Here is a 45,587-nt window from a genome sequence, read left to right as displayed (position 1 = left end):
AAAAGCATCACTCAACTTATTGAACCGCCGTATACGAGATCCGTACGTACGGTGGTGTGAGAGGACGGAGGGGCGAACCCTCCTCCTACTCGATTGGTGTATCGAAACTTTATTGAAGTGAATCGAGGTAGTCTCCCTTTAGTTGCAGGAAGTGAAATTTGAAAACTGATTTAGAAAAGTAAAAAAAATGAACAAAAAGTAGAACGAACCACGTATATGAAAAAATAGATTTTCAGTATAGTTAATGAAAAGGCTTACAAAAGGTTGAGAAAGGTGGAGGTTATCATGTCATTTGTGTCATTGAAGCATGATGAAGTTTTTTCAGTAACGAACGAATATGGAGATATTACTCCGGAGTCAATGGGGTCTGGAGTGTATTTTAAGGATACACAATATTTGAATAGGTATGAGTTGAGGATGAATGGAGAGAAATCGATTTTCTTATCGAGAACAAATAAGGATGTGGAAAATCGATTTACGTTGAGTAATGGTGATATTCAAACAGCAGATGCCCACTATGAAAAGATGGATTTAGAAATCAATCGTTCCCAATTTATTTTTGAACAAACGTTTTACGATCGTATTGAGTTGAAAAATGGAAGTTTAAAACAAGTGACTTGTAATATGGAACTCTTATTGCAACCTGTATTTCATGACTTGTTTGAGGTAAGAGGTGCTAAAAGGGAGAAGAGAGGGGAGTGGGGTAGACAATCGCTAAGTTCAACCTCTTTTACTGTGAAATATGAAGGGCTTGATCATATTAAAAGAAATATGCATGTGGCGTTTTCCGAAGGAGGTACGGTTGACGGAACCAATATTTCCTATCCCGTTCATTTAGAGCCTGGGGCATGTAAAACGGTTGATGTAAAAATTACTGTCTATCAAGAGGAAGAAGTAGTCCAACCTTCTTCATACGACGTGAGTGTAAAAGAGGCGAAGGCTGAGCGTGATCAATGGTTAGAGACGAGTACGCGTATAAAAACGAATAATCCAGCCGTGAATACGACATTGGAGACGGCACTGTATGACATGCACATGTTAGCAACAGATGTTGGATACGGTCCATTTCCAGTGGCAGGGATCCCGTGGTTTTGCGTTCCATTTGGTCGAGATTCGATGATTGCAGCGATTCAAACATTAATTTTGAATCCAGAGCTTGCGAAGAGCACATTAAGAACACTAGCCAATGTTCAAGGAGAAAAAGAAGATGATTGGAATGATGAAGCTCCTGGAAAGATCTTACACGAAACAAGGCAAGGAGAGATGGCAAATTTAAAAGAGGTTCCTTTCTCTAGGTATTATGGAAGTATTGATGGTACACCTCTATTTTTAATTTTATTATCAGAAACATATCGTTGGACAGGTGATCGCTCATTATTGGAAGACCTTATGCCAGCTGCTGAACGGTGTTTAGACTACTTAGATCAATTTGCAGACCTTGATGGTGATGGATTTATTGAATTCCATAAAAAATCAGAGGATGGTTTAACGATTCAAAGCTGGAAGGACTCGAACCATTCGATGGTTCATAAAGATGGTTCACCATCCGACTCTCCGATGGCTGTATCTGAAGTACAAGGGTATGTATATGATGCAAAAATAAGGATGGCTGAAATTTATGGAATGTTAGGGCGTCAAGAAAAAGAAAATCAACTGAAAAATGAAGCGACGTCATTAAAAGAGAAGTTTAATTCGTCATTCTGGATGGAGAATGAAAAATATTTCGCTCTTTCTCTCGATAAAGAGAAATCGAAAGTTGAAACGATAACGTCTGATCCAGGTCATGCTTTATGGTCAGGGGTTATTGATAAAGAGAAAAGAGACGTTACCGCTGACCGACTTTTATCTGAAGACCTCTTTTCAGGATGGGGAATCCGTACGATGAGCAAGGACGAAAAGGTGTATAGTCCAATTGCTTATCATAATGGGACGGTGTGGCCACATGATAATTCATTGATTGCTCTTGGTCTTGCCAAATACGGGTTTAAAGCACATTTGAATAAACTTGTTCAAGCTTTATTCGACAGTTCCAAGCAATTTGAAGAGAACCGCCTTCCTGAATTGTTTTGTGGATATCCAGAAGAAGAGACAAATGGAAGCATTATTCCTTTTCCTGTTGCATGTTCTCCTCAAGCTTGGGCAGCTGGAACGCCATATGCGTGCATCCAAGCTTTGTTAGGAATACAAGTGAACAATGACCATTCATCTATTCAATTATCTCCGACTCTTCCGGAAGATATCGATTGGATTGAAATCGAAAATTTACAGATAGGTGATCGTGATGGCACCCTTGATTTCATTGTTCAAAAACAAGGAAATGGAGAGGTAGAAGTGGTGACAAAGAAGAACACAACCGGTTTAGACATCTCTGTAGAATGATGAAATGAGGGATTAATATGAAAACCGTTGCTAATACAAATACAGGTGTCAAGTCAAAAAGTCAATCTTATTATAACAAGTCGAAACGTTTTTGGAAGAAAGAGAGTGTAAAAGAAATCGGAGCCGCATATTTCTTGATGGCTCCATTCATACTCATTGCTGGTATCTTTATATTTTTCCCTATCCTTTATTCTCTCATTATTAGCTTTCAAGATTTTAGTTATTTAAATCCAGATGCAGCGGAATGGGTAGGGTTTAACAACTATGTTGCTTTATTGCAAGATTCAACATTCATCAATGCGATAAAAAATACGGTAATGCTCTTAGCTATAGTCGTTCCGATTCAAACAATGATCGCTCTTATTTTAGCAGCAGTCCTCAACTCGAAAATACGGGCACGAACCTTTTTTAGGACCGTATATTATTTACCTTATATTACTTCACCGATAGCTGTTGGTGCAGTGATGGTTTATATGTTTAATCGTGACGGGGTTATGACACAGTTTATGACGTTATTTGGAATGGATAATGTCGCTTGGTATGCAGATGGAAGGTATGCGTTTTATTTGATCGTATTTATTATCATCTGGACTCAAATTGGTTTTTACACGGTTCTTTACTTATCTGGTTTACAAAGCATTTCAGATGATATTTACGAGGCGGCTAAAATTGATGGGGCTAATAAAGTTCAAGTGTTTTTCAAAATTACTGCACCGTTATTAAAGCCAACAACCTTTCTAGTACTTTTTATGGGTGTAATAGCGACGCTGCAAATTTTTGAACAGCCTTATGTTGTATCAACTACAGGAGGGGCGTTACCAGGAAGCCCAAGTGAATCGACATTAACGATGGTCATGTACCTTTATACGCAAGCATTCACATATTTTGATATGGGGTATGCTTCGGCAGCAGCTTTTATCATCTTTATCATGATATTTACGTTGACCCTTGTTCAATATTGGTATTTTGAAAAAAGGGAGAGATCTTAAATGAAGCGACCGGTTTTTTATATGTTACTCATTCTTACATCACTTGTTATGCTACTACCTTTCGTGTGGACGCTCTATGCTTCTCTAGTAAAAAATGATATGCTCGTTAATCATTTCCCCACGAGCATTAGCGAATATGGTTTTGAGAACTTCATGTACATCATCACACAAAGCCATATCGCTACATGGTACAAAAACAGCCTGTTCGTGACAATCACGATTACGGTTGGCAATCTATTATTTAATTCAATGGCAGGATATTCATTAGCTAGAATTAAGTTTCCCGGGAGTAAGATTTTATTTTTTGTTACACTTGGTATAATGATGGTGCCTATTCAAATTTTATTAATCCCAATCTTTATCATGATGGCAACAGCTGGGTGGATCAACACGTACTTAGCTTTGATCATCCCATTTTTAGTCAATCCATTCGGGGTATTTTTAATGAGGCAATTTTTTGTTACGTTTCCTAAGGAGTTGGAGGAATCGGCCAAAGTTGATGGCCTTAATCGAATTAGTATTTTCTTTCGAATCGCCCTCCCTTTAGCGAAGCCTGCTTTAATTGCACAAGCGATTTTTATCTTTGTTTGGAATTGGAATAGCTTCCCCTTCCCAAGTATTCTAGCAACAGAACCTGAAATGTATACGTTACCAGTTGGAATCTATCAAATTACAAACACCGCATATACGAGTTCGATTACAGCTTCGATGGCAGGAGTTGTATTAATGACTATTCCAACGATCGTTTTCTTTATGATATTTCAAAAGTATTTTATAAGCAGTTCAATTGGTTCAGGAATTAAAGGGTAATGAAGATGAAGTCAACAGATAATTAGTGATGAGGGATGATGAATGAAAAAGAATGTAATCAATTGGAAGCTGAAAAATAAAATGCTATTTTCATTCATCATTGTTGCTCTCATTCCTGTGATTGTACTAGGGATCTATTCTTACAACGTGGCTTCAAATAGTATACAAGAGAAATCAAGCATTCATGGTGAAACAATCTCTAAAGATATAAATGAGCGTTTTCATTCTTTAATGCTGGAAGCAGCGATGGTTACGCGCCATGTTATTGGAGATTATGAGCTTGAGAGAATTTTAAGAAAAGACTATGAAATGTACGATTTTCCAATGTATGAAAAGACACAGGATATAAAGCAATACCAATATTACTTTAATCATTTAATGAATATATACACAAGTATTGATCACCTTCTTTTAAAGCCAATGAATCAACCTTTGACGATTGGCCACTCAAATAGGCAAAATACATTTTTTACAAATCAAAATCAAAATCACGAACAGAAATGGTATCAAGATACAATTGATGCAGATGGGTATTGGGTTTATACCGATTTACATTTAGAAGAAAGCATGGAATCAAGCCCTGAGGTTATATCGATATCACGTCTCATTAAGGATTCCGCAAATCAACAGCCTTTAGCAATCATGAAAATCATGCTTGAATCAAAAACGTTTCAAGATGTTTTGGACGAGAAAGAAGCAGAAAGCGACTTTACTTTTGTTGCTTTTGATGAAAAAGGACAAGCCATTGCTAAAAGCGATGGCTTCCCATTGGACGATGCACAGCGTGTGAAAGATACAAGTGAAGAGATTACGTATGATGACAGCACGTACCTTGTTATGAATCATCTATCAACGGATACAAGCTGGGAGGTTTATGCACTTGCTGACCAGTCTTTGCTTCTCAACGAACTGCAACCGATTAAAAGAGGATTAACCTATATTTTAATTTTAACTGTTGTTGTTGCAGCTGCGGTTGCTTACATTTTGAGCTCAGGATTAGTGAGGCCGATCCAACACTTAAAAGACAGCATGAATAAAGTGGCTTACGGCAAGTGGAAGCATTTAAAAGTTCATGAAGGACCTGATGAGATAGGGGAATTGGCTAAACATTATAACGAAATGCTCATGACGTTAGAAGACCATGTCAACCTTATTGTGGAAAAAGAGCGACAAAAAAAGGATTTGGAATTTAAAAGTTTAAAGTCACAAATCAACCCTCATTTTTTATACAACACATTAAATACGATCAAATGGTGTATTTATTTAGAAGATCGTGAGCTTGCTGATGAGATGATCAGCTCCTTAATCTACGTTTTTAAATTTATCTCGAAGCGTAAAGATGACATGATTCCGATTAAAGAAGAAAAAGAGTTTCTCCAACAGTACTTAAGAATTATGGAGATTCGTTATGATCATGAATTTGAAGTGAATTGGAATTTTGATGCAGGAATTGACGGATATGAAATTCCTGTTATGATTCTGCAACCACTTGTAGAAAATGCTATTGTACACGGACTAGAAAAAGAATCAGGTCCAAAGAAGATTTGGTTAAATGGACAATTAAACGAGAACGGTATCCATATCGTTGTTGAAGATAATGGAATTGGTCAACCGCTTAAAGATCAACATAACAAGGGGTTAAAATTTAGTTCCGTAGGTCTTAAAAATGTAAAGAATAGATTACAACTCATTTATCATCAAGACTTCGACTATCAAGTAGATAGTAAGAGAGACGTAGGGACGAGAGTAGAAATTTCTTTTCCAGCAATCGAGAAGGAAAACTGCTACGAAGGAGACCATGACCATGAAAGTATTATTAGTTGAAGATGAAATCATTACTCGAAGAGGCTTTAGGAAGGCGTTAGAAAGTCAGAGTGATATTCAAGTGATCGGAGAGTGTTCAAACGGTAAACAGGCGTTAGAGCAATTGAAAGAAAACCCTGATATTGATGTCATCTTTTTAGATTTAAATATGCCAGTTATGGATGGTATTGAATTTTTAGATCATGTAGAAGGGATGGGGTTTCAAGGGGAAATCATCGTTCTTAGTAGTTATGACGATTGGGAAAAGGTGAAAGAGTCGATGAAAAGGGGAGCTTGCGATTATTTTCATAAACCGACTCTTTCTCCACAGAAGATCGTAGACTTAGTGAGAAAAACGGCTGACAAACGACAGCAGCAGAATAAAGGTGATGGAGAAGAGTGGTTGAAAAAGATAATCTCCAACCCATCAGAGGACCATTTGCAAAATTCTTTTCATTGGTTAACAAAAAAAGAGCAACATTTTTTAACGGTATTGATTAAAATTCATGCCAAAGATTCAAATCTACCATCGATTCATCAAGTGAAACAAGAGATATCGTCTTCAAATAAAACGCTATCCGAATGTATCACATGGTTAAAAGATGAATTAATATTGGTGCAAAAAATAGAAAGTAAAAGCCAATTGGAAAATTACGAAACGGTTATCAATCTTTGTAATGACCTTTCGCATCAATTAAAAACATCATTTGGTTATACGGCGTCCTACGGCATTAGTTCGATTCAGTCTTCTTCACTAAAATTACGTAAATGTGTAGAGGAATCACAAAAAGCTTTAGAAAGATTATTTTTTTCAAATCAGGGTACCGTACATTTTTATAATAAACAGTTAGAAAATAAAGATAACGAGGCTACAAACTGGGTCAGTGAAGAGCATCTTTGGGATGCTTTTTTGACATTTGATGCAAAAAAAGTAGAGGAAAGTTTATCCACTCTATTTGAACAGATGGCGCAAGAAAAGGATAAAGAGACGATCGTTGCGCAAACGATAAATATCATCTTACAACTTCAACGTGAACTAGAAAAACGGAACATAACATGGGTATATTTATCGACGACAAAGATCATTCAAGCTGAACATATACAAGAAGTGAAATCATACGTCTATCATATTTTCTATCAAAGTATTGAAGAGATTAACAAGTTCCAAGATGAGAAGTATTCCCCTATCATTCGCCAAGTGTTGAAATATATTGAAGATCACTTTGCAGAAGATATTTCATTAAATGAGCTCGCTGTGTACGTGCAAGCTAACCCATCGTACCTTAGTCGTTCCTTTAAACAACAGTCAGGCTATAAAATTAGTGAATACATCACGAAAGTAAGAATCGAAAAAGCGAAGTCTTTATTGACCGATGAAAAATTGAAAACACAAGAAGTAGCGAGAAGAGTGGGCTATACAAATGAAAGGTATTTCTCACAAATTTTCAAAAAACTCACTTCACTAACTCCTTCTGAATTTAAAAAACAAAAGTAAATAAAACGAACGAAAAGTAAAAAATGAGACATGTTCTTTATTTGTAAAAGCGCTTACATTAGTGGTAGTAAAAGATTTACCACACATAGAAAGGGGTTTGGTGAAAATGAAGCGTAAACTGTCTTTATTCATGATTTTGTTACTAAGTTTGATGGTATTGGCCATGGGCTGTAGTGCAGATGAGACAAGTTCAGACGAGGGAAATGAATCAACTAACGGTGAAACTACTCAAGATGCTGAACCAGTCTCGATTCAACTGGCTATTGAAGCAACAGGAAGTATTCCAGAAGAGTTGCAAAAACAGATGGATCGTTTTAATGAGGTAAACGAGAATATAGAAGTTGAGGTTAGGACGTTTAGCGGTGGTGATTCTTATAATCAAGCGATTATGGGGCAAGTTGCTGGAGGAGTGGCGCCAGATGTGTTTTTAATTGATGGAGGACACCGCATCCAAATGTTTTCTGAATCCGATGCTATTTTATCATTGGATGATATCGTCGAGAGCGAAGGTGTGGACTTAGCGACATTTGAAGAGTCAATTTTAAATGCTTTTGTTGTAGAGGATGAGCTGTTTGCGATTCCCAAAGATTATAATACAACAGCACTTTTTTACCATAAGGATCTGTTAGAGGAAAAAGGGCTAACGGCACCAGAAACATGGGATGACCTTAAGGAAGTGGCATCAGAATTGACGACAGAAGATCAATACGGATTTGGTATAACTCCACAAATTAATTACTTCCTACCTTTCGTGGAATCAACTGGATTGGAACTCGTTGGGCCAGAGGGAATCATGAACGAAAATCTCAAGGCAGATGAACATGTACAATCGTTAGAGCTATTAGAAACGATGTTTATTGAAGATGAATCGGCTACATCCCCACAAATGGTCGGCGCTGGTTGGGATGGAGAAATGTTTGCAAACCAACAAGTAGCGATGGTTTACGGTGGTAGCTGGATTCCAGGTGTACTAAATGATAACCCGGATTTAGAAGTTGGTGTAACACCTTTACCAGTTTCAAATACTGAAGCCAGTATGCTTTATACAGCAGGATGGGCTATATCAAGTGAAAGTAAACATCCGGAGGCAGCACTGGAGCTTATTGAATTTTTAACTTCAGATGAAGAACTGGTAAAAGGACATGACGCTGGTCTTATCGGCTTACCTCCAACAACAACGGCGATGGAGAAATTGATTGATGAAAAAGATGACGATCCGTTTTTGACAGTGTACTCTGAGGTTGTTGAATATGGTACCCCGTTCGGATGGATTGACCCTCGTTTCGTGGATGATTATAACCAAAAACTAGAAGAACTACTGTATAAACCAGGTGAACGAACAATTACCGATATTTTAAGTGATCTTGAATAATAATACGTATAAAAGAAGGAGTTGTCATCAATGTTTCAAACAATCTCACCAAAAGACTGGGATTTAACTGAGCCTGATCATGCAGGTAAAGAAAAAGTAAAAGAAATGCTCGGAATATCCTATGATGAAATTCAAACCCGATCGAAAAATGCAGTCTATGAATTTTTGGACCGTCTATATAACAAAGAAGAAGGAGCTCTTCACCATTATTACCGCGCAGATAATAAGTTTATCTCAGAGATGGATAGCGGCAACTTCTTGATGGCGATTAACTATCTAGTTATGTATGACCGTTACCAGGATGATACGATGCTTGAGAAAGCTGCAAATTGTTTTAAGTGGGCTTATGAAAATTGGACAGAAACCCATCCGATGTTTACGTGGCAAGGTGGCGTAAAAGACGGATTTAAACAAAATGAATTGTATGTAAAATATACAGGCGATGCATTTTGGGCATGTCTTGCGTTATACAAGCGTACAAAGGATGAAGATTATTTATTCTATTTAAAGCAATTTCATAATTTTATGAAGCAGGCACGAAAAGCTGGCTTTAAATATAAGTATGACACCAACACGTATCAATGGTCTGACACAGGATTTTGTTGGAGAGGGTTTGGGTTTCCTGTCACGGCCTACTTAGAGTGGTATGAATTAACCAAGGATGAGATCTATTTAGAGCATGCAATTGCGTGGGGAGAGCATGGGTTGACGTTGCAAGCAGAAGATGGCGGATTCTACCTAATCGATGGTGAGTTTTGGAACTCTGACTTAGTAGCTCCAGAATTAAGAGGGCTTGTTTTCCTTTATGAAGTGACGAAACAAGAAAAGTTTTTAGTCGCTGCCAAAAAATTCGCCGATTGGCTCATCGAATATCAAAGAGAAGATGGGGCGTGGCCGATCGGGATTGACACAGACGGAGATGTTTGTGCTCCGAATGTTGGTCCTGGAGATATGCCGAACATCGGAATTAGCTTTATCCGCCTCCACCAAAATACAGGTGAACAAAAGTACTTAGATAGTGCGATAAAAACCGTCAAATACGGCTTAGAGATGCAAGCTATCGAAGGTGCGCGGTACCCATATTACTTAGAAGATCCACATGTAAAATGGGGATTCTGGTCTTGGGAACCTCTTAATGACTACTCGTTATCTGGAGACCAAAGTGTCCATCACATTCGAGGGATGCTGTTTCTAGCAGATTATATCGGAAGTTTAAAATAAAAGTTGTGAAGCACGGGGACGGACTGAGAGACCGAGCAAGGTCGCGACATATAGCGGGTGGGCTTCCTGGCGAGTAAGAGCTAGCCACTCACTCGTAGCGAGTCTTGGAGGATAGGAGGTAACTCCTATCTTTAAGCGTAGACAGTTAGGTGATGGGCCGTAAGCTATGGTTGAAGGGGTTGAGCCTCGAAATCCTAAACGCGAGTGCTGATACACTGGTCCGTGTAGAAAGCAATACTTTCTTTATCGTTAAAGGCTAGAAAAGGAGGGCTCCTCGGGTTGATAAAACGTTATATGAGGAGCTCTTATGTTAAGTGCTGAAGCTTCCTCCCTCAACAACCTCACAAATCAATAAACAAAGAACTTCTTTTCCCATTGCACTGGGGAATTGTAACCAATCGCACTGTGAATTCGTTTACGATGATAGAAAAGCCCCCTGCAAAACGGTCGCGTTCTTGCAAGGGGCACTAAAGCTTACATATTATTTGTTCAACCCATACGTATTTAAGACAGCGCGATATAGTATCTCGACGCCGTTTTTCAATGCATCTTGGTTAAAGGTCATTTGCGGATGGTGCAAACCAGGTTTTAAGTCACACCCTAATCCGAGCATGGTTGCTTTTAATGAAGGCTTTTCGATGGTATAGAAGTGGAAGTCGTCTCCGCCTGGTGTGACGAGTGGTTCATCCACATAAGACTCACCGAGCACATCTGCGATCGCTTCACCCATGATCGAGATAGCTTCTTCATTTGTTTTCGCGGCACCCATACCGTCCACATTGGTCACCGCCAAGTCAACGTCGTATAAATTTCGCACCGAGTCGAAAATCCCACCAACTTGTTTTTCTAATCCGTCCATCAATTCATTATTTTGAGCCCGCAAGTCGAGTGCAAAGGTTGCGCTTCCAGGGATGATGTTTTTGCTTTTGCCGCCTGCTTGGAAGTTGGTCATTTTTGCTGAATGGGGGACGCGTGGGTCCAAGTGAATTTGGTTGATCATGTTGACAATCTGCGCACCGATCTCGATTGCGTTATGATTCAGATGCGGTCTAGCGCCATGTGCGTCCTCTCCTTTAATGACGACGTCGTACATTTTCGTCGCGCCATGGACAATTACAGGTGTGGCACGTCCCATTTTCGTTTCTTGATCCGGTCTTAGATGAACGCCATATAAATAATCGACATCGTCGACGACGTTTTTTTCGACCATCTTGATGGCACCAGACCCTTTTTCCTCTGCTGGTTGGAAAATAAATTTGACTGCAATTTGATCCAGCAACTCTGGCTCTTGCTCCAATTTCCACAATACACCTAAGACCATCGACATGTGCGCATCGTGGCCGCACGAATGGTTGGCTTGAAATGTTCCGTTTACTTCTTGCCATAAAGCATCCATGTCTGCGCGAATTCCGACAACCGGGAGGTCCCCGTTAAAATTGCCCAATTCCCCAATCACACCTGTGCAATCGTCAAACGTGGTCACCTGACATCCGCTTTTTTCTAACAGGTCCTTAATATATTTGGTCGTCTCCGTTTCTTCCCAGCTAAGTTCTGCGTGCTTATGCAAATACTTAAATGTTTCTAAAACACGTTGTTCCATTACTGCTCACCATCCTTAATAAAATATTTATAAGTCGGTTGGATTTTGCCACTGTTTTCATTGCGGTTGATGACTTCAACGAGCATTGCGTTCATGAGTGACATCGTGATTGGTCCTTTGCTAAGTAATGTTTTGTTTTCACTGATCGCAAGTGAGATCGCGATGTCCGCGTGTTCTGTCACCGGAGATGCCCATGAATCAGTTATGGCGATGACTTTGATGCCTTTCTTTTTCGCTTCTTCTGCTAGTTGGATCGTATCAAGGGCATAGCGGAAAAAGGAAAACACGAGGATACATGAAGGCTTCGGCAGTAAATCGAGCACACCTGCATCTGATTCCGGTCGGTATAACTGTGCATTCCCTAATATGTAATTCAACGTAAAAGAAAACCAGTGTGCGAAGGTAAAAGACTGGTAGTATCCCGCAACAATCACTTTTTCACTATCACGAATCGCTTCAATCGCATCATCGACGGCTTGTTGATCAAGTTTTTCGATATTTTTTTGGATGTGGTTGATATCTGCTGACATGTTTTGCAGCCATTCGCTTGTGTGATCGGTATCTGACTTGGTTTGACTGCTTTGGCTCAGTTTTAGAAGGTGAAGGCGCACTTCAGTTTGTAAATCACTGTACCCTGCGTAACCAATTTCTTTGCAGAAGCGGATAATCATCGTCTCACTGACATTAATGATCGTACCGACTTCTTTAGCAGGGTGGATAGCAAAGACCATCGGATCAACGAGCAGTTGATTAGCGACTTTCTTCAGCCCTTTTGTCAGTTCCGGCAGTAATTCCTTTGTTTTCGTTACATAATGGGGATCCATTAAAATCACCCTTTTTAAAATTTTTGCAATATTTTGTATTGATTTAAAGTATAGACTTTAATATAATTCAGTGCAAGCAAAAACCTAGGAGGGGAAACAGTGAGTACAGCGAAAAAATCAGAGCAAGAACCGAAACAAGAAGAGAAGAAAAATTTTGTCTTGCCAGATGCTTATGTGATTTTATTTGGCATTTTGTTGCTGGCAGCAGCTTTAACGTATATCATTCCAGCGGGTAGTTTTGAACGTGAAGTGGCTGAAAATGATATTTCCGTAATTGTACCAGGCAGTTATGAACAAATTGAACAACAACCGGCTAACGTGCTGCAAATCTTTCAAGCGATTCAAGCGGGAATGGTCGGCGGTGCAGAATTAATCTTTCTCGTTTTGATTATTGGTGGTGCATTTGCAGTTATTGAAAAAACAGGCGCGATTGACAATTTGATTATGAAAACGATCAATAAAACGAGAAACAAAGAGTGGTTACTTATTATTGTTGTCGCTGCATTATTTTCTGTGTTTGGTGGCTTAGGGATCATTGCCAACGCGGTTATTGCATTTATTCCGATCGGTATTATTCTAGCAAGAGCGATGAAAATGGATGCGATTATCGGGGTCTCGATTATTTACCTTGGGGCATATTCAGGTTTTGCAATTGGTTTTCTCGATCCACTCACGACCGGTTTTGCGCAACAAATCGCGCAGTTGCCGTTATTTTCAGGGGTCGGTTATCGTGTTCTCATTTACGTGACAATTTTAGTCGCAACGATTTTATACATTTTGCGCTATGCCTACAAAGTAAAGAACGACCCGTCACGTAGTATTATGGGAGAGGATCGTTTTCCAAACTATCAAGAACGAAACATGGACCAAGTGTCCTCGAAATTAACGACGACACATAAACTTGTCCTCGGGTTATTGGTGCTTGGGATTAGTACATACGTGTATGGTGTCTTTCAGTTAGGTTGGGCGTTAAGTGAAATGTCCGCAATCTTTCTCATGATCGCTGTTGGTACAGCACTCATTGATCGAATGGGTGCGAATGCGATGGTATCCGAGTTCATAAACGGGGCCAAAGGTGTCGCTTACGGCGCTTTGATTATCGGAATGGCACGCTCGATTGTTGTTCTTTTAGAAGATGCACACGTATTAGATACGGTTGTTCAAGGCTTGGCCGTGCTGTTAGAACCGTTCAATAGTGTCGTCGCAGCGATCGTCATGTTAATCGGTAACGGCCTTTTCAACTTAATCGTGTCTTCTGGAAGTGGACAAGCAGCGATTGTGATGCCGATTATGACACCGCTCGCTGATTTAGCGGACATCCCACGTCAAGTTGCCGTTCAAGCGTATACAATGGGTGACGGTTTTACCAATATGCTGACACCACTTTCTGGTGTATTGATGGCCAACCTCGCGATTGCAGGTGTGCCTTGGACAAAATGGATTCGTTTTGCAATTCCGTTAGCGTTGATCTGGTTTGCGATCGGCATTGTCTACCTATCAATCGCTGTCATGATCGATTGGGGACCAATGTAAACTGAAGTAAAGGAGGCATTTGAATGAAGATCAATGAAATCAACTTGTATAAAGTGAAGATGCGCATGAAAAACCCATTTACAACAAGTTTCGGCACCGAACATGACCGCTTATTTCTATTAGTCGAGGTCATCGACGAAAAAGGGCAATCAGGCTGGGGAGAATGTGTCACATCAGAACGGCCGTTGTATATCGAAGAATTCACCGAATCAAGCTGGCTCATGCTGAAGAAGTTTTTAATACCTTCTTTGTTAAGAAAAGACATTGAGCACCCAGACGAGTTACAAGCGTTCTTTCGTCCGTATAAAAGGAATCATTTGGCAAAGTCAGCGCTGGAGGGGGCTGTATGGGATTTATACGCGAAACGACAAGGTGTTTCGTTGACGGAGGCACTTGGCGGTGTGAAGTCTGAAATTGACGTCGGCGTAAGCTTAGGGATTGAAGATGATATTGACCAGCTCCTTGCAAACATCCAAGGAAAAGTCGATGAAGGATATAAGCGGATTAAAGTGAAAATTAAACCGGGCAAAGATGTCAGAGTATTAGAACAAATAAGGGAAGAGTTCCCCGACATCCCACTCATGGCAGATGCAAACTCGGCTTATACGCTCGAGGACGTGGAAACACTAAAGGCGATGGATCCGTTCAACTTGATGATGATCGAACAACCACTAGCAGCAGGGGATCTGATTGATCATGCCAAGTTGCAAAAAGAGTTGAAAACACCGATCTGCTTGGATGAAAGCATTCATTCGTATGAAGATGTGCGAAAAGCAATCGAGCTCGACAGCGGACGGATCATCAATTTAAAGATTGGCCGAGTCGGTGGGCTAACGCAAGCGAAGAAAATCCATGATTTATGCGAACAAGCAAACGTGCCGATGTGGTGCGGGGGCATGTTAGAATCAGGCGTTGGACGCGCCCACAATATTGCGATCACATCATTAGCAAACTTCACCCTACCAGGTGACACCGCCGCATCGGCTCGATATTGGGATAAGGATATTATTGAACCGGAAGTCACCGTTAATCAAGGTGTTTTGACAATTCCCGATGCACCAGGCATCGGCTACGAAGTCAACCGAGATGAAGTGAAGAAACGGACAATCCAATTTGAAAACTTTCAATGAAGCACGGGAACCCCCCGTGCTCCTTTCGTTCATTAAAGAGGGACAGTCCCACTTCAGCACCGCGCTGTAATAAAGTGTGAAAGTGGGTCTGTCCCTCATCACCTATTTATATAAAAAGGAGTCTATCATTTAGACTCCTTGAGTACTTTGTCCGCTGTTAATCCGTTCTGCTGATTTGTAAGCATCAATCATTCCAAAAATCCAAGTAATAGGATAAGTAATAAAACCAATAATAATCAACATTAAAAGTGCGTTAATAAATTGAGCTAAAATAAATGCAATCCCTTTTCCGATTTCACCATTGTAAATTTGCCCCAACCCTGAAAAGAAAAACGACAGTACCGCAGCTAAACCTGCATTTTTCATAATAAATCCTCCTTCTTTCATATAAAATAAGTTTTAACTAACTGAGCCAGACCGAATTTTACACAGAGAAAAGTTCTGTAAATGAAGTCAGTTTTTTAGGAGGAATTAGCGGTTTGACTTGAACGGAAGTGATGAGCGTTTTTGAAATCATGACTGAAATAGGTAAAATGGCTGACATGTAAAGTTTATAACTTTGTGTAGAAGAATATGCCACCGGAATTTAACGAGGAAAAGTAGTTCAGCTGAAGGAAAAACAGATTGAGGTGAACGAAAAAATGGTTCAGCTGAAGGGAAAACAGATTGAGGTGAACGAAAAAACGGTTCAGCTGAAGGGAAAACGAATTGAGGTGAACGAAAAAACGGTTCAGCTGAAGGAAAAACGCCTCGACCTGAACGAAAACTCGGTTCACCTGAAGGAAAAACAGATTGAGGTGAACGGAAAACGGTTCAGCTGAAGGAAAAACAAATTGAGGTGAACGAAAAAACGGTTCAGCTGAAGGGAAAACGCCTCGACCTGAACGAAAACTCGGTTCACCTGACGGAAAAAACGCCCTATCTCATCGAAAAATCACTCCACATAAATGAATCTCACCACTTCATCCTGTGATAAACTACCTCCGCTTTACTAAATTGCTAGTTAAAGAGAATGTTCATCATTTATACTAATGTTGGGAGGGGTTGTGATGATGACAGTAGTATTATGGGTGCTTAATATTGTTCTAATTGTGGCACTTATCGGTGGTTTGTATGGTGCGTTTACGGCGCCGACAGATGGAGAAAGGAAAGAGGCGTGGAAAACCGTTGGTGTTTGTGCTGCGATTTTGGTTATTACCTTATTTTTCGTAACGACTGATGACGCGGAGGAAGAGGCTGCCAATGAGCAAAGTGAAGTTGTGAACAATGATACGGAAGTCACTACAGAGGATCGCGAAGATAGTGAGGAGACTGAGCGCTCAGTCGTCACCGAGAAAAATGGTGAGGTTTACGTTCCTGAGACGGAGGAGCAGAACAGTCATTTACGTTGATGAAGCTGTAAACGAAAATCATGCAGCGGACGACAAGCTTCACTTATCAACCTTCAAAGAGAACTTTAATGATGCGGCAAAAGATGAGGTCTTATCTGATGAGAATGATTTCATTGCTCATATCACAAGGGAAGCTGGGTCTGTGCAATATTGGAGTATCGGGAAATACAAACGCATCCCCAATAAATGAGCGGCTACAATCAAGAGAACTTTCCAATGCTTTGGCTAAATATGAGAAGTCTTAATTTTCGAACACGGTTATTTTATCCTCCAACGGCCAATACTGCTACTGCAGAAAAAAACAGTTTGGAGTTTGGTATGATGCATGATGAAGGAAATGTGTTCGAGGGATTGTTTTGGGGTACGCTTTTAAGTATTCCATTATGGCTCATGATTCTCGGTTTGGTGAAGGCTCTGTTGTAAATGAAAACTTTCCTCCGGTAAAGAGGGACAGTCCCACTTTCACGAACTAAAGTGGGACTGTCCCTTTACCGAACGACCGGACGATTTACAACTTGCTCTTCAATCAAAACGGCTAATTCCTCATCACTAATATCTTCAAACGTTCGAAATTCGTAGCTGCCTTCTTTATAAAACTCAATCACTTCCGGCAAGATTTCCGCTGTCGCAACGTTTCGATCCGTGTCATGAAACAACGGCACGACCACATCCCCAGAAGAAGACGCCTTAACCCGCTCGAGCAACGCCTCAGGCTCGTCATAAATGTCACTCGCATCGCCTGAGGACACATTCCAGTCGACATAGTCATAACCATGATCCACAATATCCTCGGTCAACTCCGGCATAAACTGCTCCCCACCATAATCAAACGAGCTATGATTCGCAGATCCTCCTGGAAAACGGAGAAGTTGCGGGGCCTCGAACCCGAGTACGTTTTCATATGCCACTTCAGCCAAGTGTAGGTCATCGTAAAAAGAGTCAAAACTTTCATAAATGGCGTAGTCGTGACTGTACGAATGCGTTAAAATCATGTTTCCTTCCTCAAACGTCCGGCGAGCGATTTCAGGGTGTTCTTCCATTCTTTGTCCAATCGTAAAGAAGGTTCCGTTCACATCGTAGTCATTTAATGTTTCTAATATATCAGGTGTTGTCGAAGATGGCCCGTCATCAAATGTTAGATAGACCGTTTTTGAGCCATCAGGTTCGGGGTCGTTCACTGGCTCGTTTTCATCTCGTTCATTTGAGTCATTATTAGTGGTATCGGGGTTATTTTCTCCCTCACTTGAACCGTCGTTTTTCTCTTCAGATTCTAGTGTTGCGATTTCCTCTTCTAACGAGTCGATTGTCGCTTCTAATTCTTCAATTTCAGCTGCTTTTTCTGCCAACTTTCGATTTAATTCATCATTTTCGTCGCTTAGCTTATCAAACTCAGAAAGTTTTTCCTTCATGGCTTCGATTTCTTCATCCGGTTTATGAGAAGCGTTGACCTCATCTTGCTCTTCAACGCCAGTCGCTCCAAACCAATAAAAAGAGCCAAGTAAAATAAATAACGTGATAAGTCCAAAACTCATTTTCATATAGTGATTGTTTTTAAACATGGCAAAACACCTTTCATCTATGCTTATTATATTAGACGTGTCGAAAGATAGAAAGGTTACATATATAAACAAATTCCGACAATTGATTTAGTGAACTAAAGGGTAGGTGCTACTTTGGTAGCACCTACCCTTTACCTTGGTAAAGTGAAATTTCAAATAGTACCATTTCCAAATTCGTTCATTGTTGTTCTATATACATGATATAATAATTTGTGACAGTATTCGATGAAATTTATCAGCACTTCCTTGATTTTAAAAGAAGCTTTAATAGATTTTATGATTTCGGAATTAGTTTCTGTTGCATTTAGATATAAAAAGTACTGGAGGTTGAATCTTTGAAAATACTTAAATACGTTGTTTTTTCTCTTATAAGCTTTTTAATGGTTGGTATTATACTTTCAGGTTGTTCAAATGATAGTGAAATAACAGCTGAGGAAATGCCTACGAAGGAAGACTCCGAACTGAAAATTGATAAACTAGATCGACTATCAGGTCCGTTGTATGGATATGAAGATAATGGAAGGGTTTTGGTTCCAGTTGATGTTTTGCAAGCTTTCTATGAAAAGGAAGTCATCTTTGAGAATGACAAAGAAGTAGTAGATTTTGTGAATGATGAAAAAAAGGTTCGTTTCACGATTGGAGATGATACAGCCGACATTGAAGGCGAGTCACAAGAGATAGCGACGGAGCCGCGTATGGTTCAAGGTAGTCCATACGTTCCGATAAAATATGTTGCACGTACATTTGAGCTTCCATATGACAAAAAGGATGCACCTGATATATTAAAGCTTAAAGCGCGCGACACAGAGGCAGATCCTCTAAGTTTGCATATCAAACCGATAAAGAGTGCTTATAAGTATGAGCCTGAAAAAATTTATGGTTTAATGTACCACGACATTGCCAAGGAAGCGGATATGTCGAATTCTTACACGCAAGTTACACCCGAACGTTTTGAAGATCAAATGAACGCTCTGATTGATGCAGGATATGAAACAGTGACTGATGCTGACATTGTCGAATATCGAGATAACCCAGATTTTAACCTTCCTAAAAAACCAATTCTCGTTACGTTTGATGATGGCTACCGTAGCAATTACGAGTACGCATTTCCAATTATGAAAGAATTAGGCTTACGTGGTTCTGTTTATCCCAACGTAGAACGAAATGATACAGAACAAGATTGGTTTTTGACATGGGAACAGATGGAGGAAATGCAACGATCTGGTGTGATTAATATACAAACCCATTCTTACGATCAACACCATCATATTGAAGGAAAAGATGGGGAGAAAGAAGCGGTATATATCACAAAAAAACCGGCCGAAGATAAAGACAAATATAGAGAAAGAATTCGTGCTGACTTAAAACTTGCTACAAATCGACTTGAGGAAGAGTTAGGTCACGAAGTACACTCCTTTGCTTTTCCTTTTGGCCGCTACAATGATACATTGATAGATGTTGCCAAAGACAAAGGGTATGATCTTTTTATAACAACTAATTACAATGTCAATACCATTGATGATTTAGATGACAAACTTTTTCATCGGATGAATGTTCCAAATGGGTATACAGGAGAGATTTTAATCGAAGAATTAAGTAAATTAGAGCCTAAAAATTAAAATTTTTTGTAACTGGCAAGCTAGCCTATTACATTAACTAACTAAAGGGTAGGTGCTACTTCGGTAGCACCTACCCTTTTCCGTACTAAAGCAATGTAAATAGAAAAAGTCTTACCTGATCGAAAAAACGATCTACCTGAAGGAAAAACAGTTCGACCTGATCGAAAAATTGGTTCCCCTGAAGGAAAAATTGACTCACCTGAACGAAAAAGTAGTTTACCTGAAGGAAAAAAGTCTCGACCTGCCCGGAAAATTGGTTCACCTGAAGGAAAAAAGTCTCGACCTGATCGAAAAATTGATTCACCTGAAGGAAAAAAGTCTTACCTGATCGAAAAATTGGTTCACCTGAAGGAAAAAAGTCTCGACCTGATCGAAAAATTGATTCACCTGAAGGAAAAAAGTCTCGACCTGATCGAAAAATTGGTTCACCTGAAGGGAAAAAGTCTCGACCTGATCGAAAAATTGGTTCACCTGAAGGGAAAAGTGGTTCACCTGAAGGAAAAATTGACTCACCTGATCGAAAAATCAGTTCACCTGAAGGGAAAATCGTCACATCCGATCGAAAAACAGCCTCACCTTCCCGCAAACTCACTCGACCTGCCCAAATCCTAATCCCATCCCACTTCACCTACACAAAAAAACTCCGCAAACGCGGAGTTTCATCATCATCATTATCATTTTTTTCTTGTTCTTAAAATAGACAGCGTCAACCAGACGAACAAAGCGAAGAAGGTGAAAAAGCCGATTTCTAGAACAGGGAGTTGCAGCCAGCCGGTGTCATCGGTGTCGCCGAGGGTGATGCCGATGATGAGTGCGCTGAGGACGATGCTGATCGCTAGCAGCAAAATACTCAGCGAGAGCTGGTTGCCGATGCGTGAGAATCGGCTGCTCATCTGTTCAGCTGCGGGTATATGAATGTCGTGTCGCATGCGGCCGCGCTCAATCAATGAGGTCACTTTTTTTATAGATTCTGGCAAGTCGCTCAAAATGTCTATGTACTCCATCGTGTATGCGCGTAAGCGTCGGCTCAGTTTCTTCGGGCTAAAATGTTCGCGCATGATCTCACCGCCGAGCGGTTCAACGACTTCCAGGATGCTAAGGTCTGGGTCGAGGTCGCTGACGACGGCTTCAACGGTGACGAGCGATTTGGCGACAAGCGTTAAGTCGTGCGGGACTTCGATGTTGTAACCGCCGATCAGCGCCAGCAGGTCGTTAATAATTTCACCGATCTGGATTTCATTAAGCGACACGCTTAAATATAAGTCAAGAAACTCATCGATATCTTTTTTTAAGTTGCCGCGCTTGATGTCGCTTGGTAGATCACCGATTTTTTCGATCGCTTTGACGATGTCGTCGTTATTTCGACGGAGAATCCCGACGACAAGGTAAGCGAGGTTTTCGCGTAACTCAACGGAAAGCCTGCCTACCATCCCGAAATCAAGGAAAGCGATGATATCATCATCCATCACATAAATGTTCCCAGGATGAGGGTCTGCATGATAAAAGCCGTCGATAAAAATTTGCCGGGTGATCGTGTCGACGATCGTTTCGGCAATGTGCTCGCGGCGTTTTTCGCTCAGATCAGGCGTGTTGATTTGATTGACGTTTCGACCTTTGATGAGCTCCATGGTCATGATTTTGCGCGTCGTGCACGTCCAGATGATCTCGGGGATGTAGACGTGCGGATTGTCCTCGGTTTGTTTGCGAACGCGGTCGGTGTTTTTGCTTTCGATCGTGTAATCCAGTTCGCGGCGGAGCATTTTCGTGAATTCGCCGACGAGTTTCGTGAGTCGGTAATGTTCGGCGCCGTCAATGTGGCGTTCAGCCAGTCGCGCGATCTCGTGTAAGATGTCCAGGTCGATGTCGATTTGCCGTTGGATACCCGGGCGCTGGATTTTGACAGCGACGTCGCGGCCGTCTTTCGTTTTGGCTTGGTATACTTGGCCGATCGATGCAGATGCGAGCGGTTCTTCTTGGAATTCTGCGAAGTAACTCGTGATGTCTTCGCCGATTTCTGATTTGAAAACGTACTGTGCTTCGTTGTATGTAAATGGTGAGACGTGGTCTTGGAGTTTTTCTAATTCGTTGATCAGCGCTTGCGGGAAAATGTCGTTGCGCGTGCTGGCGATTTGTCCGAGTTTGACAAAGGTCGGCCCGAGCTCTTCGAGAAGGTTGCGAACGCGTTCTTCGGTTGATGTGATGCGGTTTTCATCTTTGAGCCGCCATTTTTTGAGGCCAGGCACTTCGTTCATAAGGCCAATTTTTTGGACAAAATAGCCGAAGCCGTTTCTGACAAGGGCGTGGATGATTTGCCGAAAACGATTAGCGTGTCTAAGCCGCGTGCGCTTTAACATACGAAACACTCTCCATTTCAAAATTCTTCTTCTATCCATTATACCGTTTTTAGTGAAAGAGGGACAGTCCCGCTTTTTCGCTTCACCAGCTTAAAGCGGGACTGTCCCTCTTTACTCAAAAAAAGAAGTAACCAGTGGTTAACTGGTTACTTATGATCAATGGATTTTTCACATGGCTTATGCTAGGTCGAGCGTCGCTGTGCGGTGCACGACCGACAACCAAAGTTATAGGTTGTTATGTTTAGTCACATTATACATGAAATGGAAGACGGATTGCAAATGTTTTCAGAATATTAAGGGAGGTTCGCTACTTTAACAGAGTGAAGGGTAGGTGCTACCAAAGTAGCACCTACCCTTTACTGAGCTAAAGCGACTTTTTCAAAGATGCTTAATGATCCTGTTTCAATAAACCAGCTATCGTTGTATTTGACCGCAAGGAATGAGGCGAGCTGTTCTTTGGAAGTGTTGTCGCGCAGGAGTTCGATGACTACTTCAATTTCAGCGATATCTTCGACTTCACCATCCGTTTGCAGGGAAAGTGACATTTCTTCGTTTAATCGCGCGACTTCTCCTGCGACGACGGATTTGTCTTCATCGCTTTCTGGGAATGAAATCTGACTATCTATGACATCGAAGCTGTCAGCGCCTGTTTGTTCGATCGTTTCGTCATATGCATTTTCGTATTCTGTCTGCAAATCTTGTAAATAGTTTACTAGTTTTGAACCTTCTGCTGTAGATAATTCACTGTCACTTGCCACTTGGGCCATAAACGTAAGCTCTTCGGCTGTGTCCATGTCTCCGCTCAGTAAGGCTTCGGTAAATGTCTCAGCGGCGTCTTCGGGGCTGCTTTGTCCAGCGTTACATGCGCTAAGAAAGATAAGAGTGATGAGAACAAAATATGTGAGTGTTTTTTTCATCGCGCTTGTCTCCTTTCACTGGATGGATATGCGCTTTCGTGTTCTGAAATGATGTTAAATGGAAAGTGTGAAAGTGTAAAATGTTACCAAAAAGGAAACGGTGTGAATTTTTTGGATGCGACTTGTTTTTTCTCCGCAAAAAAACGTACTCCATTTGAGGGAGTACGTCTTCTTTCATTCTTGAAAAAGGGTGTCGATGGCTTGGGTGGCGAGGTCTTGTAATTTGTTGCGTTGGGCTTCTTGGTAGTCGTCTTTGATGTGGTCGGCTTTGTCTGGGTTGTGGTCGTTGTTTTCTAGTGTGGTTTGGTAGGATTCGTGGATGTCGGCGATGGATTCGTCGCTGTCGGATTTCAGGTCGCGGGCGTCGGTGAGATATTGGTAGCCGCTGGATAGTAGGTCTAGGTTGATGTCGAGGTCATCGAGGTCTTTGAATTCGGCTTTGGCGTTGTCAATGAGCTCTTTTGCGTCATTGGTGATGCGATCTTTGAGGTCGGTGAGTTTTTGTTCGTATTGGTTTTCGATGGTGTCGAGAGATTTGTGTTCGTCTTGGTGTTGGGCGTCGGTTGCTTCTAGCGCGACAGTGTGGTCATCCGTTAGAGCGTTATCGCTATCGGCGTTAGCTTTGGCTTCGGTGGCGAGATCTTTTTCCTCGTCGGTTGCGGGAAGAAAGTCGAGTGCGGATGATGGGGACGCGTTGTTCATGTACAGGATGGTGGCGAGTCCGCCTAAGATGAATAGTAGTTTCATGTTGATCAGCTCCTTAGATTGGTCCTTTTCATCCATCGTCTCCTATTGGTGAGCGGTTTAAACGTAGGTGAGTGCTTTAGTGTGTGGAAGGGGGACAGTCCCGCTTTCTTGATTTAGCAAACGAAAGCGGGACTGTCCCCCTTTAATACGATCGATCGTCATATTTTACATGCACAGAACTATATATTTAAAGGTGTCTCGGTTGAAGAAATTTTGTTTGAAAGAGGGGGAGCCCGATGAAGTTTTGCACGGGATGTGGGGAGAAAATAGAAAACGGGAAGCGGCATTGCACAAGTTGTGGAGCGCCGATTGCGTCTAACCCTGAACCGCAAGAAACGACGCAGCACACCGCTTCCCAACGTTCACGCAAGCCGCAAATACGCAAGCTGCCTCTTTTCATCGTCGTCGCGATTTTGCTCATAGGCATCGGCGGAGGGGGTACATATGCACACCTCGACCGACAATTTCAACCCGAAAACACGATCGACCAATTCCAAAAAGCCATCACCGAACACGACGCCGCCCAACTAACCGCACTTCTCAAAGCAAACGCCGCCGCCATGACCATCGACGAATCAGCCGCCGAGCGCCTCATCGCCTTACTAGCTAACGACGCCCAACTCATGTCCACCACACTCGACGACCTCGAGCACACATTAGAACCTCAAGACGCCGAAACCGCAGCGCCTGGACCATTAGCACTCGAACACACCGGCAACAAATGGCTATTCTTCGACGATTACAAAATCACCGTCGAACCCTTTTACCTCGAACTCGAAGCGAGCCAGCAAGGCACAACCTTTCAGCTTGATGGCCAAGACGCCGAAACCTTTTCAGGAGAAATCGTAGAAATTGGTCCGATCACACCAGGGGAATATTCACTAACAGCTGAATATGATGGAGAGGACGGTCAATTTTCAGAACAGCAAACAGTCACCGTTTACGATCGTGAAAAGACGACGCTTTCACATGCCCATGAATATGAAGGTTTTTTCGTCACAGTGGAATCGAGTGAAGAAGACAGTTACTTGCTCGTGAATGGTGAAGAAGTCGGTCCTGTTGCTACTGTCGGTGAGTATGGGCCGGTAACCGTCGATGGTTCGACGGAGCTGCAAGCGGTCGTAGAATTTCCAGCAGGCAAGGAGTATTCCGAAGCTGTCACCGTGACAAGCGACCAAACGCACTACGCGTTGGATTTTGACTACGAGGACTTTTTTATCACCGTCAGTTCTAATCAAACGAACAGTCGGCTGCTCGTTAATGGTGAAGAAGAAGGCTACATTTCTGATATTGAGGAGTATGGCCCTGTGTCCGTTGCTAATTCGGTTGAACTTCAGGCTGTCGCAGAACTTCCGGCGGGTGAAGCGTATTCGGAAGCTGTGGTGATCACAAGCGACAAGGCGCATTACGATTTGCATATCGAAACTGAGGAAGCGGAGCTGGAAGAGGGGATGTTCGAGGCGGTCAATCGCCATACAAGGCAATGGGTGCAAGCTTATGAAACGAAAAATACCGACTATTTCAATGAACTTCATCCTAGTTATGCTTATGACTATGTGCAGGGAATTGACGAAAATTTTAGTCGTATGCGAAGTGATCATACGAATTACCAAGGGGAAGTCGTTGCGACGGAATTTGATCTCGTAACGGTTGATACGACGGGAAATATCGATAACGGTGTGCATGGAGAAGTGAACGTACAAATTACGTTTAACTCTTCCTACTATGACAGCGACCAATCGCCCGGCAGCGTGCCGAAGAAAATCAGTCGAAGCCAATGGACGTACTATTTTACTTATGATTCGGGCGCTGAAAAGTGGTTGATTACGGGGCAGGATGAATTGGATAACTGGAATCCGAGTGATCCGCGTCGCTTCGAGTTTTAGCGTCTCGGCTCGAAACGGATCGGGAGCGGATGCTTTAGTGTTTCAGCGTAGTACAGGGTAGGTGCTACCGAAGTAGCACCTACCCTTCAATACTTCACAGCGCGAAACTGCTGTGTGCAGAAGCTAGACGCAACGGAAACACGGATGGGTGTGTAAGATTTCATTCATTAATCAAAAGGAAAGGGTGAGTGATTTGGCTGATATTCAATCGAAGTTAGGTGAGGGGCTTTCTCGGTTTCAGGGTGGTGTTGAGAAGGGGAAGCAGCGGATTCAGTTGACGCAGGAGATGAGTCGTTTGAAGCGGGAGTTAGCGGAGGCGACGAGTGAGAAGTCGAGGTTGTATGTGGAGATGGGGATGCGTGCGCATCAGTTGGTTCGTGATGGGGGCTTGTTTGATCAGCAAGTCAGTGATTTTGCGGATGCGTTGCTGGCTTGTGATAAGTCGATTTATCGGATTCAGCGGCAGATTGCTGAGTTGTCAGATGTGGAAAGTGAAGGTATGACGTGTGAGTGTGGGGCGTCGCTTCAGTCGGGGGATAAGTTTTGTGGGGAGTGTGGTGCGAAGGTAATGGTGTTCTCGGTGCAGGAGGAGCAAGCGTTCGTTGCGTGTCACCAATGTGAGGAGCAAGTGGCGGAGTCGGCGAATTTCTGTGGTTGTTGTGGATATAAATTGACTTCGTAGAAGGGGGATGACGAGGTGTATTGTAGAACATGTGGGCATCGCAATCCGCAAGAGGCCAGTTATTGTACGAACGATGGTACGGCGCTTTTTCAATTACCGAAGCATTTGCAGATGGTGAAGCGCGCGTCGCAATTTTGCCCTGAATGTGGTGGGCAGAATGGTGAGTGTGTGACGTATTGCGGCCAGTGCGGGGTTGCTTTGCAGACGGTGGAAACGAATAAGGCTGAGCATACGCTTTCGCGAGGAGAACGGCGGCGGGCTTCTGAGGATGAGAACGCGGCTTCGTTTTCTGGAGGAGGGGGAAAGTGGCAGTTCAATGTACATATGCTGCAAAAGAGCATTGTAGGTAGTGGGGTAGCATTGGGTTCGATGCTTGTGATCGTGTTTGTGTTGAGCTGGCTTGCCACTGAACGTTTGAACGCGCTCATGGCCGACGCGCTCGCGGATGAGCTCGGAGCGATGGCGGGGATGTTATCGTTTGATGGCTTTATCAACATGATGGATATGATCATGATGGCGCACTTCGTTGGCTTTTCGGTCGTCGGCTCGGGAGGCGAGTTGGCGGAGTTGTCGATGAGCGCGCAAACGGGCCTTTATTTATACTTACTTGTGCCATTGGTTGCGCTAATGATCGGCGGTTTTGTGTCTGCCAAGCAGAACGCGCACTTTGGCGTATTTGAGCGCTTCAATTTATCCGTTGTCATCGGCGCTGTTTATGGCGCGGTGTTGGCAGTGTTTTCATTATTTGCAGGCACATCCATGGCGTTAGATATGGGAGAATTCGGCGGCCCAGGCATGGACATCGCCGTATCAGGCCAATACTCATTTTTCGCGGCGCTTTGGCACGGATTTTTATTAGGGACGATTTTCAGCTTTTTCGGCGCACTCATGCAATTCGGTCCACCGAAAGTGACCAGCCACTTATCCGGGCGCTTAACGTACGGCGAATCACTTCACCAAGCGATTTCAACCGTCATTAGAGGGGTTCTGTTATCCGTTTTCGTCTTGCTGGTCGTTTTTCTCGTGCAGTTCGGTGGGGAAGTTTTTGATGATACATTTATGTTTATCGTTCTCTTAACACAGCTCGGCGGTTATTTGTGGGTGTTGTTAAATTTCATTCCGTTTTCGATGTCGGCGGATATGTTCGGTGAATCGGGAGCTTTGAACGTATCTGTTCTTTCCGGGTTTGAAGCAGTCGGCGAAATGGGCGATACCGCGGTCTTGAATGACTATGGCATCTATTTGTATCTCGGCTTATTATTGCCGATTGCGCTGTTTTTGTGGGCAGGATATCGGATTCGCTTGCAGGTGAAAGGGGACGTATTGAAAGCGGTGCTTGCGTTTAGTGGCACGTACGCATTGTTGATGGCCGCCTTAGCTACTTTGACGGCATTTTCCTTTGAAATGAATGCAGGTTCCTTAGGGGTAGGCGCTGAAATGCTCGAAGTGAGCATTGGATTCGGCTTCTTCACAACATTGTTTATAAGCTTCATCACAGCCAGCTTACTCACCTACGCAGGCACACTATTCGTAAAAGCAGAAGAATAAAGCGGTAAAGCAGTGAAGTAGTGAAGTAGTGAAGAGGGACAGTCCCACTGTAGTCAAGTGAAGCGGGACTGTCCCTCTCTACTTGAAAAAAGAAAATTTATGTAGAAAATAGTAAAAATGACCCACCAACAATCCGATACAAAGGATGTATGACAAATATCGCGGGAGTCCGTGTATTTTCTATGATTGTGTGTTAAGTATTAATCATCATGTACTTTAGAGATCTTATCGTCAACATTGCGGAAAACGTGTCAGAGGGAGATGGGCACAAAGGGTGCCTTCTTATATCATACCGCGTTCTTCCTAAAAGGATGGACAATCTTTATCAATGAATGATGACATTATTAACAGAAAAGAAGGGAGAAATATCCGATGTATTGCCCCAACTGTGGGAACGAAATCTCAGAGAAAGCAGAAATATGCCCAAATTGTGGTGTTCGTCCGTTTAGAAGCGTCGAGTATTGCTACAATTGCGGTGACAGTCTCAACAAAGACCAAGAAATGTGCACTAGCTGTGGTGTCCGCGTACATAAAACATCGCATATATCAAATACCGATGCAAAAAGTCCGTGGTTAATGGCACTCTTGTCGTTTTTAATCACAGGATTAGGCCAAATGATTCTCGGACAAGTGAAAAAAGGGGTTGCGATTTTAGTAGCAAGTATCCTCTTATCAATGATAACATTCGGTTCATCGGTTTTTATAACCACCCCGATCGCCATTATCGATGCTTTCCTCATAGCTAAGAAAATGAGAGAAGGTAAAGAAGTCGGAGAGTGGGAGTTTTTCTAAAAACGAAAAGTTTGGAGTGTAATGATGTACTGTAGACAATGTGGAAAACATGTTTCAGAAAAAGCGGAATTTTGTCCAGGCTGCGGATTCCGACCATTAAAGAGTGATCAATTCTGCCAAAGTTGCGGCACAGAAACCGCCACTCAACAAGAAATGTGCGTCAAATGTGGTGTAAGACTACAACAAACAGGCCGAGAATACTACGCCGGATTTTGGATCCGTGGCGTCGCACATATCATCGACGGTGTTATATTGACGATTCCTATCTTTATCCTTGTAGCGATTCTATCGGCAGTCCTTGTAGGCATTGCTATGAACGATCCGTATAGCACACAAACGGAAGCGCTCGTTAATTTGCTCAGTTTCATCCAGTTTATCGTGCTGTTTTTATTTTGTGCGTTCTACTATGCCATTTTCCATACTTCAAAATGGCAAGCCACACCAGGCAAAAAAATGGTAGGTATCAAAGTCACAGACAAGAACGGAAATCGGATCTCATTTTTAAAAGCCTTCTGGCGAGCCATTGCCATCTGGTTTTCCGGCCTCATCTTCTATATCGGGTTCATTATCGCCGCATTTACGGATAAAAAACAAGCCCTCCATGATTTCATGGCCAACACCCATGTCATCCGTTCAAAATAAAAGCCGGGACAGTCCCACTTTAGTCAAGTGAAGCGGGACTGTCCCCTTTTCATGATTTAGCGAACGAAAGCGGGACTGTCCCTCTTTAGGGAGGAAAAGTTGGGTTTGTGTTGAATATGTTATGGAGGGCTGTTTGTCTTCAACGGTCTATGGTTTGTTTTCATGAGTTAGGTTTGATCTTTGTGGTTTGACAAAATGTTAGTTGAAAGGTGTGGTGTAGTTGCCGAGAAAGCGTAGGGTCACGGCGCCTGGTGCGATTTTTCACATTACGAGTCGTGGCAACAGGCGGGATTTGATTTTCATTGATGAACGTGATTATTTGCGGTATTTAAAATTGCTCGAACGTGTACAGGAAGTTTACCCCTTTTATCTTCATGCTTATTGTTTAATGCCGAACCACATCCATCTTCTCCTAGAAACGGTTGATTCTCCAACGAGTAAAATTATTAGTAATCTCCACACGCGTTATGCGATGTATTTTAATCGGCGGTACGACGTCGATGGCCATCTTTTTCAGGGGCGTTATCATGCACAATTGATTGATAGTTTGAATTACTTCCTCAGGGTTAGCAAATACATCCACTTAAACCCTGTCACTGCGAAAATGGTTGATTTTCCGGAACATTACCCCTGGAGCAGCTACCCGCATTATTATCAAATAGCTCCCGAAGAATCCTCTACACAATTAGTCACAACTGATAAAATTCTTTCCCATTTTAGCGAACCAAAAAGAGAAAACTACTTTAACTTTATCGATGCAGAAGATTGAAGGGGGACAGTCCCACTTTAGTCAAGTGAAGCGGGACTGTCCCTCTTTAGCAAGGAGTAGATGAGGACGTCGTGGAACTTTGCGTTGAGTTTTTGGTGTTCGCGTAGGGTGCCTTCGTGTTTGAAGCCGTATTTGTTAAGGATTGCTAGTGCGGTCGTATTTTGCTCGTTGGTGGTGGCGCAGATTTTGTTTAGGTTCATGGTGGTAAATGCGTGTTTGATGATCGCGTTCATCGCTTCGGTTGCGTAGCCGTTTCCCCACAGTTCGCGGGAGAGGTTGCCGCCGATTTCGGCATGTTGGGAGGTGCGGTTCCAGTTTTTGAAACCGCAAGTGCCGATGAGTTTGCCGGTTTCGATGTGTTCGGCGCCCCAAATAATATAATGAGGGTTTTGGTAAGATTGTTGGGCGATGTCGATGAACGTTTCGGCTTCTTGCATCGTCTTGATCGGTTCGCTGTAATCAAACTTGGTTACTTGAGGGTCTGAAAATAGACGATAAATGTCGTGTTTATCGTCTACATTCAGTTCCCTAAAAATGAAGTTTTCCGTTTGGAAGTGAATCGTTTTGGTGTTTTCGTTCATATTTGATGCACATCCTTGGTTTATTCATAGGTTAATAGTAAGGTCTGCGACGAGCTCCGGCGATACCGATGAGTGGGATCGCGACTAATGCACCGACGGCGAGTGGGAAGAAGAACATGCCGTAGCCGCGATCGGTGGGTGGTGGCGCCTGTGTACGTAGGTACACATTTTCACGGTCGACCTTTTCAATTTTCCCAACGTGCACTTTGCCATGGTGGTCGGTGATCTCTACTTCTTGCCCCATGTGCTGTTGGCAAAAGTTGTAATAGTATTCAGCAGACATCGAATCATCCTTTTCTAAATTTATACTAGCAGAACACGCAACATCTCTGCGTATTCATAGGGTATGTATGTCTGCTGGAATTGGTCTAGTTTAATAGCCTGTTTTAGAGGGGAAGATACATAGATGCTTTAGCGAGGAAAAGGGTAGGTGCTACCCAAGTAGCACCTACCCTTCAGCACTTCACTGTACTAACGCGGGGTAAATCGTTGTTTCGGTCGCGTAAATGGAGAGTTGGGGTGGTGTGCAAAATATCCTTTCTTCTCCTTAAAAGTCCTGCCCAACTTACTGGGCCTCGGCGGTTTCTTTTTGGTGTTTTTCTGTTTTATTAATGATGGATGAGCCTGTTAAATCGCCTGTTACATTCAATGAGGTACATCCCATACCGACGAGGGCGTCAACGGCTGCGAGCAAGGCGACGGCTTCTAGTGGGAGGCCGAGCTGTGCGAAGACGGTTGCGATCATGACCATCCCAGCGCCGGGGACGCCTGCTGTCCCGATTGACACGAGTGTACCGAGCAGGACGACTTGAAACATTTCCGGGAATGTGAGCGGGTCGCCGATGACATTGGCAGCGAACGTAGCTGACACGGCGATGCGGATCGCGGCCCCATCCATGTTAACCGTTGCGCCGAGCGGTAGGCTGAAACTGTACAAACCTTTGTTGAGCCCGAGTCGCTGAGCGGCGTTCAGGGTGAGCGGGAGTGTGCCTGAACTGCTTTGTGTCGCAAATGCGGTAATCATCGGTGTACGCGCGGCGCGGAAAAATGATTTCACCGATACGCCTGATAATTTCATAAATAAGATGTAAAACAACACTTGCACGATCAGCGCAATGTAAAGGACACCGACCATCTCGCCGAGCGAAACGAGTGTGTTAATCCCTTGATCGGCAACGGTTGTGGCGATGATTGCAAAAATCCCGATCGGCACGTATTGCAAAATGACGTTCATGATGCGAAATGTCGCCTCGTTTAACCCGTCGATCACTTTGTAAACCAATGCGCCGGTCTCATGGTAAGTCGCCGACGATCTTAGCGACGAAATCGCAATGCCAAACGCGAGTGCTGTGAAAATGATGCCGAGCAAGTTCAGTTCACTGAACGCCGCGACAATATTGTCAGGCACGATACTTAAAATGACATTTACGACCCCTGGATTTTCCGGCGCCTCGAACGTCTCATTCGTTAACGTCATCCCTGTCCCCGGCGAGAATACGCGCGAAACCGCTAACCCGACGATGATCGCCACCGCCGACGTCACGGCATAATAAATGAACACTTTCCCACCCATTCTACCGAGGTCTTTGATATCCGACTGGTTGACCCCGACAATCAATGTGAATAAAACGAGTGGAATAATCAGAAACATGAGCAAGTTCATCAGCAAATCACCAAACGGCGCCAAAATCGCAACGCCCGTTTCTCCGATCAGCAACCCAACGATAACCCCTAAAATAAGTGCAATCGTGATTTTGAGAATAAGAGAAGTTTCCCAATATGTACGTAGGATTCCTTTCATAACGATTCGCTCCTTTTTCTTTTGTATTGTAAGTTTACGAGAAGTAAATATATTATATTCCAATCGATAAACTCGGAATTATGTTTTATCATAAAATGGAAAGTTCATATTGTCAATAATAGAATTTCGTGCTTTAGCTAAGTGAAGGGTAGGTGCTACTTTGGTAGTACCTACCCTTTGCTCTGTTAAAGCACGGAGGGGAATGGAGAGCTGGGGCGGTGAGGTAAATGTCTTTTCTTTCAAATGGAGGTTTTGGGGGTTGTGGTGTTTTTAAACGCTTGTTTAAAGTTGTTCATGATTTGGTACATGAATGCGCGGCTGCCTTGGAAGTTGGCTTCTTTTAGCACGTCTTGTTGTGGCTGAATAAACGGGCCTTTTTTGTCGCGAGGATAGTGATTTTCAGTAAAATAGGTGATCATTTGTTCGTTGAATTCTGGGTGGAATTGCACGGCTAGGATTTGCTCACCGATCGTGAAGGCTTGTTTGGCGCAGGTTGTTTCGGCGATTAATTGTGCGTTGTTGGGGAGGTCGAATGTGTCGTTATGGTATTCAAAGGCGTGTAATGTCGTTGGTGTCTGTTGAAGTAGTGGGTGGTTGGATGCGTGTTCGGAAAATTGCACGGGATGCCAGCCGAGCTCTGGTTCGTGGTGTTGGTATGCTTTGCCGCCGAGGGCATCGGCAATGAGTTGGCTTCCTAGGCAGATGCCGAGTATCCATTTATTCGCGTGTGTGGCGCGAGTGATGAGCGTTTTTTCTGCGCGCAACCACGGGTATTTGTCCTCTTCGTAGGCACCCATCCGCCCGCCGAGGCTGATGAGCATATCGAAGTCATGGGTGGAGGGGAGTGCTTCGCCTAAGTCGAGGCGGTAAAGCTGGATCTCTTCATTGTAGTCTTGCGCCCAGTCAGATAAAACGCCGGGTCCGACGATAGGGTCGTGTTGGATCACTGCAATTTTCATCTCTTATCCTCCTTGTCAGTGGAAATCTTGATATGGTTATTTTATAGGAGTCAATGGTAAGGTACAACATGTTAAAGGAAGAAAGAGTGTCAGGTGATTTAACAAAATTGGCTGATAGGGGGCGTTTCGCTTTATCGCTTTATCGAGATGCAGAGTAGGTGCTACTTCGGTAGCACCTACCCTTCACTTCGCTAAAGCGCCTGACTATAAACTTCGTCGCTCTCATAAAATGCCCCCAACCGTTGAGAAATGTGTCGTTCCTTGTCTATTTTCACATAGCGCGAGAGTTGTTAGAGAAGGATTCAGTATTTTCTTTGTGTCCTCGTAAAGTCTATAAGTCACGTTTTCCATTCACTACATTATAATAAAGCAGGCAGGGCAAAATAATCATCAAGTTGATCTTGAAAAGAAAGTACAGAGAGACGTTAGAAATTAGCACCTAGTGATAAAAGTAGGTTGTAAAAAATCTGAGATGTGATAAAATTGTGAAATAAATTAAAGATAATGATGTTATCGGCATATATTGAAAGGGGATTCATGAATGAAAGAACTTCATACTTTCGGCTGGTATGCAGCACGCACAAAGCCACACCTTCCTAAAGAGGCATTTCAGCCTGTACCAACGCGTCTTTTTGGAGGACTGTTTTTTCTTATTCTCACAATTGCTGGGATTGTGACGATTAGTTTGTTTGAACTGCATCCTTTAGTGAGTCTCGTGATCTCACTTATATTAGGTGGAAGTTTTGCCTCATTGGGCTTTTTAGGGCATGAAATTTTGCACGGAACGGTCGTAAGGAAAGCGTGGTTACGCGATTTTCTTGGTGCAATTGCTTTTTGGCCATTATGTACAGGTCCAAAACTGTGGCGCAAGTGGCATAATATGGATCACCATAAACATACACAAGATGAAGAACTGGACCCCGATGCTTGGCCAACGATGAAAAAGCTAGCGGAAAGCGCAGTTTTACGGTGGGTGTATCGTCTTCCGCTTTCGGTGCGTTCTTTCTTTAGCTTTAGTTTTTTAACAGTAACTTTTACAGCCCACTCTTTGCGGATGTTTGGTGAAAACGTGAAAACCTTTAAATTAAAGAAACAACCAGCGCTTTGGTTGCAATTGATTTTACCGTGGGCAACTTGGATCGGCTTACTCGTGTGGATCGGCTTTAGTAATTGGGTTTTTGCCTTTTTACTTCCATTACTAATTGCTAATTTTATCGTGATGGCTTATATTGCAACGAACCATCGCTTGAATCCGCTTGTTGAGGTCAATGATCCACTAGCTAATAGTCTCACTGTCACTGTGCCCAAGTGGGTAGATGTTCTTCATTTCAATTTTAGTTATCACACAGAGCACCACCTTTTTCCGGGGATGAATCCGAAGTACTATCCTTTAGTGAAGGAACATATCAAAACAATGTGGCCGGATAGGTATCATGAAATGCCGATGGGCAGAGCGTTAATCGCATTGTGGAAGACACCGCAGCTTTATCATCAAAAGAGTGAATTTGTAGATCCAAGACAAGGGGACCTCTATCATTCTTTAGGAAATGGCCTTGACCCAATGAAGAATCAATATCGAAAAGATGAAGAGGGCTAACGCCGGTGCGTTAGTCTTTTTTTGTGAATAAGAGATGTTTATCCAAAGATTGGAGTGAACGGCCATGATTGTTTTTGTATCAACATTCGACATGTTTATGTATCCTTTTGAATGACACAAACGAAAGGCGTGTAGCGTGAATAGAAATAGTTGAGAAGGGGGGATTGTGTTGAATCGTTTTTTGCTGTTATATTTAGCGACGATTCTTGCGGGATTTGCGATCATCCGTGTGCCGCTTGATGGGATATTGGAGCCGTTTGCGCCAGTGACGCTCTTAGTCGGTGTGTTAACTGTACTCACCTTCTCATGTGTGATTATTTTTAATGGGTTTATGGCCTTATTTGGGAAACGAACGAAATTGTAAAAAGTTTGGGGGATTTGCTTTAACGTAGTAAAGGGTAGGTGCTACCAAAGTAGCACCTACCCTTCAGGGTGCTAAAGTGAAATGTTGTCGGTTTATCTGAAAGACTGGTTTCTGTATCGGCTCGAAGGAAAGTGGGGGTGGTGTGGAAAGTGTCTTTTATCTAGGAAAAAGTTCTAGGGTTTTTGACATTTTTAGAGATTGTTTCGGTCAATTTACATAGAATCGTGTTATGATATGCTATGAAATTCGTAGTTTATTCTAGTTAAGTGATGGAGGAAGGGCCGATGAATTTTTGTCCGAATTGTGGGGAGAAGCGCGAGCGTGGCGCTCAATTTTGTGGTGCTTGTGGTGCGCAGTTTGCGGATCAATCGAGCGCTCAAGTTGAAAAGGGAACGGCTTCTACGGCTGAAACCGTGAAGAGTGTGGAAAGTGGAGAAAGGGGGAGGATGTTGCAGAAAGCGAAAAAGACGCTGATCCTTCCCCTTACTCTTGTTGCTTTATTAGGGATTGGTGCAGTTGTTGCTTATCCGATTATTTTTAATCAGAGTGCGAAAGATTTATATTTCATGGCGGAAGCAGGTGGGGACTCAACGTTATTGGACGTGCTCACTGAGCCGTATCAAGAAACGGTGGCGTTATCCGATTATATGCAAGAGCATCCTTACGAGAGCGAAACGACATTATCTGCGGATGTCAATGCGATGAATATACCTGATATCGCTCAACTTCAAGCGTCTTTGCAAGGTAATGAGTTTGTCGTTGAAACGATGCAAGATCCGGACGAAGAGGTTTTTTGGTCGACGTTGTCTTTAATAGATAATGGAACAGAGGCGTTTCAAGCGGAGGTTTATCAACAAGAAGATCGAACGTCATTCGGTTTTCCACTACTTTATGAATCGCATTTTAGTATCGAAAATGATCAATTTGGGGACATGATGAGACGAAACGACCCTTATTATTATGGGCCTGAGGAGATTACCAATTTTGCAACATTACCAGACCGTTGGTTTTCCTTTGGTGAGCCATGGGAAGAGGTTGTAACAGAGTACGGAACGTTTCTTCATGGTCTTCTTGATGATGATTCATTTGCTCTGGATGAGGATGGGGATCACCGAACGATCACACTTCATCTATCGGAAGGTGAGGTTAAGAACGTTTTCGATGATATGTTACTGAAAATGACGCAGGATGAGGCGTTGGTTCAGCTGATCGTTGAGCAAGGTGAAGATGGATACGGTCATGCCTCGGTAAGCGAGGGTGATGTTAGAGATGGCTTGCAAAAGTTGCGTTCAGATATAAGTGACATGAGCATTCCTGATGGTGTTCAAAGTAAAATGGTGATTGATGACGATGAGGAAATCATTGATTTTGATCTCACATTTAACATCACAGATGATGGGTATAATGATGGGATTTCCTTTGTGTATGACTTTTCTAGAAATGATACGGCTGGTGAGAGTTATATACGAAACTTGCGCGTTGAACCTGTGTATTCCGGCGATGAATACCTTGATGTAAGTTTGGTTACGAACAAAACAGAAGAGGCTTACGGTGAACATTATAGTACAGCTATAAGTTTCATGTTGATGGATCAAAATGGCTTAGCGGCTGATATTCGCTTAGATGTTATGACAGAGCGTAGACAAAATGAAACGAACACAGACTTTGATCTTTATCTAAGTGGGTATGAGTTCGGGCATCAAATTCCTACGATTCATGGGTATGTTGATCAAAGTTTTGATCACGATTTGAGTAGTGATTATGCCAATCAAGATATAGAAGCGGGTTTAACAATCGGGGCGCAAGATCAATTTTATGGATATCAGGAAATGACGTTTATTATTGATGCTGAAACGGAAGTTGAATTCTCGGGTGATGTACAAATCACAGACGTTTCTCCGTCAACGAAAACGGACGCGTTGGAGCTTACCGAGTACGAATGGATGGACATAAGAAATACCGTGTCGCAAAACCTCATTCAACATCCACAATACCCGCAATACTAGTTTGCTTTGCTGATGGTTGAATGGTGTGGTGCTTTAGTGTGTTGAAGGGTAGGTGCTACCGAAGTAGCACCTACCCTTTAACTGGATAAAGAGAAAACGATCCGCCGAAAAACGGTGGATCGTTTCTGTGTGGTTATGGATATGCCTGCACAGGTGAAACTTAAACTGGCTAGGCGCGTTGTATGAAAATCAAGTTTATGAATGGCTGACGGTACGTGGGACAATCGGATCGTTTGTAGGAATGATTGGTTTAATGTTTTCGCGATTGCCTAGAAACTCTGGGCGCGGACTTAGCCCGGAGAATGGGTTTGCCAATTGATTTTCTATGCTATTATAGACGAAAAATACGTTGCTGCGCGGGTACGGCGAAATGTTGCCGCTTGATCCGTGCATAATGTTACATTCGAAAAATAGCACTGACCCTGCTGGACCTGTTGCTCTGTCGATGCGTCCGGCTTGGTCGACGAGCCACTCCATGCTCGCGTTGTCGGGAACGCCGAGTTCTTGTTGTTTCAACGATTGCTCAAAGTGGCCTTCTGGTGTTTTTCCGGCGCACGAAACGAACCAATTGTGCGAGCCCGGGATTAACATGAGCGGTCCGTTGTATTCGTAGTTATCTGTGAGAACAATCGAACAACTTACTGCGCGCATGTTCGGCATGCCGTCCTCGACGTGCCACGTTTCAAAATCAGAGTGCCAGTAAAATTCTTTCCCTTTGAAACCAGGCTTGAAGTTGATGCGCGATTGCGTGATGTACGTTTGGCTGCCTAACAGCTGTTGCGCGATATTGACGAGTCGCTCGTTTGTCGACAGCTGCTCAAAAAAGTTGCCATCACGATGGACATCAAATACCGAACGAACTTCATTACTGCCTGGCTCGTGAATGACCGCCTTGGAATCGGTCTCCTTGTTGTCTTCTAAAACAAGCCCGAGCTCTTGCTTCATCGTTTGCACTTCGTCAGGAGAGAAGAGATTTTTGAAGAGAAGGTAACCATTTTGTTCGTACGAATCAAGCTCTCCTTGACTGAGTGGTCCAGCTGGTTGGGTAGGGTTACTGTACACAACCGGATCTTTCCTCTTCATGATCGACGCCTTTTCACTGACTCTTGAAGGATACAAATCCGTTAACATCCAATCACCCCTTATCATCGATTTTTGGGAAGTTTATGTCATATCGTTCCTCTTCCCTTTACCGCTTACATTGTACGCCTGAGAGCAAATGTCTTTCAAAGCGAAGCACGAAGGTTGTAAGCGCTCAACGTTACACATAAGGTTAATTTTTCCTATAAAAAAGGTGCTAATGTCGTTTTCCTTCCTTTATCAACGTCTATCTCATAAGTGTGGTTGTGCTTTTGTGGTTTAGTGTGTTGAAGGGTAGGTGCTACCGAAGTAGCACCTACCCTGTCTTGCGTTAATTTGGTAAAGCGTCGCTCGACCGAAATGAAATAGAGGAGATCGAAGAGTTGTGTGGAATACAAAATTATGGAAGGATTTTCGCCGGTTAGGAGGAGAAGCCGATGCGAACGCATATAAAATCGATACTCGCCTCAGCCGTTGTCACAGCAGGACTGAGCGGCGCACCCACGCTTGTTGAGGCGAACAATGTTACAGATGTCGCTGGTCATTGGGCGGAAAATCAAATCCTTTGGTCGATTGAGGAAGGATTCGTAAAAGGATACGAAAACGGTACGTTCCAACCAGACGAAAACGTCAGCGAGAAGGAGTTTTTGACGATGTTGGCGCGATTTTATAATCTGGATGGCAGGGGGGAGGGTGAGCCTGTCTATGAGGTTATAAATGACTATGGCATGCGGATGATCGGTTATTACAACGCGAACATGCGCGCTGCGGCGATCGATCGTGGGCAAGTCGCCCGTTTGCTCGCTCATTTTAATGGTGCGTCTAAGCGAGAGGAGGAGGCGATTACTTGGTTATATGAGGTAAATTTGACTGAGGGTCGCGATGATCGTTCGGATGATTTGGTTGAGCGCTTTCAACCGTCGGGGTCGCTGACGCGAGCGGAGGCGGTGACTTTCTTTCATCGTCTCGCCGAACAGGGGCGGACGGAGGTGGATGAGCGAAGTGAACCAGCTCGCCATTTTGAACTGGAAGGAATTGCGCTGCGCGATGATAAGGCGGATGTGATTGAGGTGCTTGGGGCGCCTGAGCGGGTCGCGTCTTCGCAGTATGAGTTTGATTGGTACGTTTATCACGACGATTACGAAGGTTTTATGATGTTTGGGGTCGATGAGTTTGATGAGGTTGCCGGTTTTTACCTCAAAGGTGGTGCGTTTGAAACGGAGACGGGGTTAAAGCCGGGGCTCAGTGAGGAATCCTTTTCTGCTAAATATGAGTCGTATAAAGATAGCTACAATGTGACGAATGATATTTCGTATGGTGTTGATGAACATATGGGTGATGAAGTTGTTGATATGAAAGTTGTCGACCGGAGTATTGGTTATAAAGATGTAAGCGATCTGGATGAAGCCGGTGTGGACGGGCATTTGGCGGATCAAGAGCAGCTGATGTTTGATTACACGAATGCGGCGCGTGTGTTTCATGGCGAAGAGCCGTTAGATTGGCATGAGGGTGCCGCGCAGGTAGCGAAGGGGCATAGTTGTCATATGGCTGCTGAAGGTTATTTCGACCACGATGCACCTGATGGCACATCGGCGCGTGAGCGGGTAGAAGCGGGAGATATCGAAGGTTATCGTTACGGTGGGGAGAATATTGCGATCGGTCATTGGTCGGCTATGGACGCGCACCGTGATTTGATGAATTCTTTGGGACATCGCAATAATATTTTACGAGATCGTTTTGAAGCGGTAGGCATTGGGATCGTTCATTCTAATCAGCGCAGCTATTACTACACAGAGAACTTTTTGCGTGAGTTATAGGACTTTAGTTAAGTAAAGGGTAGGTGCTACTTCGGTAGCACCTACCCTTTCATACGTTAATGCGCTGAAACAAGTCCGTGGAAGCTGTCGATGACAACGTCGAACACGCCACCGCCTTCGAGCGTGACGTCGAAGTAGTAGTGATCCGCTTGAATCATTTGCTCGTGCTCAACAGATTCGACGGGCTCTCTCGCTTCCGACTCGCGGAACTCGATGTCGGCTATTTCGTCGCCGTCAACGAAATAGCTATCCTCGATGATGTCGATCATATCTTGTTTCGACAAATCAAAGCCTCTTTTTGAAGTTGGAAGTGTGGAATCGAACGTATCGATTTTCCAATCTCCATCGTCGTAGGTGAGGACGATCTCTAGGTGAGCCCCAGATAATAGATGGTTCGCAAGTCGTTTCGTTTCAATCAACACGTCGCCGTCGTCTAGTATTTCCGCGTCAAAGTCAAACAATTGCCCGTTCATATCGAGCATAAAAAAGTCGCAACCCCAACATGCGTAATCATAAAAAAACGGCTCAACGATCCGATCAGAAAACGATGCCGTCGCCCCTTTGAGAATCTCGCTTTCGACATCAGCGAAGTCACGGTCGCGATGGTCTTCCTCTGCTTGCGCAACGCCATCAACGACAGCTTCATTCAATTCATCAGCTAATGATGCGGTTTTGTCTTCCCATGCATCGGTCACTTGCTTTTGGCCATCGACTTTAAAATCGTCATCTGTTAAACGGGTGAGGAAAACAGCGAATTCCGCTTTCGTTAATGAATCGTCAGGTAAAAATGCCCCGTTTCCGTCACCAGAAGTGACCCCTTCGTGCAATAACGATTGTACATATGGATAAAACCAATCATCTTGAAAAACGTCGCGAAAAGGAACAGTGCTTTCCTTCGTCAACTGAAATGCAGAAGCAAAAATCCGCGCCATCTCAGCACGTGTCAGTTCGTCCTCGGGGTGAAATGCGTCCGCACGGTCAAATACGTCAGCGCGCACAAGCGATTGAACCTCTTCATACCCGAAATCGGCTTCAGCGAGATCGGTAAATGAATGATGGTCTTCCTCATCATCAGGCTCAACGTCGAGCGCTCGGTAAAGAAAAACCGCTGCCTCGGCACGGGTGATGTTGTCGTTGACAGCGAAGGCAGTGGATCCTTCGTTCTCCGCTTCGATCACGTCTTCAGCGAGCAAATGTGCGACTTCTTCGTACGCCCAATGATCATCCCCTACATCGAAAAAACTTTCCGCACCTCCTGCGTGACTTGAAAACAACAGCGAAGCCGTCAAAAAAGCGCTGCTTAACCAGAACGTCTTCTTTCGCACGAAATCATCCTTTCTCTATATGTAAACTTGATAATCCTTAATAAATACCTTGATAAAAGAGTCTACCACAGGTATATGGAAACATTTGGTCGAACGATCATGAAAAGAACCACTTTTTTCGTCGCCCGCTGTCAGTCCTTGAAAATGTGCAGATGCACGCGCAACTGTCACATGCGAAAAGTGTCTTTTTTCGCATGACGAAGGAAAATGGTGTTAAAATGGACATACTTTAAGTTTGAAAATAAGAGAGGTTTTGCACGATGACAAAGGTGATTTTATTTGATCTCGATGGCACGTTGCTTCCGATGGATACCGAGGTGTTTGTGAAGTATTACATGAAGGAGTTGGCGCAACAGGTGGCGCCGATCGTTGACCCGGACCAGTTTGTGAAGGCGCTGTTGGCGGGCACTGAGGCGATGATTAAGGATCAGGATGCTGAGAAGACGAATGAAGTTGTGTTTGAGGAGACGTTTTTGCATTTGACAGGCTTAAAGCGTGAGGAGATTTGGCCTGTGTTGGATGATTTTTATGAGTCGGTGTTTCCTACGTTTTCGCATTTGAGTGAGCCGACGCCGCTTGCGCGTAAGGTTGTTGATGAGGCGGTGGCGCAAGGTTATCGTGTCGCGGTGGCGACGAATCCGTTGTTTCCGAAGGCAGCGATTGAGCATCGTTTGACGTGGGCGGGGATTGCTGATGCGCCGTTTGAGCTTGTGACGGTGTATGAAAATAGTGTGTTCACAAAGCCGCACGGGGCGTATTATAAGGAGATTGCCCGTCAGCTTGAGGTGAGCCCGGAGGATTGTTTGATGGTTGGAAACGATAAGCAGGAGGACATGCCGGCCGCGGAAATTGGCATGCAGACGTATTTGGTTGAAGGGTACGTGATTGACCGTGGTGAGCCGCAATACCAGATCGATGGACAAGGTACGTTAGAAGATTTTTATGCGTGGTTAAAAGGGGAAGGGTCTTTAGTGAAGTAAAGGGTAGGTGCTACTTTGGTAGCACCTACCCTTCAATACTTTAACGCGCAAAACTAAGGGCGGCGCTCCTCTTCTTGGTCATGAGTTTCCGTTTCGCTTTCTTGGGGACTTGACGTTGGTTGCTGTTGTTCGACGTAATTCCGTCCCCGGCTTGCGTACGTTTCCATTAGGTCACCGATTTCTACACCGGTCAGTTCTTTGACGGGCTCTTGAATTTCTGTGAGCATTTTCGTGACGTTTTTCCCGAAAGAGTTGATGCTCTCACCGCTCCCGGAGTCGATGATTTTCACCGATTCGATATTGTTCATCGGTTTCGCGATTTGTTCGGCAAGATCTGGGAGGATTTCAATGAGTTTCTCTTTAATGATCGCTTCCCCGTGCTCATCCATCGCTTCAGCGAGCATGCGACGGGCATCGGCTTCCGCTTCACCGCGCTCTCGAATGACTTGCGCTTCTGCGGAACCATCTTGGCGACGCACTTCCGCTTCGGCTTCCGCTTGTTTCGTTTTTTCATAGTAGTCGGCGTCGGCCTTTGCTTGTCGGACTTTATATTCTTCATTTTCTAGCTCAACGGCGCGTTCACGTTCTAATTGCTCGACAGCGAGTTCTTCGTCTTTTACTTGTTTGGCGAGTTTCGCTTTTTCTAGTTCATAGGATTGCTCCGACTTTGCCCGTGCCCGTTCGGTTTCTTCTTTAAAAGCGGCGTCTTTTAAGTCTTTTTCTTTGCGCGATTCGGCGATCGCAATTTGCCGTTTGTATTCTTCTTCCTTTGCTTCTTGGTCGGTTTTCGCTTTGTTGATGCGCGTTTCCCGCTCTGAATTGGCCTCGGCGATTTCCGCTTCCTTGCGCACTTTCGCAATTCGCGGGCGCCCTAAATTTTCTAAGTATCCATTTTCCTCTTCCGCATCGCGAAGGTCAGTGAGACCGAGTGAGGTGATCTTAAAGCCCATCTCCTGCAAGTGCGTCTGCGCGGTTTTTGTGACTTCCTCGTTAAACGCTTCGCGGTCGTTGTTGATTTCTTCGACGGTCATTTTCGATAATATCGCGCGCAAAATCCCACTCAACACTTCGGATATTTCTTTTTCTATGTCTGATTGTTTTTTACCGAGAAATTGCTCCGCGTACTTCGCAACACCCTCAAGCGCGTCGGCGACTTTCACCATCGAAACCGCATCGGCGATGATCGGCACGCCGCCATTTGTGATGACTCGCGGTGTTGTTAAATGTAATTGAAAAGATGTTAGGTCAATTGGCGTCGACGTTTGAAAACGGCGCAACCGGTACCCACCGCCGCGAACAATTTTCATCGAGCGCCCCTCTTCATCGGTAAACAAGTTCGGCTCTTTTTCTGGGTCTCCTAAATTTCGGCCCGTAATCACAAGTGCTTCATTTGACTTTGCCGTGCGGTAACGAAACCTTAGCCAAATATAATAGATTCCATACCCAACCCCAGCTAATAAGAAAAATAAAATCGTGTACAAAATAAACAAGATCAATACCGCCTTTCTAACAGATGATTGTATATTTTATTTACGAAGTGATACGGAAATGAGTTTAAACTGGGGGATGGGAGCTGAAAAATTGAGATTTGATCGGAAAGGGCCAGGAAAATCGGGTGGAGCGGGGCAGACACTTTACTTCTTCACAGTAGTAAACGGTAGGTGCTACTTCGGTAGCACCTACTCTGTACTACTTTAATGCGCAAAAACAATCTGTCTACTCGGTAGTAAACGATGTGGTGTACGTGTCTTCGTTCCAGTCAAGTTCGAGGCCGAGGCCTTCGATGATAAAACGTAAAGGTAAGAAGGTGCGATTATCATCGAGGAAAGGCGCTGCGTCTATCGTTTCGGGTTGTTGGTTTTGATACACGGTTTTGTCACCGATAGTCATTGAAAGGGTTGTGTCGTTGTGCTCAATATCGGCCGTTTGCGTCGTCGCATCCCAAGACACGTCGGCACCTAGAGATTCAGCGATCTGTCGAACTGGTATGAACGTACGGTCGTTTTTGATTTGGGCTTGGGTATCGAAGTCAATTTGCGCGTTGTTTAATTCAACATTTGTAGCGCCTACGCCGATATTTTGCGTGTCTGTTGTGACGAGATGACCATCTTCGCCGTACACTTTGACTTCGATTTCAACGGTTTCACTTCGGTGTGATAGGAAATCGTAGTTGATGGACCAAGATGGTTCCGTCGATGTTCCAGCGAGTGCACCGTTTACGTAATATTCTACCTTTGAAATGAGTGGATCAATCGTTTCTACGTGTGCATGTAACGCTGTTTCTGTCGGTGCCACGCCAGTCGTATCGACGGGTAAGTATGTGACAGGTGACATGTCGCCTATGTTCGATAAGTAAAAGTCATTTTGGATGGCTTCTTGATAGGCGTTTAGGACTTGATCGTTTTGCGAAAGTCGATAATCGTTGGCGCTTTGGCCGTCAGAGCTGAACCAAAAAACAGCCTTTACCCCTGGATAAAGCATTGGTAAGCTATTGTAAAATGTTTCAACATGGCGGGTTGCCCATTCAGTCACACCTTCATTAGTGTTTGGGTCGATGTGAGAAACGGCGCCTTCTGAAATGAAAATTGGTTTTCGATCTGCGTACAAATCATAAATGTGTTCAAATTTTTCAACATAACTGGAGCGATCGACCCCTTCGCCTAAAAGGTCGTCTTCGCCGTTATGACGTTGATACATACTGACTCCTACCCAATCGACGTAATGATCGCCTGGATAATAGTCGGTGATGTTATCAGGTGGAAAGTAATTTGGTGCCCAAACCATGGCGACGTTGTCAGCTTCTTGTTGGAAAACATTTGCAACCGTGCGGTACTTATCAATGTAGCGCTCAGGCTCGTCGTACCATTCGACCCATTCTCCGTTCATTTCGTTGGCGAAGCGGAGGAAAATCGGGATGTCAGCATTGGCGGCGTCTTGAGCAAATTGTCGTATATATTCGCCGTCTTGAACTTCGCCTAGACCGTCATCCGGTTGCAGAGCAAGTTGCATAGCGAC

39 protein-coding genes (1 of these 39 cut by a window edge) are annotated in these 45,587 nt (G+C 43.6%); 24 read left to right on the top strand and 15 right to left on the bottom strand.

Translation table 11 applies throughout. The annotated features are described in order from the left end of the window. Window positions 1-285: 285 nt before the first annotated feature. The 7 genes from HNQ41_RS10190 (at window position 286) to HNQ41_RS10160 (ending at window position 10,069) form a co-directional block, all read left to right on the top strand. A complete protein-coding gene (locus HNQ41_RS10190; RefSeq protein WP_184664326.1) occupies window positions 286-2,379 on the top strand; it encodes an amylo-alpha-1,6-glucosidase in 2,094 nt (697 codons plus the stop codon). A gap of 17 nt (window positions 2,380-2,396) precedes the next feature. Beyond that, the gene (locus HNQ41_RS10185; protein WP_184664325.1) at window positions 2,397-3,368 is read left to right on the top strand and encodes a carbohydrate ABC transporter permease; all 972 of its coding nucleotides are present in this window, start codon (window positions 2,397-2,399) and stop codon (window positions 3,366-3,368) included. Beyond that, window positions 3,369-4,178, top strand: a complete 810-nt coding sequence (locus HNQ41_RS10180) for a carbohydrate ABC transporter permease (RefSeq protein ID WP_184664324.1) — start codon at window positions 3,369-3,371, stop codon at window positions 4,176-4,178. 42 nt (window positions 4,179-4,220) lie between these two features. Beyond that, entirely contained in the window at window positions 4,221-6,002 is a 1,782-nt protein-coding gene (locus HNQ41_RS10175; protein ID WP_184664323.1) for a cache domain-containing sensor histidine kinase, read from the top strand. Further along, window positions 5,983-7,476, top strand: a complete 1,494-nt coding sequence (locus tag HNQ41_RS10170; RefSeq protein ID WP_184664322.1) for a response regulator — start codon at window positions 5,983-5,985, stop codon at window positions 7,474-7,476. Before HNQ41_RS10175 ends, HNQ41_RS10170 begins: the two co-directional genes overlap by 20 nt. A 106-nt stretch (window positions 7,477-7,582) precedes the next feature. Next, window positions 7,583-8,848: an ABC transporter substrate-binding protein gene (locus tag HNQ41_RS10165; RefSeq protein ID WP_184664321.1), complete on the top strand. Its 1,266-nt coding sequence runs from the start codon at window positions 7,583-7,585 to the stop codon at window positions 8,846-8,848. Window positions 8,849-8,878: 30 nt separating this feature from the next. Then, window positions 8,879-10,069 carry a hypothetical protein gene (locus HNQ41_RS10160; RefSeq protein ID WP_184664320.1) on the top strand — a complete coding sequence of 397 codons (1,191 nt, stop codon included), beginning with the start codon at window positions 8,879-8,881 and terminating at the stop codon, window positions 10,067-10,069. Window positions 10,070-10,550: 481 nt separating this feature from the next. On the opposite strand, the gene HNQ41_RS10155 is transcribed toward HNQ41_RS10160, so the two are convergent. After that, on the bottom strand, window positions 10,551-11,669 hold the full coding sequence (locus HNQ41_RS10155) for a M20 peptidase aminoacylase family protein (RefSeq protein ID WP_184664319.1): 1,119 nt from the start codon (window positions 11,667-11,669) through the stop codon (window positions 10,551-10,553). After that, on the bottom strand, window positions 11,669-12,493 hold the full coding sequence (locus HNQ41_RS10150; RefSeq protein ID WP_184664318.1) for a MurR/RpiR family transcriptional regulator: 825 nt from the start codon (window positions 12,491-12,493) through the stop codon (window positions 11,669-11,671). Before HNQ41_RS10150 ends, HNQ41_RS10155 begins: the two co-directional genes overlap by 1 nt. Before the next feature lie 99 nt (window positions 12,494-12,592). On the opposite strand from HNQ41_RS10150, the gene HNQ41_RS10145 reads away from it, so the two are divergent. Then, window positions 12,593-14,026, top strand: a complete 1,434-nt coding sequence (locus HNQ41_RS10145; RefSeq protein ID WP_184664317.1) for a Na+/H+ antiporter NhaC family protein — start codon at window positions 12,593-12,595, stop codon at window positions 14,024-14,026. Between the two features lie 23 nt (window positions 14,027-14,049). Further along, on the top strand, window positions 14,050-15,156 hold the full coding sequence (menC, locus tag HNQ41_RS10140; protein ID WP_184664316.1) for an o-succinylbenzoate synthase: 1,107 nt from the start codon (window positions 14,050-14,052) through the stop codon (window positions 15,154-15,156). Window positions 15,157-15,285: 129 nt separating this feature from the next. On the opposite strand, the gene HNQ41_RS10135 is transcribed toward menC, so the two are convergent. Then, window positions 15,286-15,522 (bottom strand): hypothetical protein, encoded by a 237-nt coding sequence (locus tag HNQ41_RS10135; protein WP_184664315.1) that lies wholly within the window; start codon window positions 15,520-15,522, stop codon window positions 15,286-15,288. Window positions 15,523-15,797: 275 nt separating this feature from the next. Here HNQ41_RS10135 and HNQ41_RS10130 point away from each other — a divergent pair, with 275 nt between their 5' ends. From HNQ41_RS10130 to HNQ41_RS10120, 3 genes are all read left to right on the top strand, one after another. Continuing rightward, window positions 15,798-15,977, top strand: coding sequence for a hypothetical protein (locus HNQ41_RS10130; protein ID WP_184664314.1), 180 nt, complete (start codon window positions 15,798-15,800; stop codon window positions 15,975-15,977). 231 nt (window positions 15,978-16,208) lie between these two features. Then, entirely contained in the window at window positions 16,209-16,547 is a 339-nt protein-coding gene (locus HNQ41_RS10125; protein WP_184664313.1) for a hypothetical protein, read from the top strand. A gap of 216 nt (window positions 16,548-16,763) precedes the next feature. After that, window positions 16,764-16,970, top strand: coding sequence for a hypothetical protein (locus HNQ41_RS10120; protein WP_184664332.1), 207 nt, complete (start codon window positions 16,764-16,766; stop codon window positions 16,968-16,970). A gap of 65 nt (window positions 16,971-17,035) precedes the next feature. Here the strand turns inward: HNQ41_RS10120 and HNQ41_RS10115 are convergent, their stop codons facing one another. Continuing rightward, a complete protein-coding gene (locus HNQ41_RS10115; protein ID WP_184664312.1) occupies window positions 17,036-18,106 on the bottom strand; it encodes a polysaccharide deacetylase family protein in 1,071 nt (356 codons plus the stop codon). A 335-nt stretch (window positions 18,107-18,441) separates the two neighbouring features. On the opposite strand from HNQ41_RS10115, the gene HNQ41_RS10110 reads away from it, so the two are divergent. Further along, window positions 18,442-19,725, top strand: a complete 1,284-nt coding sequence (locus tag HNQ41_RS10110; RefSeq protein WP_184664311.1) for a polysaccharide deacetylase family protein — start codon at window positions 18,442-18,444, stop codon at window positions 19,723-19,725. Between the two features lie 674 nt (window positions 19,726-20,399). Here the strand turns inward: HNQ41_RS10110 and HNQ41_RS10105 are convergent. From HNQ41_RS10105 to HNQ41_RS10095, 3 genes are all read right to left on the bottom strand, one after another. Beyond that, window positions 20,400-22,079, bottom strand: coding sequence for an ABC1 kinase family protein (locus tag HNQ41_RS10105; RefSeq protein ID WP_184664310.1), 1,680 nt, complete (start codon window positions 22,077-22,079; stop codon window positions 20,400-20,402). 356 nt (window positions 22,080-22,435) lie between these two features. After that, window positions 22,436-22,996, bottom strand: a complete 561-nt coding sequence (locus tag HNQ41_RS10100) for a hypothetical protein (RefSeq protein ID WP_184664309.1) — start codon at window positions 22,994-22,996, stop codon at window positions 22,436-22,438. 174 nt (window positions 22,997-23,170) lie between these two features. Beyond that, window positions 23,171-23,779, bottom strand: a complete 609-nt coding sequence (locus tag HNQ41_RS10095; protein ID WP_184664308.1) for a hypothetical protein — start codon at window positions 23,777-23,779, stop codon at window positions 23,171-23,173. 200 nt (window positions 23,780-23,979) lie between these two features. On the opposite strand from HNQ41_RS10095, the gene HNQ41_RS10090 reads away from it, so the two are divergent. The 6 genes from HNQ41_RS10090 to HNQ41_RS10065 all read left to right on the top strand — a co-directional run bounded on the left by HNQ41_RS10090 (window position 23,980) and on the right by HNQ41_RS10065 (window position 30,062). Continuing rightward, window positions 23,980-25,629, top strand: coding sequence for a TcaA 3rd/4th domain-containing protein (locus tag HNQ41_RS10090; protein ID WP_184664307.1), 1,650 nt, complete (start codon window positions 23,980-23,982; stop codon window positions 25,627-25,629). A 184-nt stretch (window positions 25,630-25,813) separates the two neighbouring features. Continuing rightward, window positions 25,814-26,311: a double zinc ribbon domain-containing protein gene (locus HNQ41_RS10085; protein ID WP_184664306.1), complete on the top strand. Its 498-nt coding sequence runs from the start codon at window positions 25,814-25,816 to the stop codon at window positions 26,309-26,311. A 426-nt stretch (window positions 26,312-26,737) separates the two neighbouring features. Continuing rightward, window positions 26,738-27,859 carry a hypothetical protein gene (locus tag HNQ41_RS10080; protein WP_184664305.1) on the top strand — a complete coding sequence of 374 codons (1,122 nt, stop codon included), beginning with the start codon at window positions 26,738-26,740 and terminating at the stop codon, window positions 27,857-27,859. A 372-nt stretch (window positions 27,860-28,231) separates the two neighbouring features. Beyond that, complete coding sequence (locus HNQ41_RS10075; RefSeq protein ID WP_184664304.1) at window positions 28,232-28,651, top strand: zinc ribbon domain-containing protein; 420 nt, start codon at window positions 28,232-28,234, stop codon at window positions 28,649-28,651. A gap of 24 nt (window positions 28,652-28,675) precedes the next feature. Beyond that, entirely contained in the window at window positions 28,676-29,293 is a 618-nt protein-coding gene (locus HNQ41_RS10070) for an RDD family protein (protein WP_246421601.1), read from the top strand. Window positions 29,294-29,513: 220 nt separating this feature from the next. Next, a complete protein-coding gene (locus tag HNQ41_RS10065; protein WP_184664303.1) occupies window positions 29,514-30,062 on the top strand; it encodes an REP-associated tyrosine transposase in 549 nt (182 codons plus the stop codon). A 17-nt stretch (window positions 30,063-30,079) separates the two neighbouring features. Here the strand turns inward: HNQ41_RS10065 and HNQ41_RS10060 are convergent, their stop codons facing one another. The 4 genes from HNQ41_RS10060 to HNQ41_RS10045 all read right to left on the bottom strand — a co-directional run bounded on the left by HNQ41_RS10060 (window position 30,080) and on the right by HNQ41_RS10045 (window position 33,403). After that, window positions 30,080-30,643 carry a GNAT family N-acetyltransferase gene (locus tag HNQ41_RS10060; RefSeq protein WP_184664302.1) on the bottom strand — a complete coding sequence of 188 codons (564 nt, stop codon included), beginning with the start codon at window positions 30,641-30,643 and terminating at the stop codon, window positions 30,080-30,082. 31 nt (window positions 30,644-30,674) lie between these two features. Continuing rightward, window positions 30,675-30,926: a hypothetical protein gene (locus HNQ41_RS10055; protein ID WP_184664301.1), complete on the bottom strand. Its 252-nt coding sequence runs from the start codon at window positions 30,924-30,926 to the stop codon at window positions 30,675-30,677. Between the two features lie 282 nt (window positions 30,927-31,208). Continuing rightward, on the bottom strand, window positions 31,209-32,444 hold the full coding sequence (locus HNQ41_RS10050; protein WP_184664300.1) for a dicarboxylate/amino acid:cation symporter: 1,236 nt from the start codon (window positions 32,442-32,444) through the stop codon (window positions 31,209-31,211). Window positions 32,445-32,683: 239 nt separating this feature from the next. Then, the gene (locus HNQ41_RS10045; RefSeq protein ID WP_184664299.1) at window positions 32,684-33,403 is read right to left on the bottom strand and encodes a type 1 glutamine amidotransferase; all 720 of its coding nucleotides are present in this window, start codon (window positions 33,401-33,403) and stop codon (window positions 32,684-32,686) included. Between the two features lie 541 nt (window positions 33,404-33,944). On the opposite strand from HNQ41_RS10045, the gene desB reads away from it, so the two are divergent. The 3 genes from desB to HNQ41_RS10030 all read left to right on the top strand — a co-directional run bounded on the left by desB (window position 33,945) and on the right by HNQ41_RS10030 (window position 37,370). Next, window positions 33,945-35,000 (top strand): Delta(10) desaturase DesB, encoded by a 1,056-nt coding sequence (gene desB / locus HNQ41_RS10040; protein WP_184664298.1) that lies wholly within the window; start codon window positions 33,945-33,947, stop codon window positions 34,998-35,000. 169 nt (window positions 35,001-35,169) lie between these two features. Next, a complete protein-coding gene (locus HNQ41_RS10035; RefSeq protein ID WP_184664297.1) occupies window positions 35,170-35,364 on the top strand; it encodes a hypothetical protein in 195 nt (64 codons plus the stop codon). Between the two features lie 284 nt (window positions 35,365-35,648). Then, the gene (locus HNQ41_RS10030) at window positions 35,649-37,370 is read left to right on the top strand and encodes a zinc ribbon domain-containing protein (protein WP_184664296.1); all 1,722 of its coding nucleotides are present in this window, start codon (window positions 35,649-35,651) and stop codon (window positions 37,368-37,370) included. A 195-nt stretch (window positions 37,371-37,565) separates the two neighbouring features. On the opposite strand, the gene thpD is transcribed toward HNQ41_RS10030, so the two are convergent. Beyond that, window positions 37,566-38,501, bottom strand: a complete 936-nt coding sequence (gene thpD / locus HNQ41_RS10025) for an ectoine hydroxylase (protein ID WP_184664295.1) — start codon at window positions 38,499-38,501, stop codon at window positions 37,566-37,568. 386 nt (window positions 38,502-38,887) lie between these two features. Here thpD and HNQ41_RS10020 point away from each other — a divergent pair, with 386 nt between their 5' ends. Then, the gene (locus tag HNQ41_RS10020) at window positions 38,888-40,267 is read left to right on the top strand and encodes a CAP domain-containing protein (protein ID WP_184664294.1); all 1,380 of its coding nucleotides are present in this window, start codon (window positions 38,888-38,890) and stop codon (window positions 40,265-40,267) included. Between the two features lie 56 nt (window positions 40,268-40,323). Here HNQ41_RS10020 and HNQ41_RS10015 read toward each other — a convergent pair whose 3' ends face one another. Continuing rightward, a complete protein-coding gene (locus HNQ41_RS10015) occupies window positions 40,324-41,592 on the bottom strand; it encodes an S-layer homology domain-containing protein (protein ID WP_184664293.1) in 1,269 nt (422 codons plus the stop codon). 260 nt (window positions 41,593-41,852) lie between these two features. On the opposite strand from HNQ41_RS10015, the gene HNQ41_RS10010 reads away from it, so the two are divergent. Beyond that, window positions 41,853-42,572, top strand: coding sequence for an HAD family hydrolase (locus HNQ41_RS10010; protein WP_184664292.1), 720 nt, complete (start codon window positions 41,853-41,855; stop codon window positions 42,570-42,572). Between the two features lie 53 nt (window positions 42,573-42,625). On the opposite strand, the gene HNQ41_RS10005 is transcribed toward HNQ41_RS10010, so the two are convergent. After that, the gene (locus HNQ41_RS10005; protein ID WP_425506985.1) at window positions 42,626-44,053 is read right to left on the bottom strand and encodes a flotillin family protein; all 1,428 of its coding nucleotides are present in this window, start codon (window positions 44,051-44,053) and stop codon (window positions 42,626-42,628) included. Window positions 44,054-44,288: 235 nt separating this feature from the next. Then, on the bottom strand, window positions 44,289-45,587 hold the 3' portion of the coding sequence (locus HNQ41_RS10000) for a stalk domain-containing protein (RefSeq protein ID WP_184664290.1). It continues 636 nt past the right edge of the window; 1,299 of the gene's 1,935 nt are visible here — the last part of the coding sequence; its start codon lies off the right edge, out of view — the gene reads right to left on this strand; its stop codon occupies window positions 44,289-44,291.

This window comes from Texcoconibacillus texcoconensis, from assembly GCF_014202575.1.
GTDB lineage: Bacteria > Bacillota > Bacilli > Bacillales > Salisediminibacteriaceae > Texcoconibacillus > Texcoconibacillus texcoconensis.
Note: the sequence above shows the minus strand (reverse complement) of the source record. Positions and strands in the feature narration are given on the sequence as shown.

Excerpts from the sequence above, each read along its gene's own strand:
- HNQ41_RS10160 (WP_184664320.1), top strand. The coding sequence starts at position 8,879 with ATGTTTCAAACAATCTCACCAAAAGACTGGGATTTAACTGAGCCTGAT.
- HNQ41_RS10135 (WP_184664315.1), bottom strand. The coding sequence starts at position 15,522 with ATGAAAAATGCAGGTTTAGCTGCGGTACTGTCGTTTTTCTTTTCAGGG.
- HNQ41_RS10155 (WP_184664319.1), bottom strand. The coding sequence starts at position 11,669 with ATGGAACAACGTGTTTTAGAAACATTTAAGTATTTGCATAAGCACGCA.
- HNQ41_RS10055 (WP_184664301.1), bottom strand. The coding sequence starts at position 30,926 with ATGTCTGCTGAATACTATTACAACTTTTGCCAACAGCACATGGGGCAA.
- HNQ41_RS10190 (WP_184664326.1), top strand. The coding sequence starts at position 286 with ATGTCATTTGTGTCATTGAAGCATGATGAAGTTTTTTCAGTAACGAAC.
- HNQ41_RS10100 (WP_184664309.1), bottom strand. The coding sequence starts at position 22,996 with ATGAAAAAAACACTCACATATTTTGTTCTCATCACTCTTATCTTTCTT.
- desB (WP_184664298.1), top strand. The coding sequence starts at position 33,945 with ATGAAAGAACTTCATACTTTCGGCTGGTATGCAGCACGCACAAAGCCA.
- HNQ41_RS10125 (WP_184664313.1), top strand. The coding sequence starts at position 16,209 with ATGACAGTAGTATTATGGGTGCTTAATATTGTTCTAATTGTGGCACTT.
- HNQ41_RS10010 (WP_184664292.1), top strand. The coding sequence starts at position 41,853 with ATGACAAAGGTGATTTTATTTGATCTCGATGGCACGTTGCTTCCGATG.
- HNQ41_RS10095 (WP_184664308.1), bottom strand. The coding sequence starts at position 23,779 with ATGGATGAAAAGGACCAATCTAAGGAGCTGATCAACATGAAACTACTA.
- HNQ41_RS10045 (WP_184664299.1), bottom strand. The coding sequence starts at position 33,403 with ATGAAAATTGCAGTGATCCAACACGACCCTATCGTCGGACCCGGCGTT.
- HNQ41_RS10175 (WP_184664323.1), top strand. The coding sequence starts at position 4,221 with ATGAAAAAGAATGTAATCAATTGGAAGCTGAAAAATAAAATGCTATTT.
- thpD (WP_184664295.1), bottom strand. The coding sequence starts at position 38,501 with ATGTTAACGGATTTGTATCCTTCAAGAGTCAGTGAAAAGGCGTCGATC.
- HNQ41_RS10080 (WP_184664305.1), top strand. The coding sequence starts at position 26,738 with ATGGCCGACGCGCTCGCGGATGAGCTCGGAGCGATGGCGGGGATGTTA.
- HNQ41_RS10070 (WP_246421601.1), top strand. The coding sequence starts at position 28,676 with ATGTACTGTAGACAATGTGGAAAACATGTTTCAGAAAAAGCGGAATTT.
- HNQ41_RS10120 (WP_184664332.1), top strand. The coding sequence starts at position 16,764 with ATGCTTTGGCTAAATATGAGAAGTCTTAATTTTCGAACACGGTTATTT.
- HNQ41_RS10060 (WP_184664302.1), bottom strand. The coding sequence starts at position 30,643 with ATGAACGAAAACACCAAAACGATTCACTTCCAAACGGAAAACTTCATT.
- HNQ41_RS10050 (WP_184664300.1), bottom strand. The coding sequence starts at position 32,444 with ATGAAAGGAATCCTACGTACATATTGGGAAACTTCTCTTATTCTCAAA.
- HNQ41_RS10185 (WP_184664325.1), top strand. The coding sequence starts at position 2,397 with ATGAAAACCGTTGCTAATACAAATACAGGTGTCAAGTCAAAAAGTCAA.
- HNQ41_RS10115 (WP_184664312.1), bottom strand. The coding sequence starts at position 18,106 with ATGTTTAAAAACAATCACTATATGAAAATGAGTTTTGGACTTATCACG.
- menC (WP_184664316.1), top strand. The coding sequence starts at position 14,050 with ATGAAGATCAATGAAATCAACTTGTATAAAGTGAAGATGCGCATGAAA.
- HNQ41_RS10030 (WP_184664296.1), top strand. The coding sequence starts at position 35,649 with ATGAATTTTTGTCCGAATTGTGGGGAGAAGCGCGAGCGTGGCGCTCAA.
- HNQ41_RS10075 (WP_184664304.1), top strand. The coding sequence starts at position 28,232 with ATGTATTGCCCCAACTGTGGGAACGAAATCTCAGAGAAAGCAGAAATA.
- HNQ41_RS10105 (WP_184664310.1), bottom strand. The coding sequence starts at position 22,079 with ATGTTAAAGCGCACGCGGCTTAGACACGCTAATCGTTTTCGGCAAATC.
- HNQ41_RS10020 (WP_184664294.1), top strand. The coding sequence starts at position 38,888 with ATGCGAACGCATATAAAATCGATACTCGCCTCAGCCGTTGTCACAGCA.
- HNQ41_RS10130 (WP_184664314.1), top strand. The coding sequence starts at position 15,798 with ATGGTTCAGCTGAAGGGAAAACAGATTGAGGTGAACGAAAAAACGGTT.
- HNQ41_RS10170 (WP_184664322.1), top strand. The coding sequence starts at position 5,983 with ATGAAAGTATTATTAGTTGAAGATGAAATCATTACTCGAAGAGGCTTT.
- HNQ41_RS10165 (WP_184664321.1), top strand. The coding sequence starts at position 7,583 with ATGAAGCGTAAACTGTCTTTATTCATGATTTTGTTACTAAGTTTGATG.
- HNQ41_RS10150 (WP_184664318.1), bottom strand. The coding sequence starts at position 12,493 with ATGGATCCCCATTATGTAACGAAAACAAAGGAATTACTGCCGGAACTG.
- HNQ41_RS10090 (WP_184664307.1), top strand. The coding sequence starts at position 23,980 with ATGAAGTTTTGCACGGGATGTGGGGAGAAAATAGAAAACGGGAAGCGG.
- HNQ41_RS10180 (WP_184664324.1), top strand. The coding sequence starts at position 3,369 with ATGAAGCGACCGGTTTTTTATATGTTACTCATTCTTACATCACTTGTT.